The organism is Lysinibacillus sp. NPDC093712, from assembly GCF_050280025.1.
Classification (GTDB): Bacteria; Bacillota; Bacilli; order Bacillales_A; family Planococcaceae; genus Lysinibacillus.
Genome location: NZ_JBNNUU010000002.1, coordinates 57,672 through 109,989 on the forward strand (window position 1 = coordinate 57,672; position 52,318 = coordinate 109,989).

A 52,318-nucleotide genomic window follows, 5' to 3' on the forward strand; every position below is an offset into this window, starting at 1 on the left:
CTAGCGTAAGTTGCCACCTATTTTATTTTTGTGTTGTTTTACTTAAAACTTTAAGTGTAATACCTTCTGGAAGCATTAAAAATTTCGCTTCATTTTCTAACGACTTTTTAATAATCTCATAGAATTTATGAGCTACTTCTAAATTCATTTCTTTAGGATGACTAACTAACAAAGTATCATCGTTTGTTAATGCAATGGTACTTTCTTCTACTGTTTCTCCATGAATATTTTTAAGTAGTAATTTAATATTAGTCATGTATCCATCACCTTATTTTCGTCTATTTGTATTCTTATATTTTGGCTTGCGATTTTCAGTAAGCTTTTCATACTTAGCTTTCCAAACACTGATCACACGTTTAAGTTTCTGCATTTCTCTATTCTTATTAACGAGTTGTTTCTTGAGGTGAAAGTTTTCTGCTTCCACCTTTTTATAATGTTCCCACACATTCTGTTCGGTTACTGTTTTCCCATCTTGCATAAGATTCAACTCCATTTTATGTATTTAATAATACTAATCTTTTATTTATGAATTATTCTCCTTCATTTAAGAAGGTACTAATTTCTTTATAAACTTCGCTATCATACAAATGCACATCATCAAGCACTTCTCGTGCGTAGTCCAATAATTCTTTAGCCTCTTTTAATTGGTTCTCTAATCGTTCAAATTTATCCATGAAAGAAATCAACATTTTAGGTGCAGGTGGATCTTCTACCCAAACTTCTCCGCCTCTTAAATATTGAACCTTGTATTCGTTTGTTAAAACCATATTATATTTACCATTCTCTAATTCGATATTGTATTCGTACTCTTTTTCTTTATCCATCTTTCCCCTCCTCATTGATTAGGTATAACGCATTTTAATAATTCTTTATTTATTTCATAGATAAACATGTCTATGTTTAGATCATCAGCCATTTCTTGTGCAAAGTCTACAGCATCGCTATGTTCATCAAATGAACCATAATAATTGTCACTTTCATCATATATCTTGTAATTAGTAGTCATCATTAAACCTTCCTTATTTTCTTATAATAGTGTGATTTTAACTAAAATAACCCCACTCAATCCACTTAATTACTTCTACATTTTTAATTCCTAATTCTTTAGCGTATTGTTTTGCTACATCATCTAGATCTTTTAATTTAGTGTCTGGATACAATTTAGCAATATGAGTATGATCAAATGTTAAATAGTTTTCATCGTCATACTTAATTTTTAATAAACCATCTAAGTCCTCCAAAACTTCAGATACAGCCTCATTAGCTTTAATAGCCTCTTCCAATGAAGATATAAAATCACCCCAATTACCTCTATATGTCCGTTCTTTATCAATGAAAGTGTCAGGCTTGTCTTTGTATTTTTCTTTTAGATAATCAATATCCCATTCAATTTCACTAACCTCAGCACCATATCCATATAAATAACTTGCATCTACTCCCACTATTAATTCCTCCAATCGTTTATGTATTTTTAAATAAAAGATGAATATTATAAACCTATTCCTTTTAGTAAGCCTCCAATCCATGATCCAATAGAGTCTGGGTTTTTAATGAAGTAAGTAACAATTAATCCTTGTCCTATCATCATTACAATCATCAAAATAAATACAAATGCAATAAAGAATTTAACAAACTTTTCTAAACCTGAACTTTTTCGTTTTAAGTTATTCAATTCTATTCCTCCTATGTAGTTTCTCTGTAGTAATTAAATGCCGAATTGAAGATATCCAAATCCAACAATTGATATTGCCATAATCCACATTTGTAATGAGTAAATTTTATGACCTCTGATTAACTTAGTAAAATTAGAAAACGTGTAAACAATACCTACTACAAGAAATAATAATTTCAAAATCAACATAATACCATCTCCATTTTTATAATTTCTTATACAATATATTCCTTTTATTAAATCCTAAAAATCTGCATATTCTTTATTCAATCGTTCAAACACATCATGAGCTTCTTTCAGTTTTCGTCTTGCTTCCTTATACTCTTGTTTCTTTTGCTCCTCTAATTCTTCTACTGTAATAAATTTCCGAATGTCTGGATGTTGAGATAAAGTCGCTTTACCATCTAAATCAACAACTATACCCTTGCATTTTTTACAACGATAACCTTTTGTTATTTTAATATCTTTTAAAAATACTTCTTCTGATCGACCTTTAATTATTTCTTCAAGTAAATAAGTTTGAGCACATTTTCCGTTTTTACATACAGCGTACATAGCAAATGCCTCCTTTCCTTTGTATTTTCATATAATAGGTTTCTTTTATTTAAGCCCAAACTTCAGTTTCTAAGACTACTCCTTTGAATTTGTATGCAATTCTTTCAGCATCATTTTTACTAGTTGAATAGTCACATGTTTCATAACTCAATGTAGTACTATATTTATTATTGTCAAAGTCGAATGTATCAATGAATCCTTTATTTTCAATGTAAACAATATATCATTTTTCTTTCATAACCAATCATCCTCACTTTTTATAATATTTAATTTTTATGTAATTATTTATTTAATTTCTTCTTACGGTTACTAACTCCTAAGAAATGATTAACTCGCTTCTGTGCCAAATCAATGTAGAATTGACGATCTAAATAATCTGGTACAGATTTACCTTCCATCGATTCATTGTCTATGAAACATTTCTCAGAAGTGTTAGAGAATTTAGCAGGGTTTTCACCTTTTTTCTGTTTAAATAGCCCACCATCGTCTTCTCTTAATGAAGCAAATACTCGGAAAGTTTTATCTTGTAGTAAATATCCTTCATCTACTAACATTACCTTCCTATTCATTTTACCTGTAACTTCATTTAATACTTTAACTGCTTCAAACTTGCAATTCTTCTTTGCATAGTCATAAGCGTTTGTCATCTTAACTACTCGTTGGAAGTCGTGTAATTTAGTACATTCATTAATTGTTTCTTCAACAGGTTTATTTTTTAAGAAGTAATTAGTTACTGCAAAATTAACAATTGGTAAATCGTAGTCAATTTCTGATAATTGTTTTACATAAGCACCTTTAGCTTTCCATCTAGGTTTACCTTCTTCAGTGTATAATCCACCTTCTGGTACTATGATGTAGTTGTTTACGTCCTTCTGTACTACTCTCACATATTCTTCTAACTCTAAGATAAGTCTAGTACGTTGTTCCCACTCTTTTTGAGCTTCGATAATTTCAGCTAAATCATCATCCGATTCACATACAAAGAATACACCATCTGTATTTAAATTAAATAAGGTACAATAAGGTTCTATGCGCTCAATAAAATCAGTTAATAGAATTTGTCCTGCTACACATACCGAACGCATCATACGTTTATCATATAAATTGTTGTATTGATCTCCGAACGTTCCGTACACTGTATTTCCTTTATACCTCATGTTTACTATCCATGAGGAGTAGACTATATCTTCATTCTAAAATTAAGAATGTCCTCCACTTCCAGTAACGTATCAATAGATACTGTACTCCCATAATGGGATAGTCGTTGCAGTTTACCACTTTCCGAATGGTTTATATTATTAAAGCTAAAGCTTCTTCTAAGTTATAATCAACTTTTCTTAGAGCATTATATAGTTTCATATAATTTAAATTAAAGTGATTCGACCATTCCTTAATGGTCATACTTTTATCTTCGTAATTTAAGATAACATTTGTTCTTTTATTTAATTGTTGGAGTTCATTACTTATCCATCTACAATTATTAGGTTCGTAATTACCATTAACATTTATTCTATCTATAGTTAACCCTTTGTTATATCCATTTGAATTAGCCCAATCTCTGAAATTTTCATAATCAAGCCATTCTTTACATACAGAAATTCCTCTTCCTCCATAATTACTATATTCAGTATGATATTCTTTTAAACAACGAGTCTTCATTTGACTCCATACACCATATAATTTAGTTCTGGATTCATTATGACGAGTTACTGTAGGTTTTAGATTTAAACATCCACAACTTTTAGTGTTAGAGTCTTTAAGACAATCCGATCTAACAGTCGTACTTTTACCACATTCACATAAACAATTCCAATACGATTTCCTACCTACTTTGTGTGAAAAATCAATCACTGTTAACATATTATATTTATTACCAGTTAAATCTATTCTATTAGACACTATGTACACCTCTATAGATATGTAATACCATTCGGAAAGTAGTCTTACCACAGGATTACCCCATTTTAACTAGAGGGCTTCCCCTGTTAGCTAGATTATTAATAAGTCATTTCCTACTTAAACTATTCGTTAATCTAACACCCTTGATAAAGGTTCAAAGGATTTTTTATCCTTGCGACTAACATTTTATCGCAAGCTTTAAAGCCTCTTGTAAAGGATTCTTAACTTTCTTTAATACAATGCGTTCGTCACGAATATATCTAAATTTAGCATCCGATTCACAAGCTCTACTCATTAATCCATATTCCAAAATGAGTGCAGGATAAAGGCTCGCAACATCGAGAGAATAAATTCTACCTTCATACATGTAGTTTTTAATTGCACCGTGCAATCCGCCTAGTGCATATACCGTTGGTACTCCTGCAATCTCAATTTCAATCTCAATTTTAGGTTTACCTTTTTCAAACTTTGTCGGAACAAATGTCCCATTCTTAATTGAATCAAAGAATTCCTTTACTTGAGGATATTTTTCTAATCGATATGTATCAGGATAAATGAAATCAAATTCATCATTTTTATAATCTTGTTTTTCAGCTTCTAAAATAAGAGCAGTTAATTGCGCAGAAGTTTTTGAAATATGTTCTATTGGTAAATCAAACATATCTAATAATCCTACTTGAGCATTAAATGCCGATATGCGTTTGTGATATACTTTGATCGTTTCTGTTACATCGTGAGTACAGTATTCTTCTACTTCGTTTTCTTCCTCTTGAGTCAATGGTCTATCGATGTCAAAAGGTACATCAGATTCTTTAATTCGACTGCCCATAAAGGCTTCTAATTGTTTCAATCCGTGGAAACCAGTAGCTACATCAAAAATATTCATAGGTACTGACTTGTGATTCCTGACTACATAACTACCCTTCTTATCCTCTTCAATGATTTGTTTAGTTATGTAACCTGCATCCTGTCCTAATAGTAAACCTTTCATAATCCATTGGTCGTAACCTCTTATATTATAACCAATGAATATATCGTCTTTATATACACGATAAAACCATCGTAACTTTTCGTAATCGTTTTTAATTGTAAACTTCTTCATAGAACTTAATTCTATAAATACAACCATCCAATACGGTTGTCCTGTATCTGGATGAATACTATTAGAGAATACTTCGAAGTCCATGAATATCAATTTCTTATCTTCTAGTACTTTACTCAATTAATTACGCCTCCCTTAGCCTCCCACTTTTAAAATTCAAATTCATCAAATTTTCGATTCACTTTAAATGTCTTATTGTCAGGTGTCCATAAGCTGTAGTAATTACATAAGTCTTGTGAATAAAATGGTGCATTAGGATTTGTAATAGAATAGTCACACCAATGACACAGCGGAGTTGCTTTAGGAGCATATACACCTGTTTTTTCTGCTTCAAATATTGAATCTAAAATCTTATTCAACTTCTTTAGACCTCGTTTGTAATATCCTTTGGTACATGCTAATTGTTTCTCACCTAGAAGTATCATATCGTACATAAATTCTACTGGTGTTTTACCATAAATGTTTTCACATGCTAAAGTGTAAATAAACATTTGTAAAGGAGTGGTTAAGTCCTTATCTTCATATATCTTATTAGAAGACTTATAATCGACTACACGTAACTCTCCTTTATCGTTAATATCAATTCGATCAATGAAACCATTAAGAATTACTTTTCCCTCATATTCAAAGTTAAAGTTTATTTCAACCGCTAAGGGCTTCCATTGCTCACCTATCGAATCATTTTCAAGATAATGCAAGAAGGTTTCTAATTTATCTACATAACTTAAATTACTTTTTGTATTTACTTCAATAAAAGTATCTTCTCCAAACTTTTCTTTGATGGCGTTTACGCCTATAATAAAATTTCCCTTATCCTTATCTGTGTCTTCTGCGATCCCTTTTAAATATACTTCTTTTAAATAAGTATAATCATTACGGATACCTTCAATTATGTTTCTGTGCTTAATCTCTAATACTTTATGTAATAAGTTCCCTAAATCTAAATGAACTGCATCCGATTGAACATAGTTACCGTCTACATACTTATACTTGTACTTCATTGGGCATTGTACAAAAGTGTCTAACTTACTGTAACTGAATTTTGGTAAATTAATCAAGTTACCTCTCCTATCTATATTTTGTATATGTTATTTTTATATAAGCTATCCCATACTTCTCTACCTTTATCTGTAGGAGAATCCTTATGTTCTAAATTGTTTTCAATATCAATAATTCCGTATTTCATTCTACCTGTTAGTTTTGATGCCTCTTTTTTTACATAGTTAGCATCTTTATCCTTGTCATAAGCAAATATGTATTTTACATCTAAACCTAATTCTTTTAATAATTTTATTTGTATAGGTGAAAGCGAATCACCTTCAATTGAAACGGTATTAGGATATTTCCATTGAGTTAAAAACATAGTCGTCTTTCCGCCTTCTACAATAATTACCTCTTTTAATCGACGTATATGAGGTAACGCCCTATGTAAATTAAATAGCTCTATGGATTTATTACAAGGTTTTAGATAAAGGTATTTGTACTTGTCTTCAATTTCTTTGTTTTTTCCACAATACCTACCTTTAACACCAATTAATTCTCCATTCTTATTATGTACTGGAAATGTAATACGTTCTGTATTCACATCAATACCTATTTGAAAATACTTTTGTGTAGATATACTTAATCCATCTTTATACCAACCGTAATAAGGAATTACTTCATACTCAGTTATGTAGTTATCTGACAACACTACATTTAAAGTGTTACTCTTATTAACTTTTGTTGAAGCTTTTTTAAGCCAATCATTGTAATTTTTAATAGGCACTTCTATATCAGAAGTAACTCTATAAAACTCATCTATAAATTCTGGATAGTTTAATTTATTACAAATCCAAAATTTACTTTTCGAAAGTGTATCCCTTATCTCTTGTTCAGTTTCAGAACCGAATATAATGTAACTTACTAAATCGAATATACTTCCAGTAATACCTTTTGATCTTATATTTACTAATAATGATTCAGTATTCTTTATCTGAACACTTCTACTATTATCACCTTCAGGAAGTCCTGCTACATATAATATTCCGTACTGTTCAGTCAGTATGTCCCAACAACCTAACTGTTCCAATAATTCTTCAATACGGTCTTCGTTAAAAATTTTAGCTTCTATTTGTCGTAAATCAGACATCCCTCCACCTACTTACATTATTTTTAATTTCCGTAACGAGGAACTTTGACTAATGCAACTTCTTTGAATGAGTTGATTTCATAATTAACCTCATAAATAATTTGTTCATCTTCACTCCCAAAGCGATTCTTCGATAAAAATATTATCAAGTACTGTTTGTCTTTATCAAGTTTATACTCATCTCGACACCATTCTCCAGTTAACTCATCCTTCTTATAATTATAAGCATTAAGGGCGAACCTACCTTCAAACTCATCATCGAACATTAATCGTCCCATCATTACTACTGAAGCTACCTCTACAATCTCCATACTTTTACCAATGCTATCTAAGTCTAAGAATCGTGTCTCTTTCCCTAGTTTTAATTGCACAGTAGCTAAAGTACCCACGTTGTAATTATCCTCTTTAATTAAATCATGTAGTTCTTGAGCAGAGTTTGAGAAAGCTTCCCAACGAGCCATGTCACTTTGTGAGCGATCAGGTTTAAAAGTATCTATTATTAGCTTAGAGTATCCTTTAGGGCGATACAGTTCCACTCGATTATGTATATCTTGCATACGGAATTTTTTAAGTTCTAAGGTTTTAATTAAACCTCTACCTTTTGTTTCTGCCCATTTAGCCGCATTTCTCAATTTTTCAAACATCTCATTTGTAAAGTTACCTTCAAACATTTTTTCACGATTAATTGGCTTCTTTAAAATCTTTGTTGAAATTGTTGATAAAAGTAAATGCCTCCACTTCTTAACGCTTTCTTCATTAATCGCTAGAATTGCTTTTTCTTCATTTTCAAATAAGCTGAGAACGAACTTCTCCATTGCTAGTGAGCTTTTTCCTACTCCTGAAGACAGAACTAAGTAGTATAACGATCCATTCTTCCAACCTTTGATTTTGCGGTTTAAACGTGGAGCATCGTGTAATGGTATACCCATTGCTTCACCTTCATTTAATTCTTGAATTGCTCCCTCTAAATCATCAACTAAGTCGTGTTCAATAACATCTCCAGAGTTTATATGTGCAAAAGCTTCTTTATACTTAAGCTGAATATAAACCTGTACTTGCTTTAAAGACATTTTACAAAGCTTAGTTACCAACGTCTTGTCTTCTACATTAATTAAGGAGTCATTCTGTAATTTACGTAAGCTCTCATATTTTTGTATTTCGTTAAAGTGATATTCATCGTTTTGCGAGTCGTCTTTACACGCTTCCATTATTTCTGAAATTGTCTCATATCCACCAAATGAATTATACGCTTCAATATAACTCTTCTTTCCAACCTCTTTAGGTCTTGACACCACATATGTATAGACAGTCTTATCACTAAAATCTCGAATGCCATTTTCAAATAACTCTAACCCTAAAGTATAGTAGAAATACCATACATCCTCTGTAAATGTTGAACGTGAAACCTTATGCGATTTATACTTTTGATACATGCTTGGATTTGACCAAAGGTATCCATTAATCAACGATTCATGTAAGAAGGATGGCTCTACGAATTCATTAATGAATTTCATTTACTCACTCCTATAAAAACTCTGAAATATCCAAGTTGTCTTTTGTCTTTTTTTCCTTAACTAGTACTTGAATTTCAACCTCTGCCGAAGGAACTGATTGTGCTTTATGAATTTGCTTGTCTTGATGCTTATTCATTTTCATTACGTCATTTACACTTCTCGTTACTGTTCCAAATATGTACGAAAATTCATTCCATTTTTCATTGAAATGCATTGAATGAAGAATACCGTCAATGGTTGAAGCTAAATGAATATATGTCTGCAACATTACTTCATAAGGAACGCCTTCTTTATATTTCGTCACCTTTTTATTATTAATTTTCACACTCCCATTTCTTAAATCTTGAATTTTCTCCATCATTCTTCCATCTAATGCGATAATATTATGTAAGCTAAGTATATAGTTATATAAATCGGTTAATTTGTCTGCTTCAACCAGTTTATACTCCTTATCTTTCAGTTGAAGATCATGACACGTTGAATGGAAATACTTTCTAAACATTTTTGGTGATCCATTTTTGTTAAATTGTCCAGTAGGTTTTTCATCACAATACATAACTTCTTTTTCTCCAACTTCTTTACACCATTGGCATTTCGGCAATTCTTTCACCTCTTATTTAAAAATAAAGGGTAGAATAAATCTATCCTACCCCATTTATGTATTTATTTTTCTATAATTTTTGATACAATATCTAATGCGATTCTTAAGTTTTCTAAATTACCTTTTTCTTGCTTGTAGTTTTTAACTTTAAAGGCTTTTTCAAATTCTACACTTGCTTCTACCTTTTGATCCTGTGTCATAGTAGGAATGAGTTTGTCAATCTTGGATAGTAGTTCATCTGGGTTGTTATTTACCCCATCTTCTTTTTCTACTAACTCTTTGACTTTTTCTTCTCGTTCAACTTGCTCTTCCTCTTTTAATTCCTCTACTGTTTGAGTAGTCTTCTTTAATTGACCTTTTACAGCTTCTTCAAATACATTTAAGAAATTCTCTGCACTATATTCTACTTTCTCAGGTAAATTAGTATAACGTCCTCCTGCAATTTCAACATACTCAGATGGTCGGAAGTACATCATTGTTTGTGTATCATGAAAGTTAGTAGCCTTTTCTTTACCTTTTTTATCTTTAATATTCTCATCTAATTCATTACCTGACTTGTCTAATACTGACGTTTCATTAAATAGGCAACAAATCAGTGAAGCCTGTGATTCGAATACTTTACGTCCTGTATTATTCATCATTAATTGAATAGAATTATATTTCTTACCGTCATGTAAAGTTGTTTCCTTTTCTTTAGTCCATGCAATATGGAACAGTCCGTATCCTGCATTTTTTAAAGTTTCAAATGGTTTCTTTAATTCTTCACCCAGAATTACCCATCCGTTTTCAGATGTATTGTCTGAGATTTCTTGAAGTGATGCGAATACTTTTCCATATTTACGTCCACGATCATACAACAACCATGCAGTACATGCATCAATTGCTCTATCCGCCGTATCTGTACCAATTAATTTTGTTACACGGTTATCTTTTGCCTCTTTTACTAATTCAGGTACAACAGTTTTCTTGAAGTAATCCCAAACCTTCCATAGAGTATCATCTGTGCCTTGTTCATGTAATGCAACGATGTTATCTAATTCCCATGTTTCATAGCCATCTTCAAACGCCATTAATAGTACATCATCTGGTGAAGTATAGTGTAATTCTGTTACCTCTTTCCACAATCGAGTCTTACCTGTTTTCCATCCACCTGCTACCAACGTTGTAATACTTTCTAATTGCGTCTTTGGTTTATTACTTTTTACTTTTTCTCGGAACCCTGCCATATTAAATCATTCTCCTCTTTATGTAAGTTTTTATTTAAGAGGGAGAATTAACTCCCTCAATTATACAACTCTTATGTACTAAATAATTCTTTTATTCTTTAAAATGGCAAGTCGTCTTCATTGACCTCAATTGGAGCTTTAGAAAACGGATCTTCATTAGTTGTTACATTTAAAGTAATTTCATCTTCAGTCAATAATTCACGAGCGAATGTACCTTGAATATATCGTAATACCTCTAACCCTTTTTTCGTACCAGATGAAGCTTGTTCGTAGCTTGTAACTTTTTCACTTACATCTTCAAAAGGATTATCTTCTTCAACTTTTTCTGCTACTTCTACCATCGTGAATTCAGCACGATTATTGTCGATACCTTCTACTACTAAGAAGTCTAAGTGATTCAGTCGTCCGAATGCTGTAGCAAAAGGAGTTTTACCTTCTTCAGCTTCCTTGTGATAAACTACTAACTCAACATCTCGTGGTACAGACTTATCTTTACCGTAATCTAAGTACACTCCGTTGATTTTAGTATCTAAAGTAGTTTCATCTTGATATGTAGAATTGATACCTAGTTGCATTTCGAATGAGTTGATTTCTATAAAGTTCTCATCCTTAAAGTTTCGTACATAAGGAACATAATTGTAACCTCGGCTTCCATCTGCTTTAGGTAGTCCAACTTGACTGTCTACATTATTTTTAACTGTAATTCGTTCACCTTCTACTGTAGTGGAGCTATACTCTTGTTCTACTCGTTGCCCTTCTACATCGTCAGTAACTTTAGTTAAGTATAATTTTCCACCTTCAGGATTTAACCAACCTACACGAACAGTAGCTACTCCTTCTTTATTGGCTTTACCCATCCCTAAATAATTTCCACCATCAGCAGAATCGTAAGCTTTGAAAGTATCTCCTTCTGTTAAACCTTTAATTGTAACTTCACCATTTTTAAGTGGCACAATGTATTCGATAATACGCTTAACATTGTTAATTACTTGTCCTTCATCATTAGTGAATGAGCTAAATTCATACTTACCTTTTACCTCTACCCACATATCTTTTTCAACAACTTGCCCAAGACGTTCTGCTTTGTCCCAATCCGTTTGAATTAAGTGATATGTTTCGTCTGGATATTTAGATTTATCTAAGCGATCATTCCAATCGAGTGTTGCAGTTTTCTTATGAGTCGAACTATAAGCATACGCACTTCCCATTTCCATTCCTGCTAACTCAACTTTAAGCTCATTTTTAAACGCTGTTTCAACGATAAATTGTAATACTCGACGGTCTTTATTTGTTTGAGTTTTATTAGTGTCAAAGATTTCAACATCGTACCAACTATCCGTATCTTTATCTTTCTTTTGTACAGGTTTAACTTTTCCTACGAAATGGAAGCTATTTGAGAATTCTTTACCTCCGTGTTTTTTGTTTAATTTAAAGTCACCTTTGTTTTTCTTAGCCATATAATAAACCTCTCCAATTCTAATTATGTATTTTCTTTATTATTTATAAATATCGAACCTGTCACAATGCATCTAGCCTAAATTAAAACTTTATAATATTAGGATTTTATTGAATTAAAGATTGTGAATTGAAATTTAATATTCAATGTTTATAAGCCTTTCAGGGCTAAATAATTCACAAACTTTTATAAAAACGTACGCAACAAGCTTTGGCGAAACTTATTACTTCAGAACATTCGTGTTTATTAATTTTATAATTCTATCTCTACTTATGTAAGTGTAATTAATGCTATCTACATTGTTCTAGGTTCGATAGTTCGTACTAACTAATTATGTATAGCTTTCAATAATTCAAACCTAATCCTTCACGCTTGAAATAATACTTACTTCTAGGATTCATCCAAGGAGGAGGCTTAACTTCCTTCCATTGTTCCATATTCATTATTCCATCTTTTACAACCTTAATAACTTGCTTTTCATGAGCTTTTAAACCTTTGTACTCATCACCTTGATCAATTGCTTTAGCTATTTCTGCTAGTATGAATGCGTCAGTGACATTATCGCTTGGATGCTTATAATCCCATCTTTTCTCAATAGGAGTTACCATTGTCTTCTTGGACGAATTACCGTTACCAGTAGCGAATTTCTTTAAGCTTTTTGGGCTTACATCATAGTAGTGGAATCCTGCTTTGTGCAGATGTTCTCTTATCACCCATCCCACACCATATTGATAATCGATTCCTTGTCCGACTGAATTATAACTAAAGTTTTCAATACAAACTATATCCGTTTCTATATTCAACTTTTTAATTATTTCTTCAGCTATATAAATCATTCTTTCTGGGTCTTTCCTATATGTATAGAATAAATCAGTTTCAACTATAATCTTACCTGTTTCATCTTGTATAAAGAATCCTGTCATACTAGAAGGATCAATTCCTACGTAGCGTTTGGTCAATCAGCATCACCATCACCATCTTTTACTTCGTCTTCGCTAATTTCGATACCTCTAACTACCTTCTTGCGTCCTCGACCACTCGTTGACTCTCCTAAATCAATTACTATTTTTTCTTTTATGTATTCATTCATTTCATTAGAAACCTTAACAATGTGATTACATGATTCCTTTAATGCTAAGATCAACTTGTCAATATCTGAAATATCCTTTGTAGTAAGTCCTTCTCTAAACTCTTCATCTAATAACCTATTCATTAAAGCTTTCCAACTGCTATAGTGTAACTCATTACCATAAGCATATTCATCAATTAGTGGAGCGTTCTTTCCTTTGCCTCCACGTTTCTGATATTTAAATGACAATGTTTTATTGTACCTATCAAAACTAAGTCTGTGCTTAGATGTGAGTTGTACTTGATTCTTTTCTAGCGGTGTTTCTACCATCAAATATACCACCTTTATGTATTTATTTAACCACTACTTACTAGTTGATTTCTCATGAAGTGTAATTCTAGAAGTAATTTATTTATTGTTTTACTACACCAGACCATATTTTCTCTTACGAATACATCTTGATCATTTAAGCAATCTAACTCACTTAATATTTCCTGCTCTTCTTCATAAGTCAACCTTTTACTCACCTTAACCCCTCCTCCTTTTAACTATATCCTTATTATAACATCCAAATTTATAATTTCAAGTATTTTTATGTATTTATTTAATTATTTTTAATCTAGCTGTGATTTAGCTTCCTCTAATGCTTTATGTAGATTTTCGATTTGATTTTCTAAATTACGTACATTATCTAATTTCCGCTTAAGCTGTAGTTCTTTTTCACTTTCAGTATTCCACTTATCTTCAAGTGTCCATAAATCACGTTCATAACCTTGGAATTCATGATTCATCACTTTTACTTCTTTAACGATAGAAACTTTAGGTAAATGTACATCACAATCAATTCCACAGCATTCTCTTAATAAGTTGAATCCTAGATCACTTGGTTCACATTTACAATAACTTCCCTGCATACAGCCGATATCTAACTCAATATTATAGGATATTGGATTATTCATTTCGTAAACCTCAATCCATCCATTTGAGTAAGGATCACGTTCATCCGGTTCATTATAATCTAAAGTAAAATTACTATTTTGATATGTAGTTAGAAATTCTTTCATTTCTGTATAATTTTCAAGCTGAAACAACGTTTCATAATACGGAATCAAAGTCTTCTTTAACTCTTTACCTTGCTTTAGTATATACTCCTTTAAATCCTCATAAAATTTATGCACAAAATCTCCCCCTATTTTTTATAAAATGTGATTATTAATTAATTTAATAAAGTCTTGATTTCATTAATTTGTTCAACTGATAACTCTTTAGTATATACGTCACCACTGTCTTCCCATATCGAAACGCTAATCTTATTATCAACTTTAAACAATACAATCTCCTTACCACTGGCTATCGGTACTTTAATCTCTTTATCAAATAGGACGCACTTATTGCCGTCATATAAGTCGATCAACCATTCGCTGAAACCTAATGCTAAGATGCAAAAAGTTTCTTCATCACCGTACTTATTAATGGTTTCGCTAGAGATTCCTACTTCATTTAAAATCTCATGATTCTCTTTATTATTTTCAACTAAGACATATGCTGAATCTCCACCACTTGACTCAATTACTTCCAAGCTATTTAACGCATTAATTACTTCCTTTTTATTTACTTTATTCATTTAATTTTTCCTCCTTCTTTAATTTAGGCTTATATACATCTGGTTGATTTTCTTTATACCAATTGATAAATTGCTTTTTAAATCTAACAAACTGAACAAAATAGATAACACCTTTAGTGCGCTTATATAATACATTGTTAAATAAAATGTATATTGGATAAAGCAATAAGCTGATTGCTACCAAACAACCTAGTACAATAATTAATACTGCCGATATGTATGAACAAATTGATAAAGTATTGACAACAAATTCATTCAACCTACATCACACACCCCTCTTTTTATAAAACTGAAATATTATTTAATATGTATTTATTGTTTTGAATCCCCTATAACTTTCCAATATCCACATACTACAGATTCATAAGGAATATAATCAATTCCTAAATCACTTTCATACTCAACTTTGAAACATGGACGCTCACCTAGTTCACTTGAAGGTGTACACATAACTACACTAACTACTCTTGGATTTTCTTGATTGTGCCTAAAACTATAATGGTGATTGGATTTTAAGTATACAGAACCAGTTTCCATGTTATTATTCCTCTTTTCTATATTTTGTTATTTTCCATTCTTATTCCTTTAATAAAAGCAGAATATTAATTAAAATGGGGCGTCTGAATTATCGTCAGAAGGTACGTAGCTTCCACCCAACCATTCTTTCCATTCTGACTCTGGTACTTCACGAATCACCTTACACTTAGTAGCATTAATGTTATGTAAATCATCCTCAATCACATCTAATCCATCAATCTCAACTTCAATTAATACTCTGCCGTTATTAGTGTAATATGTAGACTTATTTATGTAATCTTTGTGATTAAAGAACAATTTACCTCGACTACTATTCGAACCGTTAATATAATCAAATTCAGCTTTCACTTCTTCTCCCACTACATATTTAAATGATGAATTATGGAAGCTTTGAAGTGTTTCTCCTGATTTTTTAACGAACTTATAAAACTTCTTATCTTTATATATCTCTACACCATTAACCTCTACAGCTTCTTTATCTGAATAATATTGCCCTATTACTATTCCGTTGATAACTCGATATTTATTACCGTCTTTCAATGTGACAACTAAGTGTTCACCTTTATCTAATTCATCTAAAATATCGTCAATGACATATTCTATTGGCTGATATTCTTTAAAGTAACTGTCTGATTTAGTGAAATTGGCAATACGTTCAATTGCAACTTGTAAATCAAATTCCTCGTCTTTTACATCTTCGAATAGTCGATCATAAGATTCACCATACATACCACCTAACTGTTCTTTTAACTCATCGTAAGAATTAATATTCAATGTCATACAAGTCATTAGAATACGGAAATACTCAGCTTTCGAAATTGTATATCCTTTATTCTCATACTTTTGTGTACGAATGGCTGAAATCAACGGGTAGCTAGTATTTGAATTAAATCGTAAAATACGTTGGGAATTATGTTTTAGGAAGTCTGGATGTAAAATGAATTCTTCAATTTCAAAATCATAAGCACCCATGCAAACTGTAAAATCGTATGTATTAAAAATATCTTCTACTTTCTCATATGTACGGTAATGAATAATCTGAACTAAAATTTCAGTACCTTTCGTAAGGAATTGTGTTGCTTTACTTGTATGTGATACTACGTGATTTCCTGATAAAGTTTGGTCTGCAAATAAGTAAAGTGAACCATAGTCACGGAAATATACATCTACATCATTAATTTCTTTGTTAGTGAATAAACTTGAAATCATACCGCCTGCAATAATTGCTTTAGACTGCTTTAATGAATTGTAAATATCCTTACCTAAATATGCCTTCAGTTTATTCTTCTCAAAAGTTAAATCGAATTGATTTCCTAAAATATCTTTTTTAATTTTACTGTATTGTTCCTCTATTAATGTGAATTGCATTTATCATCTTCCCCTTTTTTATGTAATTTATTACTTAATTGGACTAAAATCATTAACGCCATCTAACTTATTGAACTCTTCAATTACCGTTTCTACTTGCTTTTTGAACTTTTCTGGGAAGCGATCATCTCTACCGTAATTCTTATTTAGATACTTATTATAACTTTCTACTTTTTTATAATAATTAGCTTCTGTAAAAATACGATTCCCAAACTTGTCCCCACCTAATAACCTAACTATCAATCTAGTATGTTTATTTTCATTTTCTTTGCTATACACATATGCATATTCATGAAATGAGTTATCTTTATCTATAGAACATTTAATTGGTAATGCATATAGAACATTATCAACGTATTTAAACTTACAATCTTCTCCGAGACCATTCATAAATTCTGGAATAATTACTTTCACTCCATCAATTATCTTTGTTTCTAGTCGATTTTTGTTACGTTCATCATACTCCTCATTCCAAATTTTGCTTCTCACAGCTCCTACTAATTTCGATATTTCATTATGTAAATATTTATCTTCTTCACTTATAGTACTATATGTATCACAAAACACTTTAATATTGGTTAGTTGCTCTTTCAAATATTCTGTATTCACTCATTTACTCCTTTCATAAAAGAAAAATATTATTTAATCTTCAATTTCCCGAATTAAATGAGGTTGTACTCTTGACTTAGGCAATCGCAACATCGTTACTAATCCAAAATCATCTAACGCACTGTCTCCTTTGATCGCATCCTCTGGAATCCACACTTCCATTTTAATACGATGATACCCTTTATATTTACCTGACTTGCTTGGTGCATGTACTGAACAACTTCCTGACATCGGTGCTATGACTAACATGCTATCTGGTTTACTGGATTTAATTTGTTTTGCTACTTTTCCAACGGTATCCTCTGTTACATCAAAAATTACTCTTTGCATATTTTAATATCTCCTTTTTATGTATTTTCAATAAAACGTGTATTTTATTTAATTAAAATTATGTATTTTTATTTATTAATCACTAATTCATATCCAAACCATCTGAAAATGTAACAGTGTTTAGTGTTTTCTAGTCTAGGTGTACAATTAAATAGAAGTCCTTTTAATTTCAACTTTTCACCCCATTTTTAATAAAACCAAACTATTATTGAACTAACTTCTTACCATGTCTTAGGTTGTAAGGCAATATTGAACAGTTTAATACATAAATCAAAAGCTTCTAATTTTGCTTCATGCCATTCTCGAATCTCTATATTATGTGCTTCATTGTTTGCTATGTAATGTGAGTTCCAATATGCTTCGCTAAACTTATCGTTATTACTCATTTAACAATCTCCTTTTATATTCCAATTAATTATCTTCGTAGTAGAAATCCCATTTTACACCGTGATCCTTATACTTAAATCCTCGATTCCCGAATACTACATTCCCGTATTGATCAATTCCTGCTCTATCAACATACCTTGCTCCGAAGTCAATTACAGTACTTGCTTCAGGATGCTAATCTCCCTCACTTATAAGAATTTTATTTTCATCTAGTGCGATAATTTTTGTTCCTTTAGGCACTTTCTTAGGTTTGACTGGTCTAGAAGATTTAATAGTAAAGTTTGGTTTATCCATACTTATCTCACTTCCTTTAAATGATATCGTACTATTATTTAATACCAACTTGGTACTTCATCTTGATCCATTAAATATTTCCTGTTGTGTTTTAATGACTTAATTTTTTGTTCATAATCAAAGATTTCATTATCAATCACTTCAATCAATTTATTCTTGCTTTTCTTAGCATGTTTCATCTTAAGATGTTTAGGATATCTCCATCCTCCTGAATCTATTGCTATTGAGAATACATCTCCCTTTTCATAGCTATTTTTAGCACTTTCACTAATGTAAATCACTTCATCTTTATCAAATACAAGAGTGAAGATACTGAAATTATCATCTGTCAGTTTTATGTATAAACTGTCTTGACCTCTCCAATATGTATCCCTCATGTAGTATCCATCCTTGGTTTTAATGACTTCAAAAGTCCAATTACAACAGTGGTATAAATCATCCTCAAACAGCTTACCTCTACACTTCTTATTGGGTTTACATTTATATATTGCATTAAGATTTAATTTGTTGATATTACGTTGCGAAAGCATTTAAATCCTCCTCTATATATAAATCAGTTATCAAAGCGACTAAAACTCCAATTAAGCTAATTAAATTTATAAATATTACTGCTTCGATACTTTCATATTTCACTAAATACCAAAACCATGACCAGAAAAGTAAACTACTACTGACTAATGAAATATTCCTGACTGCAAACTCCTTCATGTTAAACTTCCTCCATTACTAATTTATATTTTGACTGAGGATAATGTATGTAAAGTCCTTCTTCTAATTCTAATTGTAAGCATTCCTTAGCACGATTTATTGACTCATAAAAGTTAGCTACAAAGCGTTCTCCATCAAGTCCATGTAAATAAAATCTATTTTCAAGATTTTTAATTAGAATTAGGTAGTCCTTACTTCTCTTTGAATAGAAAATATCTCCTAACTCAATGATACTTGCCTCTACTTTGTTGACCTCTATATTCATCCTCTACCTCCCATTATATTCATTTCATAATAGTGAATTATTATTTAATTAATTGTTCTTTAATGCTACTAATAACTTTCTGATTGTCTTCTAAGTAACTGAATAAATGATTGATATCTCCGTAGCCATCCTCGTTAAAAGCATTCTTAATTGGGTTTATTCTTGCCACCTCGATATACCCGTTTGCATCATTAAAATACATGATCACTTTAATGAACTTCTTACCGTTTTTTCGCTCACATAGTATGTATTCAAAATCTTTTGGAGCAATCACATGACTAAATAAACGACCACGAATTACGTCATTTGTATCAATCGATGTAATGGTTGAACCGTTTTCAAATTTTATTTCCACTAAATCACTCCTTTCAATAATACTTATTTTTTATTTAATTTCCTTTATAACTCCTAAACTTCTGCCTGCAAAATCAAATGAACTAACTCCTCCACATTCAGATAGTACATATTCTTTTTCACCTTCTACGTATGTCATTACCCAACATATTTCATAAATACCTCTTCTGTCTTTATGTACTCTAATTGGTAGCTCATCTAAATTAATGGCACCAAAATCCTCTACATCAACTAATTTCGATGTTACCTTTGATCTGTAATAAGGATTTATCATTCACATTCACTCCCTAATCGTTTTATTTGAAAATGACCAATGTAAAATGCTAACATTACTGTGATATAAGTAGTAAAGGATTGATTATGTATGACTGAAAAACCCAACGTTAATACAGTTAACTGTGATGAGCATCTTGCATTGAAAAAACTTCTTGATAATATTTCTGATGATGAATTGGAGATTGCGAAGAAATACATTGAAGCATTGGCACTTCTTAATAAAAAAGCTGAAACTAAACCTAAAGGATGATTTCATCCTTTTTTTGTATCAATAATATAATTCTTTTATGAATTACTAGGAGACTATTTCTCCACTGCTGTAATGATAAATGTATTCACGTACATGCTCCCTAAACATAGTCATTGTATAATGAACTGTTCTTGAGCTAATTCCAATTAAAGGAGCTACTTCATTTGTAGTTGTTTCCCTGAATAACAATGGAATCAAGTATGGATGATACTTTTCAATTACCCATGTTTTTGCGTATTCAATTGCATTATGTAAGTAGGTATAATCTTCTATATGTAAGACATCACTATCTGAGGCGTTTAAGATATCAATCAACTTACTGCCTTCTTCATTTACTTGTTCATTCAAAGAAGAAAATTTATATTTAGAAGGATTTCTTTTTCCTCTGGACGCTGTATTTATACTCTTCAAAATTTCTTTCACCATAATCGAATAACAGTATGTAGAAAATTTACAGTTCTTGGATGTGTCAAATGTCTTAGTTGCCCTAGAAAAAGCAAGGTTGCAGTCACTTGATACATCATCATTGTTGATCAATTTGGCATTTTTAAATTTGTTAATTACATCAATAATTAGTCCTCTGTTTCTCATGTAAAGCTCTTCAAAAGCTAATTCATTAGATTCACTTTGATATAATTTTACTAATTGCTCATTATTTAATTTTTCCATTCATGTAACCTCTAATATGTACTTTTCTCTTTATTATTAAGTAACCTACCATTCTTTGGTACTGTTACGCTCATTACACCGTCTACTTCTAACAATCTGTCTTTGCTGTATACAGTGTCTATAAATAATACATTTATTACTGGTGATTTATATGTAATAGAGCCTAATTCTGATAAAGATACTAGTGTACTACTGTCTTTATATGTAACTACAAACTGATGTGATTTCGTTCTACTGTAATTAATTTCTTCTATCCAATTTCTTGACATCTCATTCACCTCATTTATATATATTTAAATAAAAAATCGTATTATTTAAAAATTAATATTTACTCCATCAATTTTCTTTCCTAATATCTCAAGCGCTTCACACATCCCAAATACATATCCCTGATGATATCTCAAGTTATAATTATTATTTTCCTTTACATATTTCAAATGTTTTTCACTATGTTCTTTACACAATTCTTTAATTTTTTCTTCTGAAGTATATTCAATTTCATACCCGTAATAAAATGCATTGCAGAAATCTATAAATTTCAATTCATGTACATACTGTAAATCTCTAAACTCATGAAACTCCTCTCTATTCCACCAATCTGTAGCTATACTAAATAGTTCATCTATATCAGTTATATTGAATTTTTCTTTTTGCATCTTCTTGAAATTATCAATGGCAATTCCAACTTCTTTACTTACTCTAGTTTTTACTATCATAATTTTCATTCCCCTTTTTTATAAAAACATCCTATTATGAAAACTCATATAATGTAACTTCATATTCTTCAAAGACAGAATCAATTATTTTATAAACGATGTTCCAATTACCCCCTGCTAATCCACATCCAATTCGATAAGGTAAAGCTACAGATAGATTATTTTCTTTTGCGTATTTACAAACCTTCTTAAGCCCCTCCTTTAACTTCTTATAATCTGTCTTTCGTTCATTTCTACCAACATCTAATTGACTGAAGATATTGGCGATAATCTTGCCATTTGAATTGTGAGCCATATACACATGTCCCATTAAATCTTCTCTGTTATCCGTATGTTCATCACAAATCTTTTTATATTCAAAAAATGTTTCACTGTATTTACTTTTGATTTGTTTAGCTAAACCTGCACCCATAACCCCAAGACAATTTACTTGATGACCGATTATTTCTTTATCGGTATTTAAAATGTCACCTTTTACAATGTTGATCATTATTACATCTCCCTTAATAAAATGTAGTTATTACTTAATTTCCTCAAAATGTGCAGTAATAAAAATGGTTTAAATACCCACTACATGTTAACCTTAAAGTGTAATTATATTTACATAAATTGGAGGTATGAAATGTCTGGTAATTTACGTTTCTATACGAGAATTGTTTCAACAATTTTATTTATCAACCTTGTTTTCATGAATTTTTTAGGGTATTGGACAGCAGACAGATTCGTTCAAATATTTTTTTTCTTTAGTATGATTATCGCTGTTTTCAGTGTGGGTATGGAAACAGAAAAAAAACTTAAAAACAGAAGCTGATTGGAATACTCTAATCGGCTTTTTTACTGCACAATTTCTTTCTATTATATATTTACCATTCGCATTTCCAGTTATTTTCATTAATCGTTTCAGCTTGATTTTCGACATTGTACCATTCGTTTGCTATCTCTAAATTTAATGCTCCCATTTCCTGATAACCAATTTCCATTTGCTTGATCATTGCTTCTCTAAGCTTATCCTGTACTCTGGTATCCTCATTAAGTTGTTTTATTTCTTCAAACATTTCAACATCCCCATTTCATTATTATGTAATTATTTAACTAATCAATTGACTTTGGCTACATAACAACTTTAAATAATGTGAAAGTTCAATATTTACTATTATTTCTTCGATAGGTTCATATTAAACTATCTAGCAAATAATTACAAGTATTTTATGTAATTGTTTTATTAATTTTTAGTGTAGGGATAATTAATACCCACTCTACTTCATATAACCCTTTGTTTATGTATTTTATAATATTCCACAATTATTTAGTTTTATCTATTGGGAAAGCAAAACTTTGACAAGGAATCTCATTAAATCTGTCAATAATCTTCATTAGTTCTTCGTTATCTTTATCAATACCAAGATTAATACTGCCGACTTCTATCTCATACGAAATAATACAGTGTTTATCAGTATCTAAATCAGTTGTTAGAGCTTGTCCTTCAAACTCAACGTCCCCAGTAATACTATTTATAATCTTCACATCTGCAACATTGCTAATACCAAATTCTTTCAAATTAACTATCTCCTTCTATGATAAAGTGGCTTTATTTAAAACGCTTCGCTGTACTTTTCACGTACTTTATCAGCACCTACTTGAACCTCTAACCCTTTTAAGATCTCATTAATTGTTTCTACTTGCCAATATACTGATACACTTGAATCATTATCTTTCATGTGTTGTTCGTACATGATTTCAAGATTATCAATTTGAAGCTTCAGTTTATCCCATAACGAAATAACTTTGACTTCTTCTTTTACATCTTCTTGATGAGTCACTTCTTTTAACTTTCCGTTACGTGCTAAGTCAACGCCTTTGTTCGCTAAATCATCAGCTAATTCATTTAATTCCACACCATTATGACCTTTAACTTTAATGAATTGAATATCATTGAATGTATTTCTAAGTTTGTCTAATTCGATCCACAGCTCTTTATTCTCGACTGGCTTCTTACTAGCATTCTTCCAACCGTTTTTCTTCCATCCATGAATCCATGATGAAATGCCTTGAATTACATAATTGCTATCTGAATACAATTCAACTGGAATATCCTTTTGATTTAAAGCTTTAAGCCCTTCAATAGCTCCTTGTAATTCCATTTTATTATTTGTTGTATTGACTACTCCGCCAAACAACTCTTTTGTGTTTTTACCTTGACGTAATACTACTCCCCAACCACCAAAGTTAGTTTCATTTTGATTACCAGAACATGCTCCATCAGTATAAATAATTATTTTCCCCATAATTTATATTCCACCTTTTGTGTATTTATCATTTTACGTATTTCTTTTGAGCAGACTTTCCACGTTTAGTATTTTTAGCAGACTTAATATCCTTACTCCTACTGCCATATGGTGTACGATCTGGATTGCCCAAATAGCCAAAACGTTTACGTTTAAAATCCAACTTTTCTGCTACACCGATTATTTTGTCAAACTTAAGCTTGTCCTTCGCATACTGTAAAGCAGATTCTTTACAAGTTGTCTTTACATTCATGTTATATTCTTCACCATTTAATTCTATCGAAACTATGTATTGATTCATTATGTACTCTCCAATTATGTATTATATTTTTGATAATTACTTCATTATTATGACTCAGCTAATCAGATATGCATTACTAAATTTAATTAAAATCTATACATTATGTATTTATTATCTTATTATGCATCTTAATACTTAACCTCCTTTACTGTTCCTTCTCTCAACATAACTTTTGTATAGCAAATTGAATCGCAATATAAATTAAAGTCATCAATCAGGTATTCGTCTTCAGTTGTAAATACATTCAGACATTCTTTATTAGCGCACTTTCCAACAGTCACTAATTGATCATATGCTACTTCTTTATTCAGTTTCTTCACCCTCTCCTACCTTGTCATTTTCTTGTAGTGGGTTATATTCTCGTTGTAATCGAAAATACTCAAATCCTGCTCCAACTTTTATGTCTACCATTTGTTTAATGAACCAATCACACCTAGCCTTCCATGATATCATCGAATCATCACTTTCAAACATAATTCCAGTGTTATGCTCAATTATTAAATCATTAAATGTGTTACTTAAATTGTCCATTTCTGCACTCATATCCTCCTCCCCCCATCCATTTAAATTACTCTACGTAATTTAGTTTGCATCATTTTTCTACACTCAGTATCAGCTTTCTTAATTCGAAAATGAGTGCGACGTTTCCATTGAATTTTAGAATTTGTAACCTTCAGCAAGTGGGCTATGTAACGATAATCTTCATTTTTAAATCTTCCATTCTTAACTCCAAAAACTGTTACGAGTGAATCCGTATATACTGTTACGTTGTCCCATCCTTTCTTCATCACCATTTGCAACGCTTTTATAATGGTGGTAGCCTCAGCTTTAGTTGATTTGTCATCAATACCTATAAAAGTACGTCTCTTAATTTGTTTATTTCCTTTCATAACGTAGTAATGATGTGTAGATATACCATTCTTATAGCTACTGTCAGAATAAATTTTAATCATATGTATTACCCTCTTTTCATCTTAAATATCTTTCATATGTATTTAATTTCTTAAATTATAGGTACTCCAATTTACCTTTGAATTGTTTATCATTTCAACCATACTTTCTATCCACTCTTGTGCGGAGGCTTTGTCTTTATGCACCATGTCAAATACCCAACCATCTTCATCTCTTATTACTTTATAGCCCTCACTCCACTTGTCCTGCTTTATAAAGAAACCCATATCTTCATAGCATCTTTCATCATATTTTCTAATATTAAAAACCTCCATTATGTATTTACTATATTATACGTTTTTATGTAGGTGCGACATTAGTTTCGTCTAATACCACACCTAGATAATTTCCTCCATTTGCTCCCCAACCTTAAGTTATCTTACGGAGTACCTGATATTCAGGATAATTATTTTCTAAGTACAGCTTTAATTCTGAAACATTTGTGACACCTTCCGTTTCAATTGTCAACGAATTGTCACTGTTGTAAAGAAAAGAGAATTTTGGCGTAAGGATAATTGTAAAAATCCCCTTACCTTTAATTCGTAATAAGTCATTAATACGAAATGCCTTGTTTAATGAAGGATAATACTGTATTTCTGATTTTTTATTCAGCACCGAAATTTCCTCATCATCTTCATTGTAAACTAATATTTCTGTAATTGTTGAATCAACACATTCAACGACTAATTTTTTACCCTTCTCTGTTATGATATGTAAACCATCATGAGCAATCATCCCATCGTAGAAGTTTATTAGCTCCTCTGGAGATCTATCATTTACGATTAATTTAGCTTCAAGTGTTACTAAAGTATTTGCCATACTCTAAATTTCCCCCTTTGCTTGCCTATTTAATTAAAACTATAGTACCAATGTTTATTGCTATATTACAATTCTACCAATATTGTACATCGATGTCAACAAGAATAACCAAACGTTTGTTCTTGTTTTTTGGTATTTATTAAGAACAATTAATTTTGCAATTAATAGATTAATTATTTTAATAGGTCTTAGTAAATAACAAACTGTTTTTTGTATTTATTTATTTATTATGTATAAAGGAAACCGAATGATAAAACATTCAGTCCTTAAAAATTAAAAATTCATTTTAAAATCGCCATAAACTCGTGTCATATAATTAACATCTATTCTTTCTCTAAATCGAGTGTAAGATGGGTATACAGTACCATTTACAGTTGTTGTTGGTAAATCGAATCTTTCCACTAGTTTAGCTACCACTTCTTTGTTTAAAACTCTATCATGATTCATAAATTCATTTGCATACCACATTAGCCCTGAACTATTTATTCTTGAGGCACTAAGTTGCCCATCATCAAATGCAGTCTTAATTATTTCCATATATTTCGCAACTATCAAACCTTGTGTAAGCCTGATATCTCCATTAGATCCTACTCTGTTCTTTCTAAATATAAATTCACCATCAACTACTCTACTCTTATTACCTTTTTCATTCCACGTTTCTTGTGTATTATAAGTTAAGATTAATAAATCATATAATTCTTTAGATATCTCTAATTGTCTATTAGTTAAGTTGATTTCGTCACTTAATAGTGAAGCATAGTATTTTTCGTCCCTTTCTATAATATCCTCATATCTAAGATTAATTATTTCAGAACATGCTTTTCCAAATATACCTTCAAATAAGCATAAAACGATAGCCTTATCTCTTGGATTAACTAAATGATTAATTGCTTCTAATATTTGTGCTCTTGTGTAATATTGATTGCCTTCTTTGTATAAATATTTTTCTACAAATTCATTATTTATAGTGTCTACAATAGGATGCAATCTACTTTCACTGTACCCATTATCCTTTGCCCAAGTTATATAAGATTTAATTAAATTGAAAAATTGAACTGCACTTCTACTAGTTTTTCTTCCTAATCTATAGAACAAATCATCTAATTCGTCCATATTCATATCAAATAAATCTTTACCAATACGCACCTCTATTGGTTCAACGACATTAAACATTGACATGTATTGCATTTTGGAATCTTCTTTTCTCTCTAAGGCATTGATAAATGCTTCTTTATATTCTTTGTTATACATCGTTATTCACTTCCTTTAATAGTTTCACAAAATAGTTAGAAATATTCCTTCTGTCTTTCTTTGTTAGCTTACCTATTTTGTTACCTAATACATGGTATTCTGACCATCTAGGATTATCTATTTTGAATTCGTTGATATCTATTATCTTTTCTAAATTATCGTAACTAATATTTTGTTCTTTCATTAATTTAACTAATGTAAGGTGTCCTTCAAATATATCTGCATCAAATAACACTCTATATTCATCCTTCTCATGTTTTCCAAATAGACCAAATAAATACATTAAATACTCATTAATATCTTTCGCAATTTTATGGGCGTCTAATCGACTGTTGATAACAAATACATCATTTATTTCATCATGAAGCACTTTATAAGGTATAAAATCACTACCTTTTAATGTGTGTTTATTATCTGTACTAGTAGTAATTCTTCCTTTTAGATCTCCAGAAGATTTGAGTATATCTATTACATCATTTACGAAACTCACATCTGATAGTTCCTTAATTCTACCTCTTGTTAATGGTGTATGTTTATCTAAATCAGCTTGATATCGTTTGATTTCTTCATCAGATTTATTAGATATAGTTATTGGGAATGCTCCCTGTAGATCTTTTCTTTTAGAATAGGCACTATAATTTCCTAACATACGATGCATACCATCTACAATATCTAATATTGAACCTTCTGTTATAGTCAATGTATTCTTTGAGGCATCAAATAGTAACTCCACTCCATCTAAAGAAGACATTTGTTTTGCATTTAGAGTAATTGTGTTAGGTCTGAATTTGTTTTCTAAAATTAGTTTTCTAATTTCATTTACTTTGCTCTGAATAACTATAGGCTCTTCTGTTTCAATTCCATATCGAATTACTTTTCTCATACCACGTTGGACATTTGGATTATAATTTAATTTACCATATTTGTATAATCTCCCTAATTGTTGTTTGGATAATGAACAATTATAGTATCCATCCCCTAAATCAGAAACATTAGAAATCACCATTGGGAAATCTATTTCATCAGCTTTACTCATATCTACAAATTGAAAGCTCTCAAATTCCTTTTGTTCTCTGTCTGTAAACCATTCATTCATCCATTCAATATGATCGATATTTAAATTAATTGCACATTGTTGACCAAATAAAGCTAATTCTTCTAACTCTAACTTACCTACATTGTTCGCATTATTAAATAAGGAATAAATATCACTAGTTCTTATACCATGTTTTTTATTAAGATGTTCTACTATTAAATCAACATCCTCTTTACTTACTGTAGATGCAACTAATGGAATAAAGCTTTTGATTTCTGTTTCTAATAGCTCTCTATTTTTATTAATTCGCATTTATCAAATCTCCCTTCCTGTATATCTTTATATTACCACCTAATATCTATAGCGTCATTAAATATTGTTCATTTATTTAATTTATTCTTTATTTTATTATTTAAAATAACTAACATATCTTGTCTCATTTCCTCTAAACATTCTAATAACAGTTCGTGGGTAGCACTCTTATATAAATCATCTTCAGTATTCATCATATTAGACATGATGCCTGTCACATTTAAATTTGTTAGTCTTAAATACCTCATTGTTGTATTTACATTTTTATGCCGAGCTTTCTTCATGGCAGAATCTATGCAATTTCCATTATTCAAGTAGCACATAGTAACTGCTAACTTTTTAAATGAGTGAAATGAATATTTAACACCAGTATCATTAAGTATTTCATTTCCTCTATCCATCATTCCTACTAATTGTTTATATGTTAAAGTAAATATTCTATCGGTATTACCAACTTGTTTTAGTTTCAACAATTTATTGTATAATTCAAACGATATCTTATCTATCCATTCTTCATTCCCTTTCCCTTTGTTATATCCATGAGACTTCATGATAACTCCATCTTCTACTGGTGTGAAATTTGACCATTCAACTTTTAATAATTCAGAAGCTCTAAGTGCAGAGTCTATAGCTAATTCAATAATCAATGATTTATCTAATCCTTGTTCTTCTTTACTAAAATGTTTGATGTAATCCATTGCTAAATCGAATGGTATCATTTCGATCTCTTCGCCTATATTCTTAAGTGATTCAATTACTTTCAAATCATCTAAATCATATTTAATTAAATTTTTACCATTTATTTTTTTCGTCTTTAGATATGTAATCAAAGACTTAATAGCAGATTGTCTATTATTTATCGTTTGATTAGCGTACATCCTAGTACCATCTTCTTTTTCTGCATCATACAATGAATCAAAATATTCAAATAGTACTTCTGAACGTAATTGATACTCAATATTTCCGGTTGTTATATAAGCGTATTCTTTAATTCCTAAGATATCCTTAAAAACTTGATTTAAACTTGATCTGTATGTTTTTTCTGTGTTAAAAGATTTCTTACCTTTTACTTTTAAAAACTCTTCTATATACTCTCCTATATATTTACTCATGTATGATGTATTGTAATTAGCCATAACCATTAATCACAACCCCTTATTAATCTAAGTATTTGTTAATGTAAGTATATATTAGTTTATTTTTAATTACAACTATTTTATGTAATTATTTAATTAAAAGCCGACTATTTCTAATCGACTTTCTTAATAATATGTTCCTTTTATTTAATTTATTCTTTAAACGATTCAATAACATTTTTTACCGCCTTTATTACTTCGTTAAACAATTCTTTATTATACGAATCTAAATCACCAACTAATCTGCCACTTGAAGTAATACTTAGCTCATTTGGTGGGATTCCCATTGTATCAATACAATCCATTGATAAGTCATTGATTAAATTTTCTTTATCATAATTTGAACCGTCACTTAAATAGTCAATGATTTCTTGTAATTTCTCATTCATATCATACAGCCCCCCCCCCTTATTGAATCCAAACAGTTTTACCGAACATGTTTGTATTAGTTGTAATTTTAGGATTAGATGTGTAATCCCACTCATTTCTATTACCTACCGTAATTGTCACTATTTTCGCATTCGGATTATGTTTTTCTAACTCTGCAATTAAGTCTTTAACCGTCAATTCCTTAATTCAATACCTCCATTTTATGTATTTTTAATTAATATTAATTATTCTTCAATCGCTCCACCTAAGAAGTTGTACCACATACCCGTACATTCCATAAATTTATCTACGATACGTTGTTGTTCAATAGTGAATTCTTCAATAGCTTTATCTGTGAATACGTAATCCAAATCACTATTATCATCTTCTGTTGACGAACGACTTTCTAATTTGCTTACAAATTCACTAAAGCCATCTTCAATATTTTGAATTATATCCTCCAACGTATACTCTTTTACTTTCTCGTTATTTCGATAAAATTGACCTTCATATGATTTAACTTTACTTAAATCTAAATAAGGAACTCCCTCTAATCTAACTGCGTCGAATTTAATGTCACTGTGTTTGTCATAGTTGTACTTAATCGCAAAATCCTTAGCTTTAACTGTTAAGACAACTCCTCTAAATTGCGTAGGTTTAAAGAAATCAGTATCGACATTTAAACATTTTTTATTTTTGTATTTCCAGACTTCATTAAACCAAATGTCTGCTTCTACTTGTTTATTTGCATAAATGATTTTACCATTAATTCCTTTGGGAATAATGATGTCACCATTCACAATATCATTTAAAGTAACTATGTATAATCCTTCTTTGATTTCCCGATAACGTGATTTTTCTTTAGTATTCCACATAACATCAAACTCCTTATTTATGTATTTTCTTTTATAATATTTAGTTTTTATAAGATTTAAATTCGTATTAAACTTATCCCCACAAAGCTTCGAATTCATCTTCATCCAAGTTTTCTGTGTTAGCGATAAACCATACTAAATCTCCTAATGCATCAGCTTTTAATTTATCGCTACCTAAGTTGTTAATTTCACTAAAGTAATCTAAAATATCAGCATAGTTACATTGACTTTCTGCTTTAATATAGTCCATAAGTTTTCTATCCATCATAATTCCTCTTTTCTAATTTCTATATTTTCAATACAAGACTCCTATTGCTTAATCTTCAAAATACCATGTTGAATCGATACTCTCCCATATCCATTCCTCATAAGCTTCACCTACCGCTTTTTCTAACTCTTGTTCTGTTTCATACTCAGACTCTATTATTCCTAAATCTTCTAATTTATAAGTTTCTTCACGTCTACTCCCAACATATCCTGTACTTACTGAAAATGTTACTTTTCTACTCATATAATTACCTCCATTTTTTAATATATCTCTTTTATTTAAAACAAATAATTTCACCATTGATTAATTTATTTGCAACTGACTCTACCATTTTATCAATAAATAAATTATGTAATTTTTTAACTTTTATATCTAACATTTCATAAGAATTAATATCTATATCTAAAATATTCCACTCATCAATATTCCTCAATAAAGATTCATATTGCATCAATTCAAAACCTGTAGTGCTGATCGGTAATGTCGAGAAGTTAAACCATTTCGCTCCTTCTTTTATTAATTTATCTCTTCTTTCAATCTCTATTTCACGTTGCACTTCCTCTCTTTCTAATTTTCTTTGTAACAAAGTAACTACTTTTTGGATTTCTGCTTTTATATACTCTTTATAATTTTTAATTGAATCTCCATATACTTTATTGATTATTTTTTCAGTTAAAATATTATCGTTCATTCTATACACCACTCTCTTTCTATAAAACATCTATTATTTATTTATTTAATTGATCACTTAACATGCTTTTTGCGTTTTCTTTTCATTCTCGGTAGTAGTTCTAGTTTTATAAATTGGTTCAGTAGATATACCTTGATATAGATTAAATGTATCTCCAATATTGTAGTAATCGTATGTAAAGTTTTTAACATAAATCATAATTTTATCTTTTGTTTCATTATCTTTAAGTGTTAACGTGTAACTAGGTTCATATTCATGATAAAACAACTCATAGTATACTGATTTTCCTGCTGAAACTGCCTCGCATTCATATTCTCCCCATTCTTCCAATTCTTCTTTATCAATTACAACTCCACTGTTTATCCCATATTCACGATATATTGGGTCAGTCATGTAACAACCACTTAGTAACATACTGTATAAAACTAAAGTACAAATCCTTTTCAATACCTATTTCCCCTCCCATATTAACCTTCAATAAACTTTATTTTGTCTTTAGGAATCCAATCTAAATTACCATTTTTATAAACTGCATATGTATGCTTGATGGTATCAAACTCTGTTACTTCAACAATTTGAACTTTCTTGTACACAAAATCATTCATACTTGCTTAAAATCTTCTAATAATTCACCTTTCATTTCTTTGTTCATTTAATACCTCCTCAAATTTCCTCAATAAAATCCATTTCTATATCTGAAATCTTTGAATTTACGCTTTAATTTTCTTATCTTATATTGATTATGCTTCTATTCTTAATAATGTATAAGTATGTAAACAACAAAACTACTATTATTGGAATCAAATCATCACTCAGCCTTTCAATGATACATCTGTTTTATGTAATTTTAATTATATTTTCCTTCTACATATATTTCTTTCATTCGTTTATGATACTCATCAAACGTTAACCATCTTACATAGAATCCATAACCTAATGATTTAGCTTGTTTTTCAGCTACACTTTTACATTCATATGTATAGATGTGTTTATCGTCTCTGAATAAACCGTAAGCCATATATTCACCTCTTTTTTCTAAAATTTCATAATAGACGGCTTTTATTAAAATTGAATGTCCATGAAATCATTTAAACCATCAAAATTCTTATCATCTAAATACTTATTAATTAAATTTTCTTTATTAAACTTCATAATTTCAGAAAGCAAATTAGTTGTTTCTACTTTAAACTTGTCAGGAATACCATATTCACACTTTCTTGATTTCTGATCATTTGTAGTTAATTTTAATTTATCAGAAACTCCTATATCATTTAAGTATTCAATGATTGGTTTTGTTTCCTTATGTATTATAGGGTTTATAAAACTATGTATATTTGTAATTAATAATAATTGATATAGTGGTAGTCGAATAAAACGATTATCCTTCTGGAAAGCAAAAACCTCAGATACATTTTCAACTTGTTCCGTATCCAAGTTAACGATGATCTCTTTGCCTTCGATGGGAATGAAATGGAAAATCTCATTATCTTTTGAAATGGATAAGTATTGATGAGCAAAAACTAAACGTAGTTTATTACCTGTGACTTTTGTATAAAACGGTTTTAAATACTCAATTTTCATCATAATAATATCGACTCCTTTTCTAATAAAATGCGACTATTATTTAATAACGGAATGCTTCTAAGTCATAACCATTGACTGACCAAACATCTACTGACTGACAATTCCCGAATTTATAATTCCCTGTTAATTGAATAAGCGTACTTCCGTCTTTAAAAACTTTGATTTGTTGAATATGGACATTTTTATTGTTGTAAAAATCCAAACCATCCCTATTATGAATTTGCATAAATTGCATTGTTTCTTTATCGTAAATTTTAATTGTAATAAATAAAGCATCGTTGTAACCATTTAACTCACCATCTACAGTTCTAGTGTCATGAGTACCATATAGATGTACTAATGGATTTATGATAATTAAATTTGAATCATATTTGATCTCTTCATATTGATTGAAAACCTCATTTAAATATTTTACGCTTTCCTCGTGTAGTTCGATATTGTGTAAAATGCCCATATCCATTCTCCTCTTTTATGTATTTTCTTTTATAAAATGAAATTATTTATTATTTAACTGCTTCAACATCAAGACTTTTATTCTTTACTGCATTGTAGTAATTCATCACATATGGACGGATAACATAAACTCCTTTATTATGTAAATTTGAATAAACATAATCGTAAACTTCGTATAGCTTATCATCGATGTTAATAATATTTTCTACTGTTAATGTTTTTCTCGCAGAGCCAAACTCCTGAATATCTAAATCATAGGCTTTCAGAACCGTTTTATCGTTTATTACTTCCCCTTTATTAATTAAATAAAATAGCACTTCAGCTTCTCTCCTTTCATAAAAGCGTTCTATTATTTAATCCTTTATTAATTCTGTACTTTGTGGACGAACTTCAATTCCCTGCCAACCTACTTCTTTTTCTGAAATGAAATCTCCTTGATCAACCTTATCGAACGCCTCCTCATCTGAATAAGCTTCGACAATTGCCTCATACGTGTGTGTTACATCATGTTTATAAACTACTTTATATTTAGCCATTAATTCGTTCCCCCCTGTAAGTTTGTTATTTATTAGTATTCATCATCTTTCAATTCATGTACTGGAAATCCACGTTTAATGAAGTCTTTATTCTCTTCTAATTTACTGCTGTAACATAGTTCTGTATAAATTTTACGCATGTCTTCTCGTGTTAATTCAGAATTGAAATATGTATTAAATCGTTCAAGTAATCGATTAGCATGACTTAACTCTAACCCCTTACCAATAGGTCTGCACATTGACATCAAAATACGTCCTTTGACGTCTTCAATACTTTTACACTCGTTGATTGAAACATATGTATTAGTAGGTTCGTCAATGATAATTTCACAGAAACGATTAATAAAATCACATTTGAATTCTTGCATAAATTGAAACACTTCATTTAAATTCAATTCGGGATGTAATTTATGTTCAAACATCTCTACGCATCTCCTTTTTTTGATGATACCGTTATATTATTTAATATAATTTTCTAACTATCCTCATGAATCTCAAAAAATCTGACTCCCCCTGTGAACCCCATTTAAAATCATGTAGTAATTGAGTATTAGTTTTGTATAAATAGTTTTCTAATTCCAACTTGTCATGAATTTTATTATTCTTTTCGATTATTTTATATTCATCATCAAATAAAACTAACTCTGTTTCTGTCATTAACACATTATCGTCACATGCTCCCATATCAGACTGGCGCATATCTACTGTGTGAATTTCGCCTACTTGTACTCTACCAACGACTTCTTTAATAATTTCTATTACGTCACCTGAGTATGCTTTTTCACTCATACGTAAGACCTCCAATTTTTGATAATATCAACTTTTTATTTAGTTTTACACTCCTCAACTAACACTTCTGAGTTATTTAAAATGTCACTTATTTCATAATAAGAACCCTCTAGGTGTAAAGTTAAATCGCTATATCCTTGCTTCTTGATTATTGAGTTCATAGCACTCCAAATTACATTTTTAGCCTGATTTAATTGAACCGCAGTTTCTTGTGTAATTATATTTTTCTTCAACATCATTCCTCCATTCTATATTTATATTGTTTTATGTATTTATTTATCGTAATCAAAGTAATTCAATTCCGTATAATACCCTTTATACTTACTAAGTTCATCTTTTAAAGGGTTAATTCCTTTTCTGACTTTAGCCAATGCAATAGCGGTATCCATTCCTAGATGTGTAAATTCATCAAAATCAACTATTGGTAACTCTTTATTAATTTTATTCCCTAACCTTTTATAATCTTTAGCAAATCCTCCGCATACAACCCCTACTTCTCCATGACAACCCCAATTTACATTCCGTTTTTCAGGTAGTTCTAATATTTCATTTACTGATGGAAGACATCCTGTATTTTCAGCATAAAATGCATCCTCATTTTGTGAAAACGGACATGTGATACATCCTCCTGAACCACAGGTTGAACGTTCTTTTTTATAATTCAAACTCATATTTACCCTCCTTATTTACTTAATAAATTTAAATTGATTACTGATTCATCAAGGAATGAACAGATATATACTACTTTAAGATTGCTAACATGATGTTCTTTAGCGTCATAAAAATCTAGAGAAGTTCGTCTAGCGAATTTTAACGCCCACTCATCAGATTCAATCGGAATTGTTACAAGTAAATTAATATAGTCATTATGAACTTGATATTGATACTTTCTCATTCTATGCCCCCTATTTCTTATAAAATCGAATTATTATTTAATCATAAATATCAATTTTCAATACCAACGTACGGTTTTCGAAATCAACCTCATAAGAACTGTACGAAACTTCTTTTGTAAGGTAGTTACTTATAACAAATTCACCACCTAAAGTGTCATCAAATCTTTTTACCATTCTAATATAATCATTCTGAACATCTTCAGAATCACGCAATGGAGTAATACTAGTATCTAAGTCTCCTAATGAAATACTTCCACATACATAAGCTAAATCTCGATAACCCACCTTTAGTTTTTCTTCATTAATAATCACTGTCCCATCACTAATCCCTAAAATTTCATTACCACCGATTAGATGTGCTACTATCATAACTTTTCTCCCCTTTCATTAAAATACGAATATAATTAAATGCGATTTACATTTTCTTTTTCAATACGTTCTTTCCATTCAGTTATTAAATGTTTATGTTCATGAATATTACCTAGTTTCTTACCAGTATTTCTTATGAAATAAGGTACTGGTTCCGCAATTATAGTATTAACATAAATAGGATGAACTAAATTAAAAGATGAATCATGACGGTGGATTTGAGCTAAAAACCTTTTGTATGAATCTGTTGAGCCATTTGTTACTTCAAGTATGTCTCCGTCATATAGATCATCATCAACCATATCGCAATTTCCGATGTATTGACCTACAGATTCAAAATGAACTGGAACATCATCAATATACGCTAACTTATCTTCATAATTAATATGTAAATTACCATAAAGCCATTTTCCACCATTAGCTAATTCCTCAATAGACATGCCTCTAAATTTAATCACCATTATTACCTCCTATTTTTTAGTAATACTTGATTTCTTAACCTAAGTATAATTGAATAATTACATAAAAACAAGTATAAATTATGTATTTCTTTATTTAATTTTCTATGAACATACAAAAAAAGAGAGTCAATTAAGACTCCCTACTTTTCATTCGCAATCATATATTGATAAAAATCACAGTCTTTATTTAACTTCAGTGATTTGCAGACATCATCTTCAATTACACAAAAGAAGACTGGATCAAACTTACCATCATATTCATCTTGTTTTGTAATAATCGCATGTATCAATTCTCGTTTACTTTTACCGTTATAAGATGGAATATCTAAAATATGACCAATCTTTTTTAATAAAGACAACGAAAATTCTTTAACAATTTGCTCTGGAAACATTAACTCTAATTGATCTTTTCTTTCCTGTTGTTGTTTCATAAAAGTTTCAAACACGTTTATTACACCCTTTCATGGCGAACATAACTTCATTCATTTCAATTTCCAATATTATACCAAAAGCGCTAATTTTATAAAAGGGAAATATTATTGAATAAGAAAAAAGAGAGCCAATATCGACCCTCTCCAAAGTACTCAGTACAAATTACTTATTCTATTATTTCAAACGTAGACGTTACTCTTACTTTTTTAAGTTTAAAACTTTCATAATTATTTTCATACATATATTGCCCTAACCATATGTCATATTGCGCTTCCTGTTCAGAGTTATATAAAGTGGCATCTTCAATATTATCTGTAATACTACTCTCCATATATGAACTTATAAAAAAATTATCTGCAAACTGTGCAACATACTTAATGTCTAGCAATTGAATCAACGCCTTTCGAAATTGAATTAAAACTCAATATCTATCATACTCAATTTTAATTCAATCATCACTTATTTTGAACTAATAAATGAAAAGCCACCCATATAACAGTGAGTGGCAATTACAATTTCATTTTCTTATTTATATGATCGTTCAGTAGGTTTTCTACATTCGTTTTCAATGCTTGATTAGCGTATCTTAACTCTACATCATTTCCTGCTGTAGCTATCTTTACATCACTAAAGTATTCATCAATTTTAGTCCACCCAACTATTCGTATGCGTTGTTGTGTAAGCTGTCTTTTAAGATTAAAGCATTTGTTACGTAAATCCTTTAATAATGAATCCATTAACGGCAGAAATACATTACTCAACTTAAACTGTTCTACCTTCAGGTAATCAATTTGTAATGATTTCACAGCTAGTTCTAACAATAAAAATTTGTGCACAAGCTGACGTTGCTCTGGATTAATCATCTGAATTTACCATCATGGCTTTTTGCAATTGATCAAATGTGATGCGTTTGATTGAGATGTCAGTTTCAATTAATAATTCTTTATTTAAAATATCGGTTCCTGTTATGATACCTATTACGTCATACAACTTATTGTTACTCCAAATAGTTAATTTAACTTGTTCTTTCATCTTATAGGAACGTTGTATGATTTGTTCGATTTCATCAAATTCCCATTCAGTTAGTACACGTTTAGTATCGTAAAACTGTTCCTTTTTCCATTCTTTAAGTTTATCTAAGTGTTCTGGTAGCATCAATGATGTCCACTTCATATTTCCACGATCATCAATCATAATAACACTCCTTCAATTATCGTTTGTATTTATTATAGAACATTTGTTCTGTAATATACAATACCAATATCCAGAAATGTCATGAAATCTTCTCCTTCTTAATATTCTTTAATCCATCGATAAAGTAAAGTAAATTCTCATATACCTCTGCTTTGATTTCTGCCTTGCCTTCTTATTGTATCTTGCGTTCTCATATGTATGATTTAATGATAGTTCTATGTGATACTTTAGCCATTCGTATTTAGTTTTCTTCATATTTCACAACCTTTAATTTGTTCTTGTTATACCTGCTATAGCATGACCTCACATAATGTAAGTCCTTCCACGCACGGTCAAAATGAGGAGTTCTTTCGAAAATAAAGTTATCTTCTTCATCTTTAGTATATTCAAACCCTAGCCATACTAGTGCGTCTGCTAATACTCTTGTTTTCACTATTCTAATTTTCATTTATGTATTTATCTCCTTTTATTTAATATTCTCATTTTATAATAAATACTCATTTTCGATTTTACTGAACTCTTTAAGCACCTTATCCATCATTTCTTGCTTACCTTTGCTATCTACATCATGTATATCCTTCACTAAATCATATTCATGATGTAGCATTTTTCTAACTCGTCTTAACACATTCAAACTACTCATACCTTTAATTGCATCTATTCCAATATTGTCCATGGTAAACCTCTATTCTTATTTTATGTAATTAAAACTTCTTAGCTAACCATGTTGACACTTTTGTGATAAAAGGTTCATATATGTATTTGTCTAATCCAAACATTATCTCCTCTATGTTATATGCTAACCACCTTAGAATAAATAATGGGAATGTAACAGGTAGCATGATAATTCTCATAGTATTATCAATGATATTCTTTACTTTCATTTGCTGTTTCGATCCAACAAAATGATTAACCATTTATTCACCCTCTTCGCCTTTTAAAATTCATTAACTACAACATTAAATCCTAATGCAAAAGCCTCTTCACGAATAAATCCTTCGTCTAAATGCATACACCACACTATGTTACGAACGTCGTTATATATTAATTTATCTAATTTATTCAATGACAGGTGGACATTTCCTTCATAATCAGCCTTACACGTATCGACATATACAATATCATAATATTCCTGATGAATTAGCATTAATCTTTTATCGTCAATCGATGAACTATCTCCAGAATACCAGACTCTGTTATTATGACTTATTAACTCGATACCATAAGAGAATAGTTCATCTACATGATTATTTCTATGGAAGACTACATGTAATCCTTCAATAACCTCAACCATATGACTTCCTCCAATGGAGTGTTCATTGTGATGAATGGTATTCGTACATCCGTTTAATCGTAGTATCTCACTAAAACCCGTATCAAATGGCGAATAAACAGTTACTTTAGGCTTTGCGAACTCTCCATGAGAATAATATGTATATAAAATTAAATCAGCTAGACTTCCTACGTGGTCAGCATGAGTATGAGTTACCAGTACATGAATATGCTCAATACCTTCTAACAAGTTATTCTCTTTAATTCGTTGAAAGATATTACTTCCACAATCAATAAGCAACATCTGATTACCTTCTTTATAATAAGATGAGTTGTTACTTAGTTTTGTATTAAATGCACTTCCTGATCCGATAAATTTTAGCATTAATTTCTCTCCATTTCTTATTTTAATTTCATAATAGGCTCGTTTTATTTAATTTCCTCTATAATAATTAACAACGTCAGCTAATTCAGAAAGTTTTTCACCGTATAAGTCTAGATTTTCTTGTAAGTACTCAGCGATAATTAATAATACTTTATTCCAATAGATATCATTGAACCCATTTACATCTTCAGCTTCAATAAAAATTGGAACATTGATTAATTTCAAGTCTTTCGCTTTTTCGATGTTTAACTTAAAATTGCTTTTGATTACATCATTATCCTCCATTAAATCATACGGAAATTCATCATGACTCATATAAGTCATAGCTTCTATGTGTTCATATTCGAACTCATCTGCGAATTCACGATTCTTTAACCAATTCGATTTTTGTTCTGAGCTAATGTAATTTTTGGATACTAAAAAATCAAGATAGTGTTCTTGTTTACCATCAAAATTACCTTCAAACTCCTCCCAAAGCGACTCCCCTTGTTCTAACACATATCCTAAAATAATTTCATGAACTTCTTTAACAGTATAGTTAGTCATACTAATTCCTCCAATTATGTATTTAACAAGACTTTGTTTTTATATAATTAATTAATCATTTTAGAAGAAGAGATGTATTTGTGTTCATCTCTCTTTTTTACACTTATCTAAATAGGTTTCAATGTCATTACTTAAAGACAATCCATTTTCAATTCCCTTTCTGACCCTATCAAGATTTGTAACTTGTTTTGTAATCTCATGGGATATATTCATGTAGAATGCTTGTAATCTACCTAAGAATTCTATCTCATCAATCATTTCAATTACATCGCTATGTTTATCCCATTTTTCTTTCTTTAATATACTTAAAAAACTATTAGCTTTAAAATCAATAAAATCGAGTCCGTTTTCTTTTAATAATTTTTCAATATTAGAAAATTCAATCAAATTAAAATCAATTTCTTTTTTCACTGAATTCAAAGCAATTAGCTCGCTTTTCCTTTCCTGTGAAATCAATTTTTTTCGTTCTTCTTTAAACTGCCTACTTAAAGTGTATCTTGTTGTTATCCATGTTATAAATCCTCCAATAAGCGTACCCACTAAACCTGATAACAACGATAAATAAATTTCCATTTTCATAACATTACCTCCGATATATTAATCTAATTATAAGGTAATGAATTAAAATTAGAAACAACATACAATACAACAATTATTTTCTATCTTTTTAGGTCTTTATTAATTTTATAAAATGACTGTTTTATAATAATTTCCCAAGAAATATATTGATTATATGACGTAATTCAGTACATAAAAGAGTAATATAATTCAAAGTATCTTTACGTATACAGAATCGATTGCTCTTTTCAATATTTCTAAATCGCCTTGTCGATACCCTAACCACCCCGCCGATAACATTTCAGACCATTCATTCCAGAAACTATAAATCCAATCCAATTCCCATTCATGACCTAATTTTTTAAGATCATGTTGTATAGCATTACATACTTCTAATTCATAATCCTTCATAAAAACATCTCCATCTTTTTTTAATAAAAATCCAATATTATTTAATCAACTTTTTATACGAAGACGATACTGGCAAACAAACTCTCCCTTGATCATTAATTATTTTAAATGTGTTTATTTGACTATTGAAATCAACAACCTCACTCTTTTTCTTTAGTGACGTAATCAGGAAATCCTACTGTATACTCCGCAATCAATGTATCTCCGATTTGTAACAACATAATCACCCTTTATTATGTATTTTTAATAATAAATCTATATTATTCTTCAATATAAACATGTGTATTGGCTATTTCGCATTGTTGTCCGTCAATCGGAAATCCTTCTAAATCTTGATCATGGTAGCCTCTATTTAGATAATTATGAACAATGTCTTTTACTGCTTCTTCGATAATTTCCTCATCTGTGAAGTCTGAATCATATCCCCAATAACTGCTTAACTGTTTGAGATTCTCACTATTGTATTTATTCATATCAAGCGATACCTTAAATTCTTGTTCTACTTTTACTATAATTTCCTTTACCATCTTGATCTCCTCACCTTCTCATAATACTTTTATTTAATTAACTTAATAGTTCATTTTCTTTCAAAATCAACAAAGTTTATTTTGTGCTTAACATACCACTTTTTGTAACAATGACTAAGATCATAATACATATTCACCTGTTCTTTATTTCCAATAATAATGGGTGATTGAAATTTCGTCATAGTTTTAACTATATTTAAATCACGATCATTTAATCGCTTTTCGTACTTAAACATAGCTATTAACCTTAATCTTCGATACATCATAAGTTATTGTCCTTTCTTGTGTTATAATTTATTTTGAGGTGTTAAAATGAGCATCAGTAGATTTAGCAATAACATAAAATATCTTAGAAAAACTAAAAATCTAACTCAAAAAGATTTTGCAAATATCTTGGGTCTTGCCGAAAGTACTATTGGTATGTATGAACGTGATGAAAGACAGCCTAGTTTAGATGTGTTAATAGATATTTGCACTAAATTTAATGTTTCTTCTGATTTTATTCTTGGTATTGAAACTGATAGACGCACTGTGAATAATCATGATGACGAAATCAAAGAATTAACATTGAAATTTATCGATGAACTTAGTAAATTAACAAATGAGATGGATTAATCTCTTTCTCATTTTTTTAACTTTACAGAAATTCTAAGTGTCTCAATATCATATCCTCGCTCTTTGACTTCATCTTTAAATTCTTTAAATACATCGTTTCTTAATAAATCATGCATTACCCAACCATCTGTTTTACTTGGATAAGAAATAAATATTAAAATCATTCTCACGTTTAGACCAACATGCACCCAACGTTGTTGTATAATCAAATCCTCTAGCTATTTCAATCATCCTTTCATAAAAGTTTAGTATTATCTAATATGAATATCTGTATGGCATTAATTCATTCAGTACAATTTGTAATGACTCATCGTAATTATGTACAGTAGTCAATCTGACTTTTTCAACTTTCTCTAAAAGTCTTGGTAAGGATATTAATTGTTGATTATGAAACTTGCAATATAACTTTAATTCTTCGTATGATTGATTTGCTTTATCTTCATTCAATTTCTTGGTATGCAATAAAAATTCGTTAATATAACCCATACACATACTCCTTTATATAATTAATCATTTATACCCTCTACAATCCCTCCGAAAAAACAATAAGTCTCTAATGCATCTAACCATTCCCATCTTTCATCTTCATCAATCTTCGATATGTCCTTTTTTAAATTCACAAATTCATAAGTGGTCATATTATATTTTCTTTCAAATTCACTTAATTTACTCTTTGATGTTTCAGGCTCTATGTAAAAATTTTCTTTCGGGATTACCTTTTTTAATTCAGTCACAATCTGTAGAATGTCCACCTTTTTTTCTCCTCCCTTTTTTAAATAAAAGCATGATATTAATTAACTATTTGTTCCTTTTCTCTTATCTCAACGATTAAATCAATCATATCCATGAAATCCATTTCATCAAATATAGAAAATTCTCTTCCAAAACTACCTTTCCAACTACCTCTTTTTAAAGTCTGTAAATGGTCTATCATTAAGCATTGTAATTTATAATTCAGATCATGCTTAGAATCCCATTCTGAATCATCTAGATATAAATTTAACGCCTTCTTAACCCTATCGTTCATCTTCTATTCCTCCTAAAATTAAATAAAATATTGGTTTCATTTAATTACTTCTTTATATGCTTCAGCCAAATCACCTTGTTGACTTTCTGAGAATATAGGATTAAACTCATTCGCAACCTGTTCTAACCTTTCTGCTATATTAATTAAAAATCTTACGTCCTGATAATTAATCTCATGCATTAAACCATTTTCTGATAGTCCTTTTATGTATTTAATTCGATCTTTTTCATTCACTTTGAATCACTCCTTATTTGATCTACCTAAATATTATCACATTAAATTTTATTATTCAATATTTATTATGTATTTATTTAACTAAAATTATTTACCTTTTCATCTTTATTGTATTGTTATTATGTATAATAATATGTATTAGTTATTAGTAAATATTGGAGGATATTAAATGAACTCTTTGAAAAGTACTGATAGAATTTTATTTGAAAAACTCTTTGGAATGGAAACAGGATATGTTTTAAATTTCAACGATAGAAGCTTCAGGGGATTTGTGGTAGAGTCAACTGGAATTGATATCTTTGATGGGGAATATACGGTTTCAATGTCAAAAGCCAAAAGATTACGCTTATTTTTGGAGAAGGAAAATGATTATATTGTACAGAAACTTTTAAAAGATTTAATTGCATACTGGTACAATTTAAATGAAGTATATGACCATAAAATTAGTGAAGAAGATCTACGTTTATATGACAGATGCTTGATAATTATATCTACATTAATAGATCGTAGTAATGTAATTGAAGATATTGATACTTTCTCATCAATAGATGTAGTAAATACTAAAGCAATAAATTTGTTAACCAATGAAATTAAAGACAAGTTGAAAGAAAACAATCCAGAGTTAGCATTAGACAGATTACATACCTTCAGTGTAAAGTTTTTCAGAGAGTTATGTAAGAAGCATGATTTATCATTTGAAAAGGATGATGCACTCCATACATTAATGGCTTTGTATCGCAAACATATAGAAGTGAATTACAACATACAGTCAGAAATGACAGTGCAGATATTAAAAACAAATACAAACATATTGAATAACTTTAATAATGTTAGAAATGATAAGAGTTATGCACATGATAATGTGATTCTAAATAAAAGTGAAAGTAAGTTAATTTGTAATCATGTTATATCATTATTGAAATTTATTGATGAAATTGAAGAAAGTGGAACTGTTAATACAATATTTTAAAAAATTGTAGCAACCAACTACATGGAAAATGAATTATTGGTTGCTACGTCATTTAAACTCAATATGTATATTTAATAATACAAATATATTATTTAATTCTGTTCACTCTTAAAAGACTCTTTATATATTCTATTAATTTCTTTTACAACAGCAAAATCATTATTGTATAAGACTTCTCTTTCATCAGAGTAACCTCCAGTAAGCGCAAAAATTAAGATTGACATAAATATAATCACTCCTGATGCAAATGCAAAAAGTTCAGCGAAAAAGTCATTATTGTATTTCTTAAATCTAAAATATGATAATATTCCTAACGAGATGCCAACGAATAGAGAGCCTAGTACGATTATAAATAGCATTATTGCTCCGTTATGTAAATCTGTTGAAACTACTTTAATTAATAAATCTTCTGTAATGTTCATTTCATTTGCAACATGACTTAGAACTTTATCATCTATATTGTCTTTAATGTTCATAATCCATCACCTTTTAACCCTTGGCGTTTCTCTCTCATTTTCTTAACAAAGTCCATTTCCATTCCAATCATTTCGTTGTTTTCTGTAACTTTTATGCTGTTTGAAATTTCATGAATGTCTTTTACATCCTCTTTAATTTGGTTCAATAACCCTAACAATTCTCCATGATGCTTTTTAGTAACGACAAATTCTGATTCCTTCATTAACTTAAAAATCGTATGTACTGTTTCTTTATAAGTGTAATTGAACTCCGTTAGCGTCTCATCGTTACTACTCTCTAGAAATTGAACTATCTTCTCGATCTCATAATAATAATGCAATTGAAATTTACTAACCTTATCATGCCAAATGCTGTATTTATCAGTATATTTTTCTGTTTGTCTTTGAATTTCTTTTAACATGCTAAAAGCATTTTTCTTACTAAACAGTTTGTACCCTACAGATTTCAAAGCTTTTAATGCGCTCAATATAAATGATTTACCAAATATTGAATTTGCAACAACCTCAATTACTGCTACGAATAAAGATATAACAAACAACGTAAAGATAAATTCTAATAAAATCATTATTAATTCCTCCTTTTTTTGTATTTATTTATATAAAACGTGACTATTATTCAAATGTTTTTATAGAATACTTTAGCTATTTTTCTAGCTAATTCTAAATCATCTTTACCACCAGTAATTTCATTATATAATTCATATGGAATTTCACACGCTGAGTGCCAATTTGCATTTTCTAATTCTGCTCCAATGATTTCTAAAATATGGTCAGCTTTATCAATATCGTCATAATTAATCGCCGTACGTAAATAACTACATGAATCGCAAATTCTTTCTTCTGCACTAACTTCTCCTCGCTCATAATAAAGCTCATCTGAGTTACAATTGTGGCATTTTAATATTTTCCATCCATCCATATTAATATCTCCTTTTTCATTTCAATAATAGAATCAATTTATTTAATTACTTAGATACAGATCTACGTAAATCAAATACAAACGACTCAAACTTTCTTTTATTGAACTTGATATATCGTACAATATCACCATTGGATTTTAATTGAGTATACGGTGCTTCTATACTAATAATTCCTGCTCGAATAGATAGGCTTCCGTTATTGTCAAACTCTTTATCGTAATAATCATCGTAATCAGCGCCCGTGCTATCAGCCACTTTTGGTTCGAAGCTAGACCAACTTTCATTGGCTATCTTTTCACAATACATTATGAATTCTTCAAAATCCTCCTTTGTAAAATTGTATAATTTACGTAATTCCTTGATACAGATATATTCACTATGCTTTTCACCATTAGAATTTGGTTTTGATACGTCTACTTCCCCTTCGAAAAAGACTGCTGATTTTCGATGTTTTACTATTAGCTCTTGTCCTGCTTTATCTGTAAAGATTCGTTCTAACATTATGTATTTTCCCCTTTTAATAATTCCATAGTTTACGGTGTCTTTTGTTTAACTCTTCAATACCACTTGTATCAATCGTCTTTTGGTGAGCATTGATCAATTCTTTAAGGTTGTCTAATGCTTCAATTTTAGTTTTACCAATACCTACACGTTCAGGAGACTTTCTGAAATAAGCAATGAATCCATATTTAGCTTCATTAATGATTAAATTAGGCTTACCTGCATCTTCTAATAATTGTTTAAGTAATTGATCTGTCATCAAACAAAATTACCTCCTTTTAATAAAACTCCTCTTTTACTTAATGTCATCTAAGTTTACTCCGTAGATATCTTTAACCCATGACTTTATAGTGTAATCGTATCCTCCTAATAAACCATTCCAGTTCACAACCTCTTTGAATGCATTATCTTTTGACATTTTACTTAGTTGATCATCTAGTGATGTATCATATTTATCAAGACCTCTTCGTTGTCTTAAATTCTGCATAACATATTCAGGATATGTATTTGTATTAAGGCTTACTCTTTCTTGATAAGAAAGTAACTTGTTAACTGTTTGTTTAATTAAGCCTTGATTGTCCATTTCTTCTTCTGATAACTTATCAAAGAAGCTATGATTAATTGGACTGTTACCCAAATCGAATTCTTTCAAAATATCCATTACTTTTTTAAATCTTTCTGTACTGTTCACTTTAATCTCTCCTTTAGTTTTAATAAAACGGTTCTTTTAATTAACTTTTATAATTTCTTGATTTTCTACAGAAAAATTGCCTTTATGTATCTTTAATTGTCCCACTACTATATCCTTACCTTTAAATATTTTCTTACCTTCGCAAATTGCATCAACTTTACTATAAAATGTTTCGTGTACCCACTCTACGTTATTTACCTCTGTAAAAGTCCATTGATTCTCCACTAAAACACATCCTCCTAAAATTTAGTATCTCTACTTCTTATAATCATAGTAACATCGTTAAATAATAATTTCAACTCTTTTTATGTATTTGTTTCATTATTTATATTGATGTATATTATTAATAATTATGTATAATACTATTTATATAGATTAGAATTTATATTTTATTTAAGATGGAGGTTTTATTTATGGCGAAAAAGAAAGAAATAGATCGTATTGAAGTTCCCAAAAATGTTTCAAATGAAGCAATGTTTTTATCAGATAGTACTTGTTGTAAATGTAGAGAGCCTCGAAAGGCTGTTCAAACCCATCACATTGATGACGATCCATCAAATAGTTACGATTTAGACAATTTAGCAGTACTTTGTTTACAATGTCATGATGAAACAATGATTAAAGGTGGCTTCGGAAGAAAATTAAATGCTGAATTAGTAATTAGGTATAGGGATGATTGGTATGAAACAGTTAAGAGTAGAAGGCAAAATACCCCTTCTATACCATCAGTATATAATGATTTAGAAGATATGGAATTCAATGAAGAAAAACTCTTTAATTATTACAAAGAACTAGAAATTAGTTGTCATTACGATCTGTTTAAGGAAGCTATTGTAAAGTTTTTGGATTTAACCGAACGTGAGCAATTAGTTCTAACTAAATTATTGAAAAATCACGAGAAAAATAATGCGATAAATGTATCAAAAATTATTAGAATAAATCCTGATTATATTAATGAAATTCAAAATTTAATAGACGACAAATTTATAATTTTTAGTTGCGATTGGAGAAATTTAAGTACAGATTCTGAAGGATACATAATTGATCCAAGTGAAGATATTAATCTTGCAGTAAAATATAAGGATGGATGGTCATTTGCGTTCGATTCTCATATCATTTTAAGTATTTATAGAGACTTCAATAAAGATAAATTACAAGAATTTATTCAGACTCTATACGATAAAATCCGTTAAAAAATGGTGAGTAGCTTTATTAGTTACTCACCTTAATATATTTAAATAATACTATCCTTTTATTGGATACCAAAGAGAGTAACTCTTTAAGCTACTCTCCTTCTCTACTTTAACTTGGTATATGATATAACATTACTGCGATTTTAATTTCTTTGTTCTTGTCTCCGTTTAAATGAAAAATATAATTAAACCAGCTTTCATCTTTTTGATCAACAAATTTAATAAAGTTTGTATGAGCCTGTATTGATTCCTTAGTTGTTTCAATTACACTTGTGAAATCCTTATTTTCGACAAATATTATTATAGCAGTTTTTGAATCTCTCCAAGTTAAATAGCCCAACAATTGATCAATAGTTTTTAAGAAAAACTTTTCACCTCTCCAAAATTTACACTCGCCTACAAATGCATTAACTCCTTCATGCCTTAATAAAATATCTGTTTTACCACTTTTATTAAATGTCTCACCTGAGGCAGTGCCGTCATAATGTGGTTCTAATAACATTAAGAAATGATCACGTAAATCCTCTTCACATTTATTTTTATAAACAGATGGCATTCTTTCAAATTGTCTACCCATGTCATGTATTATTTTTAATATGTCATAATACGTCTTATCATCTAATGTCGGTTCTGGAAGAAAATTTTCTTCTGTTCCTCTTGGTTTTACGGTAATTTTCTTTTTAACTTCTACATTAGATATTAAAAAAGTGTCGGATGTTTTTGTTTTCTTTTTGATTGGTATAACTAATTGCGATTTTTGTTTTCTTCTTTTTAAAAGCTCTTCTTTTCTTGCCTCAAAAGTTTCTGATATATGTCTTCTAATCAAAGAATTATAAACTTTTATATCATGATTTAAACTTTTAACTTGAGTAAGTAAACTGTCTTTAAACTTTTGAAACTCATCTTCGACTTCTAAATAATCTTTCTCAAGAATATATCTTTTAATTATCCTATTATTAATTGCATATGCTTTAAGAGTGGGTTTAAAACGTTTTGATGATGCGTATTTAAGAAACATTTCATCACCTTCAAATGGAATTGTATAATAAATAATAACTACGTTATCCTCAGCGGATAAATAATTAGAACTATTCATTCCTAATGGTAGTGACTCTTCCTCTTCTTCAGCATATATGTAATCTTCTAAAACTTCTATCGTGCGGACTTTATTTTCGTAGAATAAATAATCAATATACTGCTCTTGTCCAATATTTAGAATATATTCTTCACTTTCTTTTAAAATAAGTTTCTTAACTTTTTCTTGTTGTGATATAAAATAATCAAATAACCCTTCTTTAAAAAATAATCTTGATTCTATATAAATCAAAATAGTAATCATCCTTTTTAATTTTTAAACAATTATACTAAATAATTAATGATTTAACTAATATTCTATAAAAATGTTAATAACTTTATTATAATATGTATTTAATTAAATAAAATGTGTAATATGTCTTTAAATCTCCACTGATAACCCCCTGCACTTCGTAGCTTTCCTCTACATACCTGAGATATTAGACTGACTAATTCCCAATACTTCGCTTACTACAGATGCTGAATCCCACACCTTAATTATTCTGTTATTGTAATATGATATCTGTACTACTGGTTTTCCCTTTCTACTCAATAACTTTGTTCTCCTTAACTCCAAAATGATATGTATATTTATATCCTTTGATATCCCATTTATCTTGCTTATGTTTATCTACTATATTTACAAAAGTATATATATTTATCTTATTGAATTCTTCCATGACCAATTTAAAGAAATCCTCATTAACATCTCTACGTTCCAATACCCTACCCACTTTTCTTGCTTTTGACTTAAACTTTGTAAAGTATTCAATTGCTCTATATGGATCAATGTAATTTTCTCTATTAACATAATCAGCAATAACCACATATACGTCATTACCATAACTACTTTTACATATGTACTTATAAATATCTTTTGATAACAATTTAGCAACGTATTCTGGAGTTGCATTTAGCTTCAACCGCTTATATTTGTATTTCTCGACTTTATCAATTACCCATGCTAACGGATACACAGCCTTGTAATATGTATTTCGTAAACTTGATTTAATACTTTTAATCCTCTTATGTGTCGATGGTTTCATGCCGATTCTCCTTGTTTATGTATTTAATTTCATAATAAATCACTTTTATATAATCTTATAATATTCTCTATTCATCACATACTTAAAGTTTTAATGAATCTCTAGTTTTTAGTTATTCCATGTATAACTCCAAGTATGTGATTGTACATTACCACTTCAATGTATACTTTATGAATTGTTAAGCTTAAATTCTTCAAATATATTTTTTAATATTTGAACATTTTTATATTCTTTCTTAAATTCATCTGTTATATAACTCATGATTTCTGGAATATGCGGAATCCGAATACTTTGTGAATACTTGTGATTATCATGCCAAACAGATAAAACGTACTCTTTGAACGATTCCTTCTCATCTTCTGAATCAAAAACTAACATGCATTCCATAAATTTTCTATGAGATGTTGATTTTTCATCTCCATCGGGACTAAAGTAAAATTCATGAATAGTGTATTCTAATGTATCTTTAATAAAATATTTAAAGGGAATATCCCAATCATGACAACTTGTTAATGAAATACCGTCAGTAAAAGGTATAGAAGTGAAATATCTTCCTCCATCTAAAGATACTCCTCTTGTAGCAAATAATAGAGTTTGGTGATAATATAGTTTTATTTCATACCAACGAGGTCTTGTATCTGTTTGGTTAAATAAATAATATTCATACCCATACACATCATCTTCCCGTATATGCTCTATCGTGAACTCAGGAAAGTATTTATAGTATTTCTTTGATGATATTCCAGAAGTTGAATGAATCCACTCATTTGATTTTTTCAAGTAATATTCAACTCTTTCCAAAGGAGTTGAAATTAATCGAAATCTTTTCTTCCATAAGTATTCTACATGATGTATATCTGCGGACTTTTCTTTAGGCGTATTTGTATCCATTACCCTAGTGTAAATATTGTTAGCGAATACCCCTTGATACTTCTCACTCAAGTAATATGGAGTATTATTAGTATTCTTTATAACAATTACATCGATTTCCCCATTATCAATGATAATTGTCTCAACTTGGACTACCGGTCTTATTCCTCCTGAAAACTTCTTGTTCCTCAAGAAATCAATTAACATTTGTGTGTTTTTTCTATTTGCATCATTCACAACATTTCTTACTGAATAGTTATTTTCTTCATCTATCCCTATGATTATGTAAGCATCCTTGTTATCTATATTATTTGCCATACAAATTATATCGTGAAGTAAATCAGATTTTTTCTCATTTGCATACCATTCTTTTTTAAAATCC

General features: G+C 29.7%; 95 protein-coding genes (1 of these 95 running past the window's edge). 5 read left to right on the forward strand and 90 right to left on the reverse strand.

The genetic code is table 11. The features are described from left to right. Positions 1-22: 22 nt before the first annotated feature. The 31 genes from ACQKNX_RS07515 to ACQKNX_RS07665 form a co-directional block, all read right to left on the reverse strand. A complete protein-coding gene (locus ACQKNX_RS07515; protein ID WP_427428331.1) occupies positions 23-256 on the reverse strand; it encodes a hypothetical protein in 234 nt (77 codons plus the stop codon). Between the two features lie 12 nt (positions 257-268). Then, entirely contained in the window at positions 269-478 is a 210-nt protein-coding gene (locus tag ACQKNX_RS07520; protein ID WP_427428332.1) for a hypothetical protein, read from the reverse strand. A gap of 52 nt (positions 479-530) precedes the next feature. Beyond that, a complete protein-coding gene (locus tag ACQKNX_RS07525) occupies positions 531-824 on the reverse strand; it encodes a hypothetical protein (RefSeq protein ID WP_427428333.1) in 294 nt (97 codons plus the stop codon). An 11-nt stretch (positions 825-835) separates the two neighbouring features. Beyond that, on the reverse strand, positions 836-1,009 hold the full coding sequence (locus tag ACQKNX_RS07530) for a hypothetical protein (RefSeq protein ID WP_427428334.1): 174 nt from the start codon (positions 1,007-1,009) through the stop codon (positions 836-838). A gap of 34 nt (positions 1,010-1,043) precedes the next feature. Beyond that, complete coding sequence (locus tag ACQKNX_RS07535; protein WP_427428335.1) at positions 1,044-1,442, reverse strand: hypothetical protein; 399 nt, start codon at positions 1,440-1,442, stop codon at positions 1,044-1,046. Positions 1,443-1,489: 47 nt separating this feature from the next. Then, on the reverse strand, positions 1,490-1,672 hold the full coding sequence (locus tag ACQKNX_RS07540) for a hypothetical protein (RefSeq protein WP_427428336.1): 183 nt from the start codon (positions 1,670-1,672) through the stop codon (positions 1,490-1,492). Positions 1,673-1,915: 243 nt separating this feature from the next. After that, the gene (locus ACQKNX_RS07545) at positions 1,916-2,227 is read right to left on the reverse strand and encodes a hypothetical protein (RefSeq protein ID WP_427428337.1); all 312 of its coding nucleotides are present in this window, start codon (positions 2,225-2,227) and stop codon (positions 1,916-1,918) included. 281 nt (positions 2,228-2,508) lie between these two features. After that, entirely contained in the window at positions 2,509-3,384 is an 876-nt protein-coding gene (locus tag ACQKNX_RS07550; protein ID WP_427428338.1) for a hypothetical protein, read from the reverse strand. A gap of 133 nt (positions 3,385-3,517) precedes the next feature. After that, positions 3,518-4,126, reverse strand: coding sequence for a hypothetical protein (locus ACQKNX_RS07555; protein WP_427428339.1), 609 nt, complete (start codon positions 4,124-4,126; stop codon positions 3,518-3,520). Between the two features lie 178 nt (positions 4,127-4,304). After that, a complete protein-coding gene (locus ACQKNX_RS07560) occupies positions 4,305-5,348 on the reverse strand; it encodes a hypothetical protein (protein WP_427428340.1) in 1,044 nt (347 codons plus the stop codon). A 29-nt stretch (positions 5,349-5,377) separates the two neighbouring features. Next, on the reverse strand, positions 5,378-6,286 hold the full coding sequence (locus tag ACQKNX_RS07565) for a RecB family exonuclease (RefSeq protein WP_427428341.1): 909 nt from the start codon (positions 6,284-6,286) through the stop codon (positions 5,378-5,380). 14 nt (positions 6,287-6,300) lie between these two features. Then, positions 6,301-7,359 (reverse strand): DNA primase, encoded by a 1,059-nt coding sequence (locus ACQKNX_RS07570; protein ID WP_427428342.1) that lies wholly within the window; start codon positions 7,357-7,359, stop codon positions 6,301-6,303. Between the two features lie 23 nt (positions 7,360-7,382). Then, entirely contained in the window at positions 7,383-8,873 is a 1,491-nt protein-coding gene (locus ACQKNX_RS07575; RefSeq protein WP_427428343.1) for a DnaB-like helicase C-terminal domain-containing protein, read from the reverse strand. A gap of 10 nt (positions 8,874-8,883) precedes the next feature. Continuing rightward, the gene (locus tag ACQKNX_RS07580) at positions 8,884-9,474 is read right to left on the reverse strand and encodes a hypothetical protein (RefSeq protein WP_427428344.1); all 591 of its coding nucleotides are present in this window, start codon (positions 9,472-9,474) and stop codon (positions 8,884-8,886) included. Positions 9,475-9,536: 62 nt separating this feature from the next. Next, a complete protein-coding gene (locus ACQKNX_RS07585) occupies positions 9,537-10,700 on the reverse strand; it encodes an AAA family ATPase (RefSeq protein WP_427428345.1) in 1,164 nt (387 codons plus the stop codon). 98 nt (positions 10,701-10,798) lie between these two features. Continuing rightward, positions 10,799-12,157 (reverse strand): hypothetical protein, encoded by a 1,359-nt coding sequence (locus ACQKNX_RS07590; protein WP_427428346.1) that lies wholly within the window; start codon positions 12,155-12,157, stop codon positions 10,799-10,801. A 343-nt stretch (positions 12,158-12,500) separates the two neighbouring features. Further along, the gene (locus ACQKNX_RS07595) at positions 12,501-13,115 is read right to left on the reverse strand and encodes a hypothetical protein (RefSeq protein ID WP_427428347.1); all 615 of its coding nucleotides are present in this window, start codon (positions 13,113-13,115) and stop codon (positions 12,501-12,503) included. Next, the gene (locus ACQKNX_RS07600) at positions 13,112-13,555 is read right to left on the reverse strand and encodes a hypothetical protein (protein WP_427428348.1); all 444 of its coding nucleotides are present in this window, start codon (positions 13,553-13,555) and stop codon (positions 13,112-13,114) included. Before ACQKNX_RS07600 ends, ACQKNX_RS07595 begins: the two co-directional genes overlap by 4 nt. Positions 13,556-13,581: 26 nt before the next feature. After that, positions 13,582-13,752: a hypothetical protein gene (locus tag ACQKNX_RS07605; protein WP_427428349.1), complete on the reverse strand. Its 171-nt coding sequence runs from the start codon at positions 13,750-13,752 to the stop codon at positions 13,582-13,584. An 87-nt stretch (positions 13,753-13,839) separates the two neighbouring features. Continuing rightward, entirely contained in the window at positions 13,840-14,403 is a 564-nt protein-coding gene (locus tag ACQKNX_RS07610; RefSeq protein ID WP_427428350.1) for a hypothetical protein, read from the reverse strand. Positions 14,404-14,441: 38 nt separating this feature from the next. Beyond that, positions 14,442-14,849 carry a hypothetical protein gene (locus ACQKNX_RS07615; protein ID WP_427428351.1) on the reverse strand — a complete coding sequence of 136 codons (408 nt, stop codon included), beginning with the start codon at positions 14,847-14,849 and terminating at the stop codon, positions 14,442-14,444. Between the two features lie 312 nt (positions 14,850-15,161). Next, complete coding sequence (locus ACQKNX_RS07620; protein ID WP_427428352.1) at positions 15,162-15,386, reverse strand: hypothetical protein; 225 nt, start codon at positions 15,384-15,386, stop codon at positions 15,162-15,164. A gap of 69 nt (positions 15,387-15,455) precedes the next feature. Next, on the reverse strand, positions 15,456-16,754 hold the full coding sequence (locus ACQKNX_RS07625; RefSeq protein WP_427428353.1) for a hypothetical protein: 1,299 nt from the start codon (positions 16,752-16,754) through the stop codon (positions 15,456-15,458). 30 nt (positions 16,755-16,784) lie between these two features. Beyond that, positions 16,785-17,363 (reverse strand): hypothetical protein, encoded by a 579-nt coding sequence (locus tag ACQKNX_RS07630; protein ID WP_427428354.1) that lies wholly within the window; start codon positions 17,361-17,363, stop codon positions 16,785-16,787. A 33-nt stretch (positions 17,364-17,396) separates the two neighbouring features. Next, the gene (locus ACQKNX_RS07635; protein WP_427428355.1) at positions 17,397-17,693 is read right to left on the reverse strand and encodes a hypothetical protein; all 297 of its coding nucleotides are present in this window, start codon (positions 17,691-17,693) and stop codon (positions 17,397-17,399) included. Between the two features lie 221 nt (positions 17,694-17,914). Then, the gene (locus ACQKNX_RS07640) at positions 17,915-18,079 is read right to left on the reverse strand and encodes a hypothetical protein (protein WP_427428356.1); all 165 of its coding nucleotides are present in this window, start codon (positions 18,077-18,079) and stop codon (positions 17,915-17,917) included. 333 nt (positions 18,080-18,412) lie between these two features. Next, positions 18,413-18,904 (reverse strand): hypothetical protein, encoded by a 492-nt coding sequence (locus ACQKNX_RS07645; RefSeq protein WP_427428357.1) that lies wholly within the window; start codon positions 18,902-18,904, stop codon positions 18,413-18,415. Beyond that, entirely contained in the window at positions 18,888-19,082 is a 195-nt protein-coding gene (locus tag ACQKNX_RS07650; RefSeq protein ID WP_427428358.1) for a hypothetical protein, read from the reverse strand. Before ACQKNX_RS07650 ends, ACQKNX_RS07645 begins: the two co-directional genes overlap by 17 nt. A 1-nt stretch (position 19,083) precedes the next feature. Next, positions 19,084-19,347, reverse strand: coding sequence for a hypothetical protein (locus ACQKNX_RS07655; RefSeq protein ID WP_427428359.1), 264 nt, complete (start codon positions 19,345-19,347; stop codon positions 19,084-19,086). Positions 19,348-19,387: 40 nt separating this feature from the next. Beyond that, complete coding sequence (locus tag ACQKNX_RS07660) at positions 19,388-19,702, reverse strand: hypothetical protein (RefSeq protein WP_427428360.1); 315 nt, start codon at positions 19,700-19,702, stop codon at positions 19,388-19,390. Between the two features lie 30 nt (positions 19,703-19,732). Beyond that, positions 19,733-19,975 (reverse strand): hypothetical protein, encoded by a 243-nt coding sequence (locus tag ACQKNX_RS07665; RefSeq protein WP_427428361.1) that lies wholly within the window; start codon positions 19,973-19,975, stop codon positions 19,733-19,735. Positions 19,976-20,065: 90 nt separating this feature from the next. On the opposite strand from ACQKNX_RS07665, the gene ACQKNX_RS07670 reads away from it, so the two are divergent. Next, complete coding sequence (locus ACQKNX_RS07670; protein ID WP_427428362.1) at positions 20,066-20,227, forward strand: hypothetical protein; 162 nt, start codon at positions 20,066-20,068, stop codon at positions 20,225-20,227. Positions 20,228-20,272: 45 nt separating this feature from the next. Here ACQKNX_RS07670 and ACQKNX_RS07675 read toward each other — a convergent pair whose 3' ends face one another. The 4 genes from ACQKNX_RS07675 to ACQKNX_RS07690 are packed head-to-tail and all read right to left on the reverse strand — an operon-like array spanning position 20,273 to position 22,102. Then, the gene (locus tag ACQKNX_RS07675) at positions 20,273-20,896 is read right to left on the reverse strand and encodes a sigma-70 family RNA polymerase sigma factor (protein WP_427428363.1); all 624 of its coding nucleotides are present in this window, start codon (positions 20,894-20,896) and stop codon (positions 20,273-20,275) included. 11 nt (positions 20,897-20,907) lie between these two features. Further along, entirely contained in the window at positions 20,908-21,165 is a 258-nt protein-coding gene (locus ACQKNX_RS07680; protein WP_427428364.1) for a hypothetical protein, read from the reverse strand. 45 nt (positions 21,166-21,210) lie between these two features. Beyond that, entirely contained in the window at positions 21,211-21,612 is a 402-nt protein-coding gene (locus ACQKNX_RS07685) for a hypothetical protein (RefSeq protein ID WP_427428365.1), read from the reverse strand. 34 nt (positions 21,613-21,646) lie between these two features. After that, positions 21,647-22,102: a macro domain-containing protein gene (locus ACQKNX_RS07690; RefSeq protein WP_427428366.1), complete on the reverse strand. Its 456-nt coding sequence runs from the start codon at positions 22,100-22,102 to the stop codon at positions 21,647-21,649. A 132-nt stretch (positions 22,103-22,234) separates the two neighbouring features. Between ACQKNX_RS07690 and ACQKNX_RS07695 the strand changes: the two genes are divergently transcribed. Further along, complete coding sequence (locus ACQKNX_RS07695) at positions 22,235-22,423, forward strand: hypothetical protein (protein ID WP_427428367.1); 189 nt, start codon at positions 22,235-22,237, stop codon at positions 22,421-22,423. A 52-nt stretch (positions 22,424-22,475) separates the two neighbouring features. Here ACQKNX_RS07695 and ACQKNX_RS07700 read toward each other — a convergent pair whose 3' ends face one another. The 41 genes from ACQKNX_RS07700 to ACQKNX_RS07900 all read right to left on the reverse strand — a co-directional run bounded on the left by ACQKNX_RS07700 (position 22,476) and on the right by ACQKNX_RS07900 (position 42,319). After that, a complete protein-coding gene (locus ACQKNX_RS07700; protein WP_427428368.1) occupies positions 22,476-22,667 on the reverse strand; it encodes a hypothetical protein in 192 nt (63 codons plus the stop codon). 247 nt (positions 22,668-22,914) lie between these two features. Next, a complete protein-coding gene (locus ACQKNX_RS07705) occupies positions 22,915-23,169 on the reverse strand; it encodes a hypothetical protein (protein WP_427428369.1) in 255 nt (84 codons plus the stop codon). 35 nt (positions 23,170-23,204) lie between these two features. Continuing rightward, the gene (rnhA, locus tag ACQKNX_RS07710) at positions 23,205-23,897 is read right to left on the reverse strand and encodes a ribonuclease HI (RefSeq protein ID WP_427428370.1); all 693 of its coding nucleotides are present in this window, start codon (positions 23,895-23,897) and stop codon (positions 23,205-23,207) included. A gap of 28 nt (positions 23,898-23,925) precedes the next feature. Beyond that, positions 23,926-24,198 (reverse strand): hypothetical protein, encoded by a 273-nt coding sequence (locus tag ACQKNX_RS07715; RefSeq protein WP_427428371.1) that lies wholly within the window; start codon positions 24,196-24,198, stop codon positions 23,926-23,928. 303 nt (positions 24,199-24,501) lie between these two features. Continuing rightward, positions 24,502-24,741 carry a hypothetical protein gene (locus ACQKNX_RS07720; protein ID WP_427428372.1) on the reverse strand — a complete coding sequence of 80 codons (240 nt, stop codon included), beginning with the start codon at positions 24,739-24,741 and terminating at the stop codon, positions 24,502-24,504. Between the two features lie 20 nt (positions 24,742-24,761). Then, a complete protein-coding gene (locus ACQKNX_RS07725; protein ID WP_427428373.1) occupies positions 24,762-25,151 on the reverse strand; it encodes a reverse transcriptase-like protein in 390 nt (129 codons plus the stop codon). Between the two features lie 42 nt (positions 25,152-25,193). Then, positions 25,194-25,424 (reverse strand): hypothetical protein, encoded by a 231-nt coding sequence (locus ACQKNX_RS07730; RefSeq protein WP_427428374.1) that lies wholly within the window; start codon positions 25,422-25,424, stop codon positions 25,194-25,196. Positions 25,425-25,518: 94 nt separating this feature from the next. Then, positions 25,519-25,968, reverse strand: coding sequence for a hypothetical protein (locus ACQKNX_RS07735; protein ID WP_427428375.1), 450 nt, complete (start codon positions 25,966-25,968; stop codon positions 25,519-25,521). Between the two features lie 273 nt (positions 25,969-26,241). Beyond that, on the reverse strand, positions 26,242-27,219 hold the full coding sequence (locus ACQKNX_RS07740) for a hypothetical protein (RefSeq protein ID WP_427428376.1): 978 nt from the start codon (positions 27,217-27,219) through the stop codon (positions 26,242-26,244). Further along, positions 27,212-28,567, reverse strand: a complete 1,356-nt coding sequence (locus tag ACQKNX_RS07745) for a hypothetical protein (protein ID WP_427428377.1) — start codon at positions 28,565-28,567, stop codon at positions 27,212-27,214. Before ACQKNX_RS07745 ends, ACQKNX_RS07740 begins: the two co-directional genes overlap by 8 nt. Before the next feature lie 68 nt (positions 28,568-28,635). After that, positions 28,636-29,709 (reverse strand): tyrosine-type recombinase/integrase, encoded by a 1,074-nt coding sequence (locus tag ACQKNX_RS07750; protein ID WP_427428378.1) that lies wholly within the window; start codon positions 29,707-29,709, stop codon positions 28,636-28,638. Positions 29,710-29,855: 146 nt separating this feature from the next. After that, complete coding sequence (locus ACQKNX_RS07755) at positions 29,856-30,188, reverse strand: hypothetical protein (RefSeq protein WP_427428379.1); 333 nt, start codon at positions 30,186-30,188, stop codon at positions 29,856-29,858. A gap of 129 nt (positions 30,189-30,317) precedes the next feature. Next, the gene (locus ACQKNX_RS07760) at positions 30,318-30,947 is read right to left on the reverse strand and encodes a hypothetical protein (protein ID WP_427428380.1); all 630 of its coding nucleotides are present in this window, start codon (positions 30,945-30,947) and stop codon (positions 30,318-30,320) included. A gap of 73 nt (positions 30,948-31,020) precedes the next feature. After that, positions 31,021-31,215, reverse strand: a complete 195-nt coding sequence (locus ACQKNX_RS07765) for a hypothetical protein (protein WP_427428381.1) — start codon at positions 31,213-31,215, stop codon at positions 31,021-31,023. Positions 31,216-31,263: 48 nt separating this feature from the next. Continuing rightward, a complete protein-coding gene (locus ACQKNX_RS07770; RefSeq protein ID WP_427428382.1) occupies positions 31,264-31,458 on the reverse strand; it encodes a DUF7167 family protein in 195 nt (64 codons plus the stop codon). A gap of 31 nt (positions 31,459-31,489) precedes the next feature. Further along, positions 31,490-31,906 carry a hypothetical protein gene (locus ACQKNX_RS07775; protein WP_427428383.1) on the reverse strand — a complete coding sequence of 139 codons (417 nt, stop codon included), beginning with the start codon at positions 31,904-31,906 and terminating at the stop codon, positions 31,490-31,492. 57 nt (positions 31,907-31,963) lie between these two features. Next, positions 31,964-32,299, reverse strand: coding sequence for a hypothetical protein (locus tag ACQKNX_RS07780; RefSeq protein WP_427428384.1), 336 nt, complete (start codon positions 32,297-32,299; stop codon positions 31,964-31,966). Positions 32,300-32,373: 74 nt separating this feature from the next. After that, entirely contained in the window at positions 32,374-32,499 is a 126-nt protein-coding gene (locus tag ACQKNX_RS07785) for a hypothetical protein (protein WP_427428385.1), read from the reverse strand. A gap of 254 nt (positions 32,500-32,753) precedes the next feature. Next, positions 32,754-32,924 carry a hypothetical protein gene (locus ACQKNX_RS07790; RefSeq protein WP_427428386.1) on the reverse strand — a complete coding sequence of 57 codons (171 nt, stop codon included), beginning with the start codon at positions 32,922-32,924 and terminating at the stop codon, positions 32,754-32,756. A 44-nt stretch (positions 32,925-32,968) separates the two neighbouring features. Further along, positions 32,969-33,490 carry a transcriptional regulator gene (locus tag ACQKNX_RS07795; protein ID WP_427428387.1) on the reverse strand — a complete coding sequence of 174 codons (522 nt, stop codon included), beginning with the start codon at positions 33,488-33,490 and terminating at the stop codon, positions 32,969-32,971. A 40-nt stretch (positions 33,491-33,530) separates the two neighbouring features. After that, the gene (locus ACQKNX_RS07800) at positions 33,531-33,944 is read right to left on the reverse strand and encodes a hypothetical protein (RefSeq protein WP_427428388.1); all 414 of its coding nucleotides are present in this window, start codon (positions 33,942-33,944) and stop codon (positions 33,531-33,533) included. A 49-nt stretch (positions 33,945-33,993) separates the two neighbouring features. Continuing rightward, the gene (locus ACQKNX_RS07805) at positions 33,994-34,260 is read right to left on the reverse strand and encodes a hypothetical protein (RefSeq protein WP_427428389.1); all 267 of its coding nucleotides are present in this window, start codon (positions 34,258-34,260) and stop codon (positions 33,994-33,996) included. Positions 34,261-34,296: 36 nt separating this feature from the next. Next, positions 34,297-34,479 (reverse strand): hypothetical protein, encoded by a 183-nt coding sequence (locus ACQKNX_RS07810; RefSeq protein ID WP_427428390.1) that lies wholly within the window; start codon positions 34,477-34,479, stop codon positions 34,297-34,299. A gap of 32 nt (positions 34,480-34,511) precedes the next feature. Beyond that, positions 34,512-34,847 (reverse strand): hypothetical protein, encoded by a 336-nt coding sequence (locus tag ACQKNX_RS07815; RefSeq protein WP_427428391.1) that lies wholly within the window; start codon positions 34,845-34,847, stop codon positions 34,512-34,514. 94 nt (positions 34,848-34,941) lie between these two features. Further along, on the reverse strand, positions 34,942-35,268 hold the full coding sequence (locus tag ACQKNX_RS07820) for a hypothetical protein (RefSeq protein WP_427428392.1): 327 nt from the start codon (positions 35,266-35,268) through the stop codon (positions 34,942-34,944). Positions 35,269-35,303: 35 nt separating this feature from the next. Further along, a complete protein-coding gene (locus tag ACQKNX_RS07825) occupies positions 35,304-35,501 on the reverse strand; it encodes a hypothetical protein (protein ID WP_427428393.1) in 198 nt (65 codons plus the stop codon). Between the two features lie 39 nt (positions 35,502-35,540). Beyond that, positions 35,541-35,939 carry a hypothetical protein gene (locus tag ACQKNX_RS07830; RefSeq protein WP_427428394.1) on the reverse strand — a complete coding sequence of 133 codons (399 nt, stop codon included), beginning with the start codon at positions 35,937-35,939 and terminating at the stop codon, positions 35,541-35,543. An 11-nt stretch (positions 35,940-35,950) separates the two neighbouring features. Further along, positions 35,951-36,163, reverse strand: a complete 213-nt coding sequence (locus ACQKNX_RS07835) for a hypothetical protein (protein WP_427428395.1) — start codon at positions 36,161-36,163, stop codon at positions 35,951-35,953. Positions 36,164-36,200: 37 nt separating this feature from the next. Then, positions 36,201-36,533, reverse strand: coding sequence for a hypothetical protein (locus tag ACQKNX_RS07840; RefSeq protein WP_427428396.1), 333 nt, complete (start codon positions 36,531-36,533; stop codon positions 36,201-36,203). 35 nt (positions 36,534-36,568) lie between these two features. Then, a complete protein-coding gene (locus tag ACQKNX_RS07845; protein WP_427428397.1) occupies positions 36,569-36,994 on the reverse strand; it encodes a hypothetical protein in 426 nt (141 codons plus the stop codon). 140 nt (positions 36,995-37,134) lie between these two features. Then, the gene (locus tag ACQKNX_RS07850) at positions 37,135-37,440 is read right to left on the reverse strand and encodes a hypothetical protein (RefSeq protein WP_427428398.1); all 306 of its coding nucleotides are present in this window, start codon (positions 37,438-37,440) and stop codon (positions 37,135-37,137) included. Positions 37,441-37,592: 152 nt separating this feature from the next. Further along, on the reverse strand, positions 37,593-37,814 hold the full coding sequence (locus ACQKNX_RS07855; protein ID WP_427428399.1) for a hypothetical protein: 222 nt from the start codon (positions 37,812-37,814) through the stop codon (positions 37,593-37,595). Between the two features lie 121 nt (positions 37,815-37,935). Further along, positions 37,936-38,289 (reverse strand): aconitate hydratase, encoded by a 354-nt coding sequence (locus ACQKNX_RS07860; RefSeq protein ID WP_427428400.1) that lies wholly within the window; start codon positions 38,287-38,289, stop codon positions 37,936-37,938. Next, positions 38,282-38,620 (reverse strand): YolD-like family protein, encoded by a 339-nt coding sequence (locus tag ACQKNX_RS07865; protein WP_427428401.1) that lies wholly within the window; start codon positions 38,618-38,620, stop codon positions 38,282-38,284. Before ACQKNX_RS07865 ends, ACQKNX_RS07860 begins: the two co-directional genes overlap by 8 nt. Before the next feature lie 241 nt (positions 38,621-38,861). Then, positions 38,862-39,068: a hypothetical protein gene (locus ACQKNX_RS07870; RefSeq protein ID WP_427428402.1), complete on the reverse strand. Its 207-nt coding sequence runs from the start codon at positions 39,066-39,068 to the stop codon at positions 38,862-38,864. Between the two features lie 36 nt (positions 39,069-39,104). After that, positions 39,105-39,296 carry a hypothetical protein gene (locus tag ACQKNX_RS07875; RefSeq protein WP_427428403.1) on the reverse strand — a complete coding sequence of 64 codons (192 nt, stop codon included), beginning with the start codon at positions 39,294-39,296 and terminating at the stop codon, positions 39,105-39,107. A gap of 261 nt (positions 39,297-39,557) precedes the next feature. After that, positions 39,558-40,277, reverse strand: a complete 720-nt coding sequence (locus ACQKNX_RS07880) for an MBL fold metallo-hydrolase (protein ID WP_427428404.1) — start codon at positions 40,275-40,277, stop codon at positions 39,558-39,560. A 48-nt stretch (positions 40,278-40,325) separates the two neighbouring features. Beyond that, the gene (locus tag ACQKNX_RS07885) at positions 40,326-40,823 is read right to left on the reverse strand and encodes a hypothetical protein (protein ID WP_427428405.1); all 498 of its coding nucleotides are present in this window, start codon (positions 40,821-40,823) and stop codon (positions 40,326-40,328) included. A gap of 84 nt (positions 40,824-40,907) precedes the next feature. Continuing rightward, positions 40,908-41,402, reverse strand: coding sequence for a hypothetical protein (locus tag ACQKNX_RS07890; protein WP_427428406.1), 495 nt, complete (start codon positions 41,400-41,402; stop codon positions 40,908-40,910). Positions 41,403-41,591: 189 nt separating this feature from the next. Beyond that, positions 41,592-41,792 (reverse strand): hypothetical protein, encoded by a 201-nt coding sequence (locus tag ACQKNX_RS07895; protein ID WP_427428407.1) that lies wholly within the window; start codon positions 41,790-41,792, stop codon positions 41,592-41,594. A gap of 260 nt (positions 41,793-42,052) precedes the next feature. Continuing rightward, entirely contained in the window at positions 42,053-42,319 is a 267-nt protein-coding gene (locus ACQKNX_RS07900; RefSeq protein WP_427428408.1) for a hypothetical protein, read from the reverse strand. A 312-nt stretch (positions 42,320-42,631) separates the two neighbouring features. Here ACQKNX_RS07900 and ACQKNX_RS07905 point away from each other — a divergent pair, with 312 nt between their 5' ends. Continuing rightward, the gene (locus ACQKNX_RS07905; protein WP_427428409.1) at positions 42,632-42,934 is read left to right on the forward strand and encodes a helix-turn-helix domain-containing protein; all 303 of its coding nucleotides are present in this window, start codon (positions 42,632-42,634) and stop codon (positions 42,932-42,934) included. Positions 42,935-42,942: 8 nt separating this feature from the next. Here the strand turns inward: ACQKNX_RS07905 and ACQKNX_RS07910 are convergent, their stop codons facing one another. From ACQKNX_RS07910 to ACQKNX_RS07925, 4 genes are all read right to left on the reverse strand, one after another. Beyond that, positions 42,943-43,143 carry a hypothetical protein gene (locus ACQKNX_RS07910; RefSeq protein ID WP_427428410.1) on the reverse strand — a complete coding sequence of 67 codons (201 nt, stop codon included), beginning with the start codon at positions 43,141-43,143 and terminating at the stop codon, positions 42,943-42,945. A 297-nt stretch (positions 43,144-43,440) separates the two neighbouring features. Further along, positions 43,441-43,686, reverse strand: coding sequence for a hypothetical protein (locus tag ACQKNX_RS07915; protein ID WP_427428411.1), 246 nt, complete (start codon positions 43,684-43,686; stop codon positions 43,441-43,443). Between the two features lie 38 nt (positions 43,687-43,724). Next, positions 43,725-43,961, reverse strand: a complete 237-nt coding sequence (locus tag ACQKNX_RS07920; RefSeq protein WP_427428412.1) for a hypothetical protein — start codon at positions 43,959-43,961, stop codon at positions 43,725-43,727. A 36-nt stretch (positions 43,962-43,997) separates the two neighbouring features. Then, on the reverse strand, positions 43,998-44,195 hold the full coding sequence (locus ACQKNX_RS07925) for a hypothetical protein (protein ID WP_427428413.1): 198 nt from the start codon (positions 44,193-44,195) through the stop codon (positions 43,998-44,000). A 169-nt stretch (positions 44,196-44,364) separates the two neighbouring features. Here ACQKNX_RS07925 and ACQKNX_RS07930 point away from each other — a divergent pair, with 169 nt between their 5' ends. Next, complete coding sequence (locus ACQKNX_RS07930) at positions 44,365-45,165, forward strand: abortive infection family protein (RefSeq protein WP_427428414.1); 801 nt, start codon at positions 44,365-44,367, stop codon at positions 45,163-45,165. Between the two features lie 92 nt (positions 45,166-45,257). Here the strand turns inward: ACQKNX_RS07930 and ACQKNX_RS07935 are convergent, their stop codons facing one another. Genes ACQKNX_RS07935 through ACQKNX_RS07965 form a run of 7 tightly spaced genes read right to left on the reverse strand, consistent with a single transcriptional unit; the run spans position 45,258 to position 47,978 of the window. After that, a complete protein-coding gene (locus ACQKNX_RS07935) occupies positions 45,258-45,641 on the reverse strand; it encodes a hypothetical protein (protein WP_427428415.1) in 384 nt (127 codons plus the stop codon). Next, entirely contained in the window at positions 45,638-46,207 is a 570-nt protein-coding gene (locus tag ACQKNX_RS07940; RefSeq protein ID WP_427428416.1) for a hypothetical protein, read from the reverse strand. Before ACQKNX_RS07940 ends, ACQKNX_RS07935 begins: the two co-directional genes overlap by 4 nt. A 50-nt stretch (positions 46,208-46,257) precedes the next feature. Further along, the gene (locus ACQKNX_RS07945; protein WP_427428417.1) at positions 46,258-46,560 is read right to left on the reverse strand and encodes a hypothetical protein; all 303 of its coding nucleotides are present in this window, start codon (positions 46,558-46,560) and stop codon (positions 46,258-46,260) included. Between the two features lie 46 nt (positions 46,561-46,606). Beyond that, positions 46,607-47,062, reverse strand: coding sequence for a hypothetical protein (locus ACQKNX_RS07950; protein WP_427428418.1), 456 nt, complete (start codon positions 47,060-47,062; stop codon positions 46,607-46,609). A 16-nt stretch (positions 47,063-47,078) separates the two neighbouring features. Continuing rightward, positions 47,079-47,324: a hypothetical protein gene (locus ACQKNX_RS07955; protein WP_427428419.1), complete on the reverse strand. Its 246-nt coding sequence runs from the start codon at positions 47,322-47,324 to the stop codon at positions 47,079-47,081. A 33-nt stretch (positions 47,325-47,357) separates the two neighbouring features. Then, positions 47,358-47,753 carry a hypothetical protein gene (locus tag ACQKNX_RS07960; RefSeq protein WP_427428420.1) on the reverse strand — a complete coding sequence of 132 codons (396 nt, stop codon included), beginning with the start codon at positions 47,751-47,753 and terminating at the stop codon, positions 47,358-47,360. Positions 47,754-47,789: 36 nt separating this feature from the next. Continuing rightward, positions 47,790-47,978: a hypothetical protein gene (locus ACQKNX_RS07965; protein ID WP_427428421.1), complete on the reverse strand. Its 189-nt coding sequence runs from the start codon at positions 47,976-47,978 to the stop codon at positions 47,790-47,792. Between the two features lie 188 nt (positions 47,979-48,166). Between ACQKNX_RS07965 and ACQKNX_RS07970 the strand changes: the two genes are divergently transcribed. Further along, complete coding sequence (locus ACQKNX_RS07970) at positions 48,167-48,946, forward strand: HNH endonuclease signature motif containing protein (RefSeq protein WP_427428422.1); 780 nt, start codon at positions 48,167-48,169, stop codon at positions 48,944-48,946. 109 nt (positions 48,947-49,055) lie between these two features. Here the strand turns inward: ACQKNX_RS07970 and ACQKNX_RS07975 are convergent, their stop codons facing one another. The 3 genes from ACQKNX_RS07975 to ACQKNX_RS07985 form a co-directional block, all read right to left on the reverse strand. Beyond that, complete coding sequence (locus tag ACQKNX_RS07975; protein ID WP_427428423.1) at positions 49,056-50,273, reverse strand: hypothetical protein; 1,218 nt, start codon at positions 50,271-50,273, stop codon at positions 49,056-49,058. Positions 50,274-50,565: 292 nt separating this feature from the next. After that, complete coding sequence (locus ACQKNX_RS07980) at positions 50,566-51,066, reverse strand: hypothetical protein (RefSeq protein ID WP_427428424.1); 501 nt, start codon at positions 51,064-51,066, stop codon at positions 50,566-50,568. A 168-nt stretch (positions 51,067-51,234) separates the two neighbouring features. Next, positions 51,235-52,318 carry the 3' portion of an ATP-binding protein gene (locus ACQKNX_RS07985; RefSeq protein WP_427428425.1) on the reverse strand. Its footprint extends 56 nt past the window's final position, so only the last 1,084 of its 1,140 coding nucleotides appear in the window; its start codon lies beyond the right edge, outside the window — the gene reads right to left on this strand; it ends in the stop codon at positions 51,235-51,237.

What these genes read in the sequence shown, in the direction of transcription:
- ACQKNX_RS07695 (WP_427428367.1), top strand. Translation starts at nt 22,235, where the DNA reads ATGTCTGGTAATTTACGTTTCTATACGAGAATTGTTTCAACAATTTTA.
- ACQKNX_RS07745 (WP_427428377.1), bottom strand. Translation starts at nt 28,567, where the DNA reads ATGCGAATTAATAAAAATAGAGAGCTATTAGAAACAGAAATCAAAAGC.
- ACQKNX_RS07840 (WP_427428396.1), bottom strand. Translation starts at nt 36,533, where the DNA reads ATGATAGTAGCACATCTAATCGGTGGTAATGAAATTTTAGGGATTAGT.
- ACQKNX_RS07520 (WP_427428332.1), bottom strand. Translation starts at nt 478, where the DNA reads ATGCAAGATGGGAAAACAGTAACCGAACAGAATGTGTGGGAACATTAT.
- ACQKNX_RS07740 (WP_427428376.1), bottom strand. Translation starts at nt 27,219, where the DNA reads ATGTATAACAAAGAATATAAAGAAGCATTTATCAATGCCTTAGAGAGA.
- ACQKNX_RS07885 (WP_427428405.1), bottom strand. Translation starts at nt 40,823, where the DNA reads ATGACTAACTATACTGTTAAAGAAGTTCATGAAATTATTTTAGGATAT.
- ACQKNX_RS07655 (WP_427428359.1), bottom strand. Translation starts at nt 19,347, where the DNA reads ATGAATATAGAGGTCAACAAAGTAGAGGCAAGTATCATTGAGTTAGGA.
- ACQKNX_RS07750 (WP_427428378.1), bottom strand. Translation starts at nt 29,709, where the DNA reads ATGGTTATGGCTAATTACAATACATCATACATGAGTAAATATATAGGA.
- ACQKNX_RS07930 (WP_427428414.1), top strand. Translation starts at nt 44,365, where the DNA reads ATGAACTCTTTGAAAAGTACTGATAGAATTTTATTTGAAAAACTCTTT.
- ACQKNX_RS07670 (WP_427428362.1), top strand. Translation starts at nt 20,066, where the DNA reads ATGACTGAAAAACCCAACGTTAATACAGTTAACTGTGATGAGCATCTT.
- ACQKNX_RS07890 (WP_427428406.1), bottom strand. Translation starts at nt 41,402, where the DNA reads ATGAAAATGGAAATTTATTTATCGTTGTTATCAGGTTTAGTGGGTACG.
- ACQKNX_RS07730 (WP_427428374.1), bottom strand. Translation starts at nt 25,424, where the DNA reads ATGGAGGTTTTTAATATTAGAAAATATGATGAAAGATGCTATGAAGAT.
- ACQKNX_RS07900 (WP_427428408.1), bottom strand. Translation starts at nt 42,319, where the DNA reads ATGGTAAAGGAAATTATAGTAAAAGTAGAACAAGAATTTAAGGTATCG.
- ACQKNX_RS07875 (WP_427428403.1), bottom strand. Translation starts at nt 39,296, where the DNA reads ATGGACAATATTGGAATAGATGCAATTAAAGGTATGAGTAGTTTGAAT.
- ACQKNX_RS07835 (WP_427428395.1), bottom strand. Translation starts at nt 36,163, where the DNA reads ATGAGAAAGTATCAATATCAAGTTCATAATGACTATATTAATTTACTT.
- ACQKNX_RS07940 (WP_427428416.1), bottom strand. Translation starts at nt 46,207, where the DNA reads ATGATTTTATTAGAATTTATCTTTACGTTGTTTGTTATATCTTTATTC.
- ACQKNX_RS07970 (WP_427428422.1), top strand. Translation starts at nt 48,167, where the DNA reads ATGGCGAAAAAGAAAGAAATAGATCGTATTGAAGTTCCCAAAAATGTT.
- ACQKNX_RS07700 (WP_427428368.1), bottom strand. Translation starts at nt 22,667, where the DNA reads ATGTTTGAAGAAATAAAACAACTTAATGAGGATACCAGAGTACAGGAT.
- ACQKNX_RS07905 (WP_427428409.1), top strand. Translation starts at nt 42,632, where the DNA reads ATGAGCATCAGTAGATTTAGCAATAACATAAAATATCTTAGAAAAACT.
- ACQKNX_RS07795 (WP_427428387.1), bottom strand. Translation starts at nt 33,490, where the DNA reads ATGATGAAAATTGAGTATTTAAAACCGTTTTATACAAAAGTCACAGGT.
- ACQKNX_RS07775 (WP_427428383.1), bottom strand. Translation starts at nt 31,906, where the DNA reads ATGAACGATAATATTTTAACTGAAAAAATAATCAATAAAGTATATGGA.
- ACQKNX_RS07635 (WP_427428355.1), bottom strand. Translation starts at nt 17,693, where the DNA reads ATGCAAAGAGTAATTTTTGATGTAACAGAGGATACCGTTGGAAAAGTA.
- ACQKNX_RS07800 (WP_427428388.1), bottom strand. Translation starts at nt 33,944, where the DNA reads ATGGGCATTTTACACAATATCGAACTACACGAGGAAAGCGTAAAATAT.
- ACQKNX_RS07625 (WP_427428353.1), bottom strand. Translation starts at nt 16,754, where the DNA reads ATGCAATTCACATTAATAGAGGAACAATACAGTAAAATTAAAAAAGAT.
- ACQKNX_RS07545 (WP_427428337.1), bottom strand. Translation starts at nt 2,227, where the DNA reads ATGTACGCTGTATGTAAAAACGGAAAATGTGCTCAAACTTATTTACTT.
- ACQKNX_RS07600 (WP_427428348.1), bottom strand. Translation starts at nt 13,555, where the DNA reads ATGGTAGAAACACCGCTAGAAAAGAATCAAGTACAACTCACATCTAAG.
- ACQKNX_RS07735 (WP_427428375.1), bottom strand. Translation starts at nt 25,968, where the DNA reads ATGGCAAATACTTTAGTAACACTTGAAGCTAAATTAATCGTAAATGAT.
- ACQKNX_RS07765 (WP_427428381.1), bottom strand. Translation starts at nt 31,215, where the DNA reads ATGATGGATAGAAAACTTATGGACTATATTAAAGCAGAAAGTCAATGT.
- ACQKNX_RS07720 (WP_427428372.1), bottom strand. Translation starts at nt 24,741, where the DNA reads ATGAGTGCAGAAATGGACAATTTAAGTAACACATTTAATGATTTAATA.
- ACQKNX_RS07770 (WP_427428382.1), bottom strand. Translation starts at nt 31,458, where the DNA reads ATGAGTAGAAAAGTAACATTTTCAGTAAGTACAGGATATGTTGGGAGT.
- ACQKNX_RS07810 (WP_427428390.1), bottom strand. Translation starts at nt 34,479, where the DNA reads ATGGCTAAATATAAAGTAGTTTATAAACATGATGTAACACACACGTAT.
- ACQKNX_RS07935 (WP_427428415.1), bottom strand. Translation starts at nt 45,641, where the DNA reads ATGAACATTAAAGACAATATAGATGATAAAGTTCTAAGTCATGTTGCA.
- ACQKNX_RS07690 (WP_427428366.1), bottom strand. Translation starts at nt 22,102, where the DNA reads ATGATCAACATTGTAAAAGGTGACATTTTAAATACCGATAAAGAAATA.
- ACQKNX_RS07980 (WP_427428424.1), bottom strand. Translation starts at nt 51,066, where the DNA reads ATGAAACCATCGACACATAAGAGGATTAAAAGTATTAAATCAAGTTTA.
- ACQKNX_RS07895 (WP_427428407.1), bottom strand. Translation starts at nt 41,792, where the DNA reads ATGAAGGATTATGAATTAGAAGTATGTAATGCTATACAACATGATCTT.
- ACQKNX_RS07615 (WP_427428351.1), bottom strand. Translation starts at nt 14,849, where the DNA reads ATGAATAAAGTAAATAAAAAGGAAGTAATTAATGCGTTAAATAGCTTG.
- rnhA (WP_427428370.1), bottom strand. Translation starts at nt 23,897, where the DNA reads ATGGGGAAAATAATTATTTATACTGATGGAGCATGTTCTGGTAATCAA.
- ACQKNX_RS07830 (WP_427428394.1), bottom strand. Translation starts at nt 35,939, where the DNA reads ATGAGTTTGAATTATAAAAAAGAACGTTCAACCTGTGGTTCAGGAGGA.
- ACQKNX_RS07865 (WP_427428401.1), bottom strand. Translation starts at nt 38,620, where the DNA reads ATGATTGATGATCGTGGAAATATGAAGTGGACATCATTGATGCTACCA.
- ACQKNX_RS07620 (WP_427428352.1), bottom strand. Translation starts at nt 15,386, where the DNA reads ATGGAAACTGGTTCTGTATACTTAAAATCCAATCACCATTATAGTTTT.
- ACQKNX_RS07870 (WP_427428402.1), bottom strand. Translation starts at nt 39,068, where the DNA reads ATGAAAATTAGAATAGTGAAAACAAGAGTATTAGCAGACGCACTAGTA.
- ACQKNX_RS07860 (WP_427428400.1), bottom strand. Translation starts at nt 38,289, where the DNA reads ATGATTAATCCAGAGCAACGTCAGCTTGTGCACAAATTTTTATTGTTA.
- ACQKNX_RS07790 (WP_427428386.1), bottom strand. Translation starts at nt 32,924, where the DNA reads ATGGCTTACGGTTTATTCAGAGACGATAAACACATCTATACATATGAA.
- ACQKNX_RS07820 (WP_427428392.1), bottom strand. Translation starts at nt 35,268, where the DNA reads ATGAGTGAAAAAGCATACTCAGGTGACGTAATAGAAATTATTAAAGAA.
- ACQKNX_RS07675 (WP_427428363.1), bottom strand. Translation starts at nt 20,896, where the DNA reads ATGGAAAAATTAAATAATGAGCAATTAGTAAAATTATATCAAAGTGAA.
- ACQKNX_RS07780 (WP_427428384.1), bottom strand. Translation starts at nt 32,299, where the DNA reads ATGACTGACCCAATATATCGTGAATATGGGATAAACAGTGGAGTTGTA.
- ACQKNX_RS07725 (WP_427428373.1), bottom strand. Translation starts at nt 25,151, where the DNA reads ATGATTAAAATTTATTCTGACAGTAGCTATAAGAATGGTATATCTACA.
- ACQKNX_RS07950 (WP_427428418.1), bottom strand. Translation starts at nt 47,062, where the DNA reads ATGTTAGAACGAATCTTTACAGATAAAGCAGGACAAGAGCTAATAGTA.
- ACQKNX_RS07570 (WP_427428342.1), bottom strand. Translation starts at nt 7,359, where the DNA reads ATGTCTGATTTACGACAAATAGAAGCTAAAATTTTTAACGAAGACCGT.
- ACQKNX_RS07945 (WP_427428417.1), bottom strand. Translation starts at nt 46,560, where the DNA reads ATGGATGGATGGAAAATATTAAAATGCCACAATTGTAACTCAGATGAG.
- ACQKNX_RS07815 (WP_427428391.1), bottom strand. Translation starts at nt 34,847, where the DNA reads ATGCAAGAATTCAAATGTGATTTTATTAATCGTTTCTGTGAAATTATC.
- ACQKNX_RS07665 (WP_427428361.1), bottom strand. Translation starts at nt 19,975, where the DNA reads ATGATAAATCCTTATTACAGATCAAAGGTAACATCGAAATTAGTTGAT.
- ACQKNX_RS07640 (WP_427428356.1), bottom strand. Translation starts at nt 18,079, where the DNA reads ATGAGTAATAACGATAAGTTTAGCGAAGCATATTGGAACTCACATTAC.
- ACQKNX_RS07650 (WP_427428358.1), bottom strand. Translation starts at nt 19,082, where the DNA reads ATGAAGGAGTTTGCAGTCAGGAATATTTCATTAGTCAGTAGTAGTTTA.
- ACQKNX_RS07550 (WP_427428338.1), bottom strand. Translation starts at nt 3,384, where the DNA reads ATGAGGTATAAAGGAAATACAGTGTACGGAACGTTCGGAGATCAATAC.
- ACQKNX_RS07525 (WP_427428333.1), bottom strand. Translation starts at nt 824, where the DNA reads ATGGATAAAGAAAAAGAGTACGAATACAATATCGAATTAGAGAATGGT.
- ACQKNX_RS07685 (WP_427428365.1), bottom strand. Translation starts at nt 21,612, where the DNA reads ATGATAGTAAAAACTAGAGTAAGTAAAGAAGTTGGAATTGCCATTGAT.
- ACQKNX_RS07645 (WP_427428357.1), bottom strand. Translation starts at nt 18,904, where the DNA reads ATGCTTTCGCAACGTAATATCAACAAATTAAATCTTAATGCAATATAT.
- ACQKNX_RS07585 (WP_427428345.1), bottom strand. Translation starts at nt 10,700, where the DNA reads ATGGCAGGGTTCCGAGAAAAAGTAAAAAGTAATAAACCAAAGACGCAA.
- ACQKNX_RS07715 (WP_427428371.1), bottom strand. Translation starts at nt 24,198, where the DNA reads ATGAATCAATACATAGTTTCGATAGAATTAAATGGTGAAGAATATAAC.
- ACQKNX_RS07755 (WP_427428379.1), bottom strand. Translation starts at nt 30,188, where the DNA reads ATGAGTGGGATTACACATCTAATCCTAAAATTACAACTAATACAAACA.
- ACQKNX_RS07680 (WP_427428364.1), bottom strand. Translation starts at nt 21,165, where the DNA reads ATGTCAAGAAATTGGATAGAAGAAATTAATTACAGTAGAACGAAATCA.
- ACQKNX_RS07920 (WP_427428412.1), bottom strand. Translation starts at nt 43,961, where the DNA reads ATGAACGATAGGGTTAAGAAGGCGTTAAATTTATATCTAGATGATTCA.
- ACQKNX_RS07880 (WP_427428404.1), bottom strand. Translation starts at nt 40,277, where the DNA reads ATGCTAAAATTTATCGGATCAGGAAGTGCATTTAATACAAAACTAAGT.
- ACQKNX_RS07845 (WP_427428397.1), bottom strand. Translation starts at nt 36,994, where the DNA reads ATGGTGATTAAATTTAGAGGCATGTCTATTGAGGAATTAGCTAATGGT.
- ACQKNX_RS07515 (WP_427428331.1), bottom strand. Translation starts at nt 256, where the DNA reads ATGACTAATATTAAATTACTACTTAAAAATATTCATGGAGAAACAGTA.
- ACQKNX_RS07575 (WP_427428343.1), bottom strand. Translation starts at nt 8,873, where the DNA reads ATGAAATTCATTAATGAATTCGTAGAGCCATCCTTCTTACATGAATCG.
- ACQKNX_RS07760 (WP_427428380.1), bottom strand. Translation starts at nt 30,947, where the DNA reads ATGTGGAATACTAAAGAAAAATCACGTTATCGGGAAATCAAAGAAGGA.
- ACQKNX_RS07590 (WP_427428346.1), bottom strand. Translation starts at nt 12,157, where the DNA reads ATGGCTAAGAAAAACAAAGGTGACTTTAAATTAAACAAAAAACACGGA.
- ACQKNX_RS07530 (WP_427428334.1), bottom strand. Translation starts at nt 1,009, where the DNA reads ATGATGACTACTAATTACAAGATATATGATGAAAGTGACAATTATTAT.